This is a genomic window from Saccharothrix longispora, assembly GCF_030852425.1.
GTDB lineage: Bacteria > Actinomycetota > Actinomycetes > Mycobacteriales > Pseudonocardiaceae > Actinosynnema > Actinosynnema longispora.
The window spans coordinates 1-56,236 of the sequence record NZ_NSDM01000008.1 but is presented as its reverse complement, the minus strand read 5'-3'; the positions used below and the strand labels follow the sequence as shown (position 1 = coordinate 56,236).

The window sequence follows — 56,236 nt, the reverse complement described above, 5'->3', positions numbered from 1 at the left end:
TGCTGCTGGTGGTCGTGCTCGGCCTGCTGCCGGTCTTCCCGGCCGACGTGCCGGGCGCCGAGTGGCCGCCGCGGTGAGGGCGCCCTCCCCACCCGGTCCGCCGAGCGGGGAGGGCGCGGGGTGCCGCTACGCGCCGACGCGCTCCACCGTCGCGCCCAGCTTGCGCAGGTTCTCCACGAAGCCCGGGTAGCCGCGCTCGATGTGGAAGATCTCGTAGACCTCGGTGACGCCCTCCGCGCACAGGCCGGCCAGGACCAGGCCCGCGCCGGCCCGGATGTCCGAGGCCCAGACCGGGGCGCTGGACAGCTTCTCCACGCCGCGCACCACGGCGTGGTGGCCGTCCGTGCGGGCGTCGGCCGACAGGCGCACCATCTCCTCGATGAAGCGGAAGCGCGCTTCGAAGAGGTTCTCGGTGATCATCGACGTGCCCTCGGAGATGCTGGAGAGGGCGATGGCGAACGGCTGGTTGTCGGTCGCGAAGCCCGGGTAGGGCAGCGTGACGAAGTCGACCGACTGCGGCCTGCCGTGCTGGACCACGCGGAAGCCGTCGTCGCCGAACGTGGTCACCTCCGCGCCGGCCATGCGGAGCTTCTCCAGGACCAGGTCGAGGTGGTGCGGGTTCACGCCGCGCACGGTGATGTCGCCGCGCGTCATGACGGCGGCGAACGCCCAGGTGGCGCCCACGATGCGGTCGCCGATGACGCGGTGCTCGGTCGGGCGCAGGGACTCCACCCCGTGCACGGTGAGCGTGGACGTGCCCGCGCCCTCGATCCTGGCGCCCATCTCCTGGAGCATCACGCAGATGTCCACGATCTCCGGCTCGCGGGCGGCGTTGTCGAGGACCGTGGTGCCCTTCGCGAGCACGGCGGCCATCAGGATGTTCTCGGTGGCGCCGACGCTCGGGAAGTCGAGCCAGATCTGGGCGCCGTGCAGGCCCTCCGCCTCGGCGACGACGCAGCCGTGCTCGATCTCGCTGTGCGCGCCGAGCTTGCGCAGGCCGTTCTGGTGCATGTCCAGCGGCCGGGAGCCGATCGCGTCGCCGCCGGGCAGGGCCACGACGGCCCGCTTGCAGCGGCCCACCAGCGGGCCGAGGACGCAGACCGAGGCGCGGAGCTTGCCCATGGCCTCGGAGTCGGCGCGGTGGTTCAGCTCGGCCGGGGTGGTGATGGTGACGACGCCGCCGTCGAGGGTCACCTCGCAGCCGAGGCTGCGGAGGACGTCCGCCATCAGCGGCACGTCGAGGATTTCCGGGCAGTTGGTGATCGTGGTCGTGCCCTCCGCCAGGAGGGCCGCGGCCATCAGCTTGAGCACGCTGTTCTTCGCGCCGACGACCTCGACCTCGCCGACCAGGCGCGCACCGCCCTGAACACGGAAGTGCTCACTCACGTGGGGAACTCCTCGCTCGTTGTGCCGCAATCCTACGGACGCGCTGAATCGTGTCCGTGCGCGGTGCTCTGTCTAGAGTGCTGGGCATGGCCGTGCACCTGACGAAGATCTACACCCGGGTCGGCGACGACGGGACGACGGGACTGGGCGACTTCTCGCGGGTCCCCAAGACGTCGCCGCGCATCTCCGCCTACGCCGACGTGGACGAGACGAACGCGGCGCTGGGCGTCGCCCTGGCGCTGGGCGGCCTGGCCGACGACGTGGCCGCCGTGGTGCGGCAGGTGCAGAACGACCTGTTCGACGTGGGCGCGGACCTCTGCACGCCGATCGTGGAGGACCCCGAGTACCCGCCGCTGCGGGTGACCCAGCCGTACGTCGACCGCCTGGAGGGGTGGTGCGACGAGTTCAACTCCCGGTTGGGGAAGCTGTCGTCGTTCATCCTCAACGGGGGCACGCCGGGCGCCGCGCTGCTGCACCAGGCGCGCACGATCGCGCGACGGGCGGAGCGCTCCACGTGGGGGTTGGTCGAGGCCGAGGCCGAGGCGACGAACCCGCTGACGGCCAAGTACCTCAACCGGTTGTCGGACCTGCTGTTCATCCTGGCGCGGGTCGCCAACCCCGACGGGGACGTGCTGTGGCAGCCGGGCGGCGGCCGCGAGGCCCGCTAGGAGGCCCAGGGGATGGAGCGGCCCGGGGGGGCCGACTCCAGCCACGACAGGAAGCCGGTCAGGGCGTCCGGGCCCATCGCGATCTCCACCTCGCCCTTGGCGCTGCGGCAGCGGAGGACCACCGCGCCCGCGGGCATGGCGTACCCCTCCAGCGGGGTCGGCTCGCGCCGGTCGTCGATCTCGAAGCCCTCGCGGGAGATGGTCACGTCCGGGCCCGGCCCCAGGCCCAGGCTCAGCACGCGGTGCCAGACGAACTCGTCGCCCCGGTAGTGGCCGACGCCCAGGTGCCAGCCCCGGCCGGTGTCGTCCACGCGGGCCCTCAGGGCCACGTGCACGCCGCCGGCGCGCAGGAGGCGGACGCGGCGCCACGCGGAGTACGCGAGGACCACCACCGCGACGAACAGGACCACCCCGACGACTTCGGCGATCCCCACGGCGCTTGTCCGCTCGTCCGCGTCAGACCGCGTGTCCGGCGGCGCGGAGTCGCGCCAGCGCCCGTACCCGCTCGGCCTCGTCGTCGCTGCCGACGTTGCCGCGGGCCCGCTCGACGTCGATCTCGCCGGCCAGTTCGGCGTTCTCGGCGAGGATGCTCACGCCCTCGCCGGTGACGGAGAGGAACCCGCCGTGCACCGCGGCCGTGACGAGCTCGCCGTCGGCGGTCCGGATGCGGACCACGCCGCCCTCGACGAGCTGGCCCAGCACGGGCTCGTGCCCGGGCAGGATGCCGATCTCGCCCTCGAGGGTCTGCGCGACCACCGAGGTGGCCGTGCCGGACCACAGGCGGCGTTCCACGGCGACCAGCTGGACGGTCATCTCGGCCACGCGCATCTCCCTCGTCGACTGGAGTCCAGTGCAGTCTAAACGGTGGCCGGAAGGGTGTGCCGCACCAGCCACCCCCAGGTGTGCTCCGCGTGCGGCACCACCCTGGTGGCGCACGCCCCGGAGGTGGCCGCCGGGGCCGTCACTAGGGCGAACGCGCGGATCACGGCACGCGCTGTGATCAGCGTCCCACCGACCGGCGGAGGTGCCTTTCCGGTGAGTGGAAGACTGGGCGCGTGACGACACCGAAGGCGCTGCTGGACCGGGCGTTCTCGCTGCTGTCGGTGTTCAGCGCGGACCGGCCGGCCGCGACCCTGTCGGAGCTGAGCCGCCGCTCCGGGCTGCCCCTGAGCACCACGCACCGCCTGGTGGCGTCCCTGGTGGACCTCGGGGCCCTGGAGCGGGGCGCGGACGGCCGGTACTCGGTGGGGCTGCGGCTGCTGGAGCTGGGCGTGCTGTCGCCGGGCAGCCTCGACCTGCGGGACCGGGCCGTGCCGTTCCTGGAGGACCTGTACGAGGTGACGCGGCACAACGTGCAGCTGGCCGTGCGCGACGGCGCGGAGGTCGTGTACGTGGAGCGCATCTCGGCGCGCGACGCGGTCAACGTGGTCACGCGGGTGGGCAGCCGGATGCCGCTGCACTGCACGGGCGTCGGGCTGGTGCTGCTCGCCCACGCGCCGGCGGACGTGCGGGAGGCCGTGCTGGCGGCCCCGCTGCGGAGGTTCACCCCGAGGACGATCACCTCGGCCGGGCCGCTGCGGGAGGCCCTGGCGCGGGCGCGGCGGGACGGTTACGCGATCAGCGACCGGCAGATCGAGCTGATCACGTACTCGGTGGCGGCGCCGGTGCGCGGTCCGGGCGGGGACGTGGTGGCCTCGGTGTCCGTGGTGGTGCCCACGGGCACGCGGACGGACACCGTCGTGCCGGCGGTGCGCGCCTGCGGGCTCGCGATCTCGCGGGCCCTGGGCTGGGCCGGGTAGGCCGGAGGGCCGCTCCCGACGCGGGAACGGCCCTCCGGTGACGGCCCGACCTACTTGCCGGCGAGCTTCTTCGCGTTGGCTTCGACGTCGTCGAGACCGCCGCAGGAGAAGAAGGCCTGCTCCGGGTAGTGGTCGAACTCGCCCTTGCAGACGCGGTCGAACGCCTCGATCGTGTCCTTGATCGGCACGAACGAGCCCGGCTGGCCGGTGAACTTCTCGGCCACGATGAAGTTCTGGCCGAGGAAGCGCTCCAGGCGACGGGCGCGGCCGACGAGGACCTTGTCCTCCTCGGACAGCTCGTCCATGCCCAGGATGGCGATGATGTCCTGCAGCTCCTTGTACTTCTGCAGGATGCGCTTGACCTCCTGCGCCACCCGGTAGTGCTCCTCGCCGACGATGGTCGGCTCCAGGATCCGGGAGGACGAGGACAGCGGGTCCACCGCCGGGTAGATGCCCTTCTGGGAGATCGGACGGGAGAGCTCCGTCGTCGCGTCCAGGTGGGCGAAGGTGGTGGCGGGCGCCGGGTCGGTGTAGTCGTCCGCGGGCACGTAGATCGCCTGCAGCGAGGTGATCGACTTGCCGCGGGTCGAGGTGATCCGCTCCTGGAGCTCGCCCATCTCGTCCGCCAGCGTCGGCTGGTAACCCACGGCGGACGGCATGCGGCCCAGCAGGGTCGACACCTCCGAGCCCGCCTGGGTGAAGCGGAAGATGTTGTCGATGAACAGCAGCACGTCCTGGCCCTGCACGTCGCGGAAGTACTCCGCCATCGTCAGGGCGGACAGCGCGACGCGCATGCGGGTGCCGGGCGGCTCGTCCATCTGGCCGAACACCAGGGCGGTGTCGTTGAGGACGCCCATCTCCTCCATCTCCAGGAGGAGGTCGGTGCCCTCACGGGTGCGCTCGCCGACGCCGGCGAACACCGACGTGCCGGAGAACTCGCGGGCGATACGGGTGATCATCTCCTGGATGAGCACCGTCTTGCCCACGCCCGCGCCGCCGAACAGGCCGATCTTGCCGCCCTTGACGTACGGGGTCAGCAGGTCGATGACCTTGATGCCCGTTTCCAGGATCTCGGTCTTGCCCTCGAGCTGGTCGAACGACGGGGCCTTGCGGTGGATGCCCCACTGCTCGCCGTCGCGGCCGAGGCCGGGCTGGTCGAGGCAGTCGCCCAGCGCGTTGAACACGTGGCCCTTGACGACGTCGCCGACGGGCACGCTGATCGCCGCGCCGGTGTCGGTGACGGTCGCGCCGCGGACCAGGCCGTCCGTCGGCTGCATCGAGATGGTGCGGACCAGGTTGTCGCCCAGGTGCTGGGCGACCTCCAGGGTCAGCGTCTTGGCCACCGCTTCGTAGGTGATCTCCACGTGCAGGGCGTTGAACAGCTCCGGCACCGCGTCGCGCGGGAACTCCACGTCGACGACGGCACCGATCACCCGGACCACACGGCCGGTGCGGGTGGTGGTGGCAGTAGCACTCATGTCACTCATCACTTCCTGCGCCACCGGTAAGCGCGGAGGCGCCACCGACGATCTCGCTGATCTCCTGGGTGATCTGGGCCTGGCGGGCCGCGTTCGCCTGGCGGCTGAGGTTGCGGACCAGCTCGGTGGCGTTGTCCGTCGCCGCCTTCATCGCGGTCCGGCGGGCCGCCGACTCCGAGGCCGCCGCGTCCAGCAGCGCCGCGAACAGGCGCGTCTTGACGTACTTGGGCAGCAGCGCGCCCAGCAGCGTCTCGACGTCCGGCTCGAAGTCGTAGAGGGGCTGGAGCTTCGGCGCGTCGTCGTAGTCCACGACCATCGGCGCGATCCGCCGGACGACCGGGGTCTGGCTCAGCATCGACTGGAACTCGGTGTAGACGACGTGCAGCTCGTCCACGCCCAGGACGCCGTCGGGGCCGGGGTCCGCGCCCTCGTCGTCGCTGCCCGCGACGAACGCCTTGACCAGCGCGTCGCCCGCCTCGTTGGCGTTGACGTACTGCGGCAGCTGCGAGAAGCCGGTCCACTCCGCCGCGATCTCGCGGCGGCGGAACCTGTAGTAGCCGACGCCCTTGCGGCCGACGACGTAGAGCACGGGCTCCTTGCCCTCGGACCGCAGCAGCGAGAACAGCTCCTCGGCGGCCTTCAGCACGTTGGCGTTGTAACCGCCGCACATGCCCTTGTCGCTGGTCACGACGAGCACGCCGGCGCGCTTGGGCTCCTTGCGCTCGGTGAGCAGCGGGTGGTCGAGGTTCGCGGAGGCCGTCGCCAGCGAGGAGAGCACGCCGGTGATCTCCTCCGCGTAGGGCTTCGACGCCAGGACCCTCGTCTGCGCCTTGGCGAGACGGGACGTGGCGATGAGCTCGTACGCCTTCGTGATCTTCTTGGTCGAGTTGACCGACCTGATCCTCTGGCGCAGCTCCCGGATCTGTGCCGCCATGCCTACGTCACTTCTCGGTCGGAGCCGGTCGGTTGACCTTCACCGACTCCTGCCCGACCTTGTCGGCGTCCATCGCGTCGGCCGGGACGTCGACGACCGACGTGCCGTTCGAGGCGGTGAACTGCTGCTTGAAGGAGTTGACGGCGTCCACGATGCCCCGCTCCGCGTCGTCCGACAGCTTCTTGGACTCGCGGATGCCGGACAGCACGGCCTCGTGGGAACGCCGCAGGTGGTCCAGGAACTCGGCCTCGAAGCGGCGGACGTCGCCCACCGGGATCGAGTCGAGGTGGCCCTTGGTGCCGAGGTAGATGGAGACGACCTGCTCCTCCATCGGCACCGGCGAGTACTGCCCCTGCTTGAGCAGCTCGACCAGCCGGGCGCCGCGGTCCAGCTGGGCGCGCGAGGCGGCGTCGAGGTCCGAGGCGAAGGCGGAGAACGCCTCCAGCTCGCGGAACTGCGACAGGTCGAGGCGCAGCGAGCCGGAGACCGTCTTCATCGCCTTGGTCTGCGCGGCGCCACCGACGCGGGACACCGAGATGCCCACGTTGACGGCCGGGCGCACACCGGCGTTGAACAGGTCCGACTCCAGGAAGCACTGGCCGTCGGTGATGGAGATGACGTTGGTCGGGATGTACGCCGACACGTCGTTGGCCTTGGTCTCGATGATCGGGAGACCGGTCATCGAGCCGCCGCCCATGTCGTCGGACAGCTTCGCGCAGCGCTCCAGCAGGCGCGAGTGCAAGTAGAAGACGTCGCCCGGGTACGCCTCGCGGCCCGGCGGGCGGCGCAGCAGCAGCGAGATGGCGCGGTACGCCTCCGCCTGCTTGGTCAGGTCGTCGAAGATGATCAGGACGTGCTTGCCCTGGTACATCCAGTGCTGGCCGATGGCCGAGCCGGTGTACGGCGCGAGCCACTTGAAGCCGGCCGAGTCGGACGCGGGGGCGGCGACGATGGTGGTGTACTCCAGCGCGCCCGCCTCCTCCAGCGCGGCCTTGACGCCCGCGATGGTGGAGCCCTTCTGGCCGACGGCGACGTACACGCAGCGGACCTGCTGCGTCGGGTCGCCCGAGTCCCAGGCCTTCTTCTGGTTGATGATCGTGTCGATGCAGACCGCGGTCTTGCCGGTCTTGCGGTCGCCGATGATCAGCTGGCGCTGGCCGCGGCCGATGGGGGTCATCGAGTCGATGGCCTTGATGCCGGTCTGCATCGGCTCGCCCACCGGCTGCCGCTGCAGCACGGACGCGGCCTGGAGCTCCAGGGCGCGGTTCTCGTCGGCCACGATGTCGCCGAGGCCGTCGATCGGCTGGCCGAGCGGGTTGACCACGCGGCCCAGGAAGCCGTCGCCGACGGGCACGGAGAGCACCTGGCCGGTCCGCTTGACCTCCTGGCCCTCTTCGATCTTGTCGAAGTCACCCAGGATGACCGCGCCGATCGTGCGGACCTCCAGGCTGAGGGCGACACCGAGCACGCCGCCGGGGAACTCCAGCAGCTCGTTGGTCATGGTGCCGGGCAGACCTTCGACGATGGCGATGCCGTCGTAGGTCTCCGCGACGACGCCGACCTCTTCCCGGGTGACCTCCGGGGAATAGGTCGAGACGTACTTCTCGATCGCACTGCGGATCTCGTCCGACGAGATCGTCAGCTCCGCCATGTCGTTCCTGCTCTCACTTCGTTTGCGGGAAAGGGGCTCTTGGGCCGCGGTTCCGTTGTGGGTCAGCCGGCGATGTCGCGGCGCAGGGCCGCCAACCGACCGGCCACGCTTCCGTCGATGACTTCGTCACCGATCTTGACGATGAGACCGCCGCGCAGGGCGGGGTCCACCTCGACGTGCAGTGCGATCGGCCTGGAGTAGATGCGGGTCAGCGTGGCTTCGAGTCGGTCCTGCTGCGCCGCGTCCAGTTCGACGGAGGAACGAACGTGGGCGACGGAACGTTCCCGGCGCTTGGCTGCGAGCGACGCGAGGTCGCCGAGGCCGTCGACGATCCCCCGACCCCGCGGCATGCGGACGAGGTGGTCCGCCAGGGTCTTGGTGATCGCGTCGACCTTGCCCGCGATGAGACCGTCGAGCAGCGCGATCCGGCCGGCGGAGTCCGTCGACGGGTCGGACAGCGCGCGCTCCAGCCCGTGGTTGCCCGCGATGATGCGGCCGAGCCGGAACAGCTCGTCCTCCACCGCGTCGAGCCGGCCGTCGCGTTCCGCCCGCACCAGCAGCGTGGTGCGGGCCAGCGACTCGATGCCGTCGACCATCTCGCGCGGACCCGACCAGCGGGCGGCGACGACCATGGTCAGCACCTGGAGGGTCGGCTCGCCGAGCTTGTCGGCGAGCAGGCCGCGCAGCAGCTGCTCCCGGACCGCCGGCTCGGAGGAGTTCTCGGCCAGCGCGCGGCGCAGCGCGGGCTGGCCGGACAGCAGGCCGACGACCGCGAACAGCTCGTCACCCAGCTTCGCCAGCTGCCCGCTGGCCTCGGTGCCGGTCGTGCCGTCCACGATCTCCAGCAGCCGCAGTTCTGCGGCTGCCAGGGCGTCTCGGCTAGCGGCGTGCAGCGTCATCGGCCTTCCCTCACTTGACGGCCGGAGCCGACGTGCCGTCGAGGTCCGCGAGGAACCGGTCGACGGTGCCCCGACGGCGGACCTCGTCCTCCAGCGACTCGCCCACGACCCGCTCGGCGAGGTCGATGGCGAGTCGGCCCAGTTCACCGCGCAGCTCCGCGACGATCTGCGCGCGCTGCGTCTCGAGCTGGGTCTGACCCTGCGCGACGATCCGCGCGGATTCCTCCTGCGCCTTGGCCCGCAGCTCGGTGACGATCTGCTCGCCTTCCATGCGGGCGTCGTCACGGATGCGAGCCGCCTCGGCACGTGCCTCGGCCAGCTGCGCCTTGTACTGCTCCAGCGCGCGCTGGGCCTCGACCTGGGCCTGCTCCGCCTTCTCGATGCCGCCTTCGATCTTGGCGGCCCGCTCCGCGTACATCGCCTCGAAGCGCGGCGTGACGAACTTCTTGATGATGAAGAAGAGCAGGAGGAAGGCGATCAGGCCGATGACGATCTCGGCCGGGTGCGGCAGGACCGGACTCGGCACCTCTCCCGCAGCCACGATGAGTGGATTCATCACAACCGTCTCCTTATGCGATGAACGAGGACTCAGCCGGTGGCGAGGAAGAAGACGACGAAGCCGAGCAGGGCGAGGACCTCGACGATGGCGAAGGTCGTCCAGGCCAGGCCCAGCAGGACGCCGCGGGCCTCGGGCTGGCGGGCGGTGCCGTTGATGACCGAGGAGAAGATCATGCCCACACCGAGGGCCGGGCCGATGGCGGCGAGGCCGTAGCCGATGGCGGCCAGACCGGCGTCGGTGATGCCGGTGGCAGCTTCCTGCGCAAGAACGAGAGCGCTCACTTGTGCAGTTCCCTTTCCAATTCGGTCCGCGACCGTTCGCCGCGGATCGGAGGCTTGCTTTTTCTCAGTGCTCTTCCGCCAGCGCGGCGCCGATGTAGCCGGCGGACAGCAGAGCAAAGATGTAGGCCTGCAACACCATGATCAGCGCTTCCAGGAACGTCAGCGCGATGGCGAAGAGGAAGGAGATCGGTGCGACGACGACCGTCACGCCGCCCGAGAACAGGAGGGCTTCACCGGCGAGGGTGAACACCATCAGCAGGAGGTGACCCGCGAACATCGCCGCGAACACACGCAGGGCGAGCGTCAGCGGGTTCAGGATGAACTTCTGCAGGAACTCGATCGGGATCAGCAGCGGGAGCACGAACCACGGCGCGCTGGGCGGCATGGTCTGGTGCTTCAGGTAACCGAGGAACCCGTGGCGCTTGAACCCGACGAAGTGGTAGACCGGGTAGATCACCAGCAGCGAGACCGCCAGCGGGAACCCGATGTGGGACATCGTCGGGAACTGCACGAACGGGATGATCCCGAACAGGTTGTTCACCAGGATGAAGGTGAACACGGTCAGGATGAGCGGGATGAACGGCTTGAAGTCCTTGCTGCCGATCTGCTCGCGCGCGATCCCGTTGCGTCCGACGTCGTAGAGCGACTCCGCCAGGAACTGGAACTTGCCCGGCACGAGCTTGAGGTTGCGGCTCGCGGCGAGGAAGAAGGCGGCGATGATGAAGATCGACAGCACCACCAGGACCATCGGCTTGGTGACTTCGCCGAAGATCGGTGGCAGGAAGAAGTCCTTCACACCGGGCGCGACGAACTCACCCGCAGCCAGCACCATCGTGGTCACTGTGTTCCTTCCGGTTCTCCCGGCCGGCGTTCACTCCACCGGGGGAATCGTCACGATCTGGACAGAACGTACCTTACGGACTGCAAGCGCCTACGAGAGGCACCCCACACTTCCGGGTGTCCCGTCCTGCGCGAACCGTACCAGCCGGTAGATCAGGTATTTCCGGGGGTGGGGATGACCATCTGACTGCGACTGCGCTTCGAGGCGCGCACCTCCATGAAGGTGGTCACCACGATGGTCGCGACGGTGGTCAGCGCGAGCGCGTTGACGTGCAGCTCGGGGAACCGCCGGAGCAGCAGGAGCACGCAGAACAGCAGGATCAGCTTGCCCATGAACCCGCCCAGCGCGGCCACCATGACGAACTGCACGGGCAGCGCCGCGGTCTTGCGCATCAGGACCAGCGTGCCCACCGAGGACAGGCACGCGATCACACCGCCGATCAGGGCCGACACCAGACCCGTGGCGCCCGCGACGACGGTCCACACCACCAGGCAGACGACGACGGTGGCCAGCGCCGCCCACATCGCGCCGCGGAACATCTCACCCGCGAGGCGGCGGACGACGGCGTCGTGCGTCCACTCGTCGCCTTGAGCGTTGTCCTGGGCCATGCCACCCCTTCCCACCGGTCGGGACCGAGTGTAAAAGGGGGGTCGTCCGCACCCCTCCATCGGGGGGTCAGGAGCGACGCACCTCACGGAGCCTGGGGATCGCGGAGACCAGCAGCGCCAGCAGGAGGGCGATGCCGAAGCACCACGCCACGACCGCGACGTCGAAGATCGTCAGGGCCACCGCGCCGAACGCGAGCACGCCCGCCCACAGGTAGATGAGCAGCACGGCGCGGCGCTGCGAGTGGCCGATCTCGAGCAACCGGTGGTGCAGGTGCATCTTGTCCGCGGAGAACGGGCTCTCGCCGCGCCGGGTGCGCCGGACCACGGCCATGAGCAGGTCGAGCATCGGCACGAACAGCACGGCGGCGACCACCACGAGCGGCGAGAGCAGGCCGAGGACGTCCTCGGCGCGCACCGACTCGTAGTTGATCTTCCCGCTGGCCGAGATGGTGGACGCGGCGAGCATCAGGCCGATCAGCATCGACCCGGAGTCGCCCATGAAGATGCGCGCCGGGTTGAAGTTGTGCGGCAGGAAGCCCAGGCACGCGCCGGCCAGCGTGGCGGCGATCAGGGCGGGCGGGTACGCGCCGACGTCACCGCCGTTGTTGGACAGCAGGCCGATGGAGAACACGCAGGTCGCGGTGGCGGCGATGAGGCCGATGCCGGCGGCGAGGCCGTCCAGGCCGTCCACGAAGTTCATCGCGTTGACCATCGTCACGGCCAGCAGCACGGACAGGATCGCGCCCTGGTTCTGGTCCAGCGACAGCAGCGACCCGGTGCCCTCGCCGTCGTCGCCCCACGGCACCCAGAACAGCAGCCACTGGAGACCGAACAGCACGAGGATGCCCGCCGCGGTGACCTGGCCGGCGAGTTTCGTCAGGGAGTCCAGCTCGAAGCGGTCGTCGAGCACGCCCACCAGGACGATCACGCCGCCGCCCACGATGACCGCGTACGGGTCGTAGGAGAAGTCGAACGCCGACCGCAGCACGGGCAGCTGGTGCGCCAGCAGCATGCCGCCGAGCACACCGCCGTACATGGCCAGCCCGCCCATCCGGGGCATGGGTTTGACGTGCACGTCCCGCGAACGGGGGTAGGCGACCGCGCCGATCCGGAACGCCAGCGCGCGGACCAGGCCGACCAGCAGGAACGTCACGACGGCGGCGGTCAGGGCGACGAGCAGGTACTCCCGGACGGGGAGGACGTTGGACACGGCAGGCAACGGGCCCACGGCAGGCTTAGCCCCTCGAAGCCGGGATGTCGGGCGGTGCGGCCACCACGCTACTCCGATCGTGAAGATCCACTAGCGGGCGACCTCGACTTCGACGCCCAGCGCCTTCGAGACCTCGGCCACCGGCACCGCGCCCTCGCGGAGCACGACGGGGTCCGGACCGGTCAGGTCCACGATCGTCGACGCGACGTTCTCGGCCGACGGGCCGCCGTCGAGGTACACGCCGACGTCCTCGCCGAGCTGGTCCCACGCCTCCTGCGCGGTGCCCGCGGGCGGGAAGCCGGACTTGTTGGCGCTGGAGACGGCCATCGGGCCGACGTCGCGCAGCAGCTCCAGGGCGACCGGGTGCAGCGGCATGCGCAGCATGACCGTGCCGCGGGTCCGGCCGAGGTCCCAGGCGAGCGACGGCGCGTGTTCGAGCACCAGCGACAGGCCGCCCGGCCAGAACGCCTCGATCAGGGCGCGGGCCTGTCGGGACACGCTCAGCACCAGGCCGTCGATGGTGGTCCAGGAACCGACGAGGACGGGCACCGGCATGTCCGGCCCGCGCCCCTTGGCCTCCAGCAGCGCGCGCACGGCGGCGGCGTCGAACGCGTCGCAGCCGATGCCGTAGACGGTGTCGGTGGGGAGGACCACGAGGCGCCCGGAGCGCACCGCGCCCGCCGCGGCGGCGAGGCCGGCCGCGCGGTCGTCCTGCACGGCGCAGTCGTAGATCGTGCTCACCCGCCTGATCCAAGCACAGCACGGGCCGTGTCCGGCGGCGGAGGTCACAGACCGGGTCTGCGCACCGATCGGGTGTCGAGCGCCCAGCCGCGCCTGCGGTGCGCCAGGACGAACCCGAAGACGAGCGCGGCGCCCACCGCGACCCCGGCCGCGGTGACCCCCGCGCTGCCCACCGCGCCGCCGACGAAGGGCAGCACGAGCACGGCCAGCGCGACGACGGCGGTCTGCCCGACGCCCGGTTCGACCCACCGCCACCGCTCCGCCTCCTCGGCGCGCCCGCGCAGGTCGAGGGCGAGGGCGACCAGTCCGGGGTCGGGCCGCAGGGCGAGGACCTCGTCGGCGAGGGCGTGGCACTCGGCGGCCTGTCGCCGGGTGCGGATGGCCAGACCGCCGTCGTCGGTGACCGCGCGGACCTCGGCGCTGCGCGCGACGAGGGCGAGGGCCAGGTGCCCGCGCAGCACGTCGGCGGTGCCGGGGTCGGGGGTCGAGCCCAACTCCCGGCGCACGTGGGCGACGACCCGCTCGGCGTTGCCGTCCTGCAACACCGTGCCGAGTGCGGTGAGCGAGCGGCCCACCCGGTCGTCGACGGGGTCCGGGGCGCGCGCGACGTGGTCGGCCACCAGCGCCCGCAGGAGGCGCCACTCGTCGGGCGGCCGTTCGAGCGGTTGCTTGACACGCATCGCCGGTGCTCCGATTTACTCGCCGGAGGTGGACGTCGCAGACTATCCCGGGGGCGAGGCGGCAGGTGCGCGTGGAGAACCGGTGGGGCGCGTTCCCGGTGGCGCTGTGCGCGGCCGTCGCGTACGCGGTGGTGGGCGGCGCGGCGGGCGTCCTCGCGCTGCGCGCCGCCACCCCGGTCACCCCGCCGCCCACCGCCGAGGCTCCCCCGCTCCCCGCGGTCACCGTGCCCCCGTCCGCCGCCCCGACGACCGCCGCCCCGACGACCGCGCCCCCGTCCTCGGCCCCGACGCCCGTGCCACCGGGCTTCCGGGCCGTCAGCGCACCCGGTGGCCTGAGCACGGTCGTCCCGGCGTCGTGGTCGACCTCGACGGGCACCGCGGTGACCACCCTGGTGGCCGTGGACCCGGCGGACGCGCGCCGCGAGGTGCGGCTGGGCGGAGCCCCGGTCACCGATCCGGCGAAGACCCTCCCGGCCCGCATCACCGAGGCCGCGGCGGACCGGGAACGCGAGGCCGGCCACTCCCGGATCGCGCTGTCGGAAACCTCGACCCGCGGTTTCCCGGCGGTCCGCTGGGAGTTCGAGGAAGGCTCCGACCGGGGTCCGAAGCGGGTGGCCGCGACGTTCTGGGAAGTGGGCGGCGTCGAGTACGTGCTCTACGCGGCGGGCCCACCGGACGAGTGGGGGACGACCCGTGAACTGCTGGACGTGATGATCCGGCACGCCACCCCGTGAACGACCGCGACCGCGCCGGGTCGGACCACCCGGCCCGGCGCGAGTCGACGTCCGATCAGCAGAGCTTGCCGTTGTACCAGGCGTCGATGTACTGCGGCCGAGGACCGATCAGGGTCTCGCCGGGGCCGACGCACATCTCGAAGTCCCGGTAACCACCGACGTTGATCTGGTCGACCCAGATGACGACCCGGGTCGTGCCGCAGTGGTTGTAGTAGAGGCTGAACACCCCGAACGAACCGCAGGCCGCGGGTGCCGCTTCCTGCACCGGGGCCTGGGCCCGAGCCGGGGCGGCGGCGGCCGGAGCGGTCAGGCCGACGGCCAGCGCGACCGCCGCGCCCACCGTCGCGAATGCCGCGGAAAATGCCTTGCGCATACGTTCCCCCTTTGTCCTCGTTCGACGAAATCATTGCCTACGTGCCACTCCACGCTAAGGCCGACAATTTGCCGTGAACAAGCTCCGCACTGCGAAGCACACGAACGGAGCAACTCGGGAAAAGGCCTTTCCGACGTCCTCCCGACAGGCCGCGGTGGAGCTGCGCGCAATTGTCGGAGATCAACACCGGTCCTTTGAGGACCAGGAAGGCGAACGGAGGCCGGCGACGCCGGCGGCACGGCCGCCCGACGGCGGGCGGCACGCGTCCCGCGCGCGGGACACACGCCGTGCACCCTCCCGGGAATCGCTCCCGGATTCGGGTGCGAATTCTCCGCCGCGGTTCCACCCCGCACCTCGGAGCTCAGGGACGCGGTCCCCGCGGCGGTCGGGGCGAGCACAGGGCGGCGCAGGTGGTCACCAGCGCCGCGAGGACGAGCACGGTGGTCGCGATGTCGACCAGTACGCCGAGCAGCCAGTCGAAGAGCATGGTCAGTCCCGTGGTGTGGTGGCCTTCCGGGCGGGTACGGGCGCCCGGGCACGTCGCCGCGAGCGCAGGCTGGTCACGGTGACGACGGCGAGGACGCCGACGATCACGGCCAGGGAGACGGGGGTGGGGATCTCCGGCACGGCGGGCCAGGTGCCGTGCGCCCAGTGCAGCACCAGCTTCACCCCGATGAACGCGAGGATGACGGCCAGCCCGTGGTTGAGGTGGACGAGCTTGGCGAGCGCGGTGTGCAGCACGAAGTACAGGGCGCGCAGGCCGAGCAGGGCGAAGGCGTTGGTGGCGAACACGAGGTAGGGGTCCTCGGTGATGCCGTAGACCGCCGGCACCGAGTCGACGGCGAACACCACGTCGGTGGCGAACACCGCGACCACCACGACCGCCAGCGGTGTGAGCGCGCGGCGCCCGTGCTCGCGCACGGTCAGCCGCGCGCCGCGGTAGTCGTCGGTGACCGGCATCAGCCGGCGCAGCAGCCGGACCACCCGCAGCCGGGAGACGTCGCGCTCGGCGCCGCCGCCGGTCGACACCTCCTGCAGCAACTTCACCGCCGAGGCGAGCAGGACCAGTCCGAACACGAGGAACGCCCAGGTGCCGGCCGCCAGCATCGCGGCGCCTGCCGCGATGAACGCGCCCCGCAGCACCAGGGCGCCGACGATGCCGTAGAGCAGGACGCGCTGCCGCACGTCGGCCGGCACGGCGAAGGCGGCGAGCAGCAGCATGAACACGAACAGGTTGTCCACCGAGAGGGACTTCTCGACCACGAACCCGGTGGCGAACTCCACCGCGGGGCCGCTGCCGAAGGCGTTCCACAGCCAGACCCCGAACACGACCGGCAGGGCGAGGTAGAACACCGTCCAGCCCACCGCCTCGCGCGCCGACACCTCGTGCGGGCGGTGGGTGACCGCGAAATCCGCGAGGAGCAGCGCGACCAGGACGGCGATGCTGACCGTCCACAAGCCCGCGGACCCGATGGACTCGACCGGACTCGCGGCCGCCGCGGCCGACGCGGACATCGAACCTCCCGGACACCGGAGTGGTTCGAGGTCTCCTTCACCCCCGCGGGGGCGGCCTCCCGGGGGCGCCGAGGGACGTCCGTACTGACCGGGCAGACGCTTGGGAAGTACTCCCCTCAGCGCTCAGTATCGTCCGGCTCCACCACGGCGTAAAGACATACAAAAGGGAAAAAACAGACACGACCAGGTACACCGTCGTGACGCTGCGTGCACAGAGGCCCGCCGAGGGCGGGCTCACACCCGGCGCGCGGAGGTCCGCGGGTTCCGCGCGGTGCGGTGGGAATCCGAGGAGTCGGGCGCGGACCGCGGTCGCGTGTCGGGAGACCGGCGGGACCGAGTACGCGGCCTGCGCCTCCGGACCGGTCGGGTGCCGGCCCGCGACCGGGGACCTGCTCACCGCGGTGGTCGACGCCTCCCGACCCGACCGCACGAAGGAACCACCACCGGGCCGCAATCGTACGGATCGGTTCGCCGCCGGTCGGCCGATCACGTCGGGGTACCGATGGGTGGCGCGCGCGGGGGCCGGGCACGGTCCTCGCGCCGGAGGGACCAGGGCGACGGGATGAGACGAGCGGGACACGACGTGCGCAACACGGTGAACGCGGAGAACGTCGAGACCGCCGTCCTGGCGGGCACCACCCGGGGCGGGGTCGTCGGCAGGCTCTACCGCTTCACCGTCGAAATGCCCCCGGCGGTGCGCCGAGCCGTGGTCGCGCTCGTCGTGACCGCCCTGCTCGCCGGCGGCGCGCACGTGGTGCCGACCTGGGTCCTCCCGCGGTTCGCGCCGACCTACAAGACGGAGTTCCTGGTCGACTTGTCCGGTGCGGACGGCGCGTCCGACGATTTCGCGGCGAGCGTCGAGTCCCCGGGCAAGGCGCTGGGGAACTCCGGCGACGACGACGCGATCGCGCTGCGCGGGTTCGGCGGGGAGTGCGGCGCGGAGGGCAACACCACCCGGCTCGTGGACTTCGGCACGGGCAACCGGGACGAGATCGCGGCGGCGGTGCGGGCCGCGTCCCCCGTGGGGAGCGCGACGCTGCTGCGCGGGGTCGTCGAGGCCACCGCCGACTTCTCGGCGCCGTTCTCGCAGGACGCCGAGCAGGTCAACCGCATCATCGTGATCACCCGCAACGGCGTCGACGCCTGCGACGACGACCGGGACTTCGTCGAGCGGGAGATGCGCGACCGGGTCGCGGCGGCCGGGCTGGAGATCGAGTTCCGGTTCGTGGGCTACCAGCTCGCCGACGACCACCGGGACAACCTGGCGAAGCTCGCCACCACCGTGGACGCCACGTCGCCGCTGCTGCCCGACTCTCCCGACGAACTGCGCGCCGCCCTCGACTGGGTGACCGACGTCGAACCGGTGCTGCGGTCCGCGAACCAGGTCGTCAACGTCTTCGACCCCGCCGTGGCCAAGCTCAACGAGGCCGTGCGGGCCATCGCGGACGGCCGCCTCGACGTCGCCGACCGGACCATCGACGACATCGCCCCGGTCACCGCGGACGCGGAGTTCGAGAACCTGCGCAGCCGGGCGCGGACACCGGCCGCGATCGACCTGCACGCGGAGACCCTCGAACTCCGCGACCGGCAGGGCCAGGTCGTCGAGGAGGCGCGGGGCCTGCTCGCGGCGGCGCGGTCCGGCACACCCTTCGGCGAGCGGTTCGAGGCGTTCCAGCGGGCGGCGGAGGACTACAACGCCCAGGTGGACGTGATCAACGAGGTCCTCGCCGCGCTGCCCGCCACGAGCCCCGGGGCGACGCGGTGACCGCCCTCGCCACCCGGCGGCGCCGGGTGCTCGCCGCCGTGGTCGTGGCCGTCGTGCTGGCCGGGTGCGTGGCCGCCTACCTGGTGGTGCGCGCCGTCCCCGACCACCGGACCACACTGCTGGTGGACGCCTCCGCGCCGGGCGCGGACCTCGGCCCGGTCGCCGAGGCGGTGCAGGCCGTGGCGCACAACACCGGCAGCCGCGACGCGCTGACCCTGCGCCGCTTCGGTGGCGAGTGCGGTGCGGCGGACAACACCGACGAGGTGGCCGACGAGGTCTCGGAGGTGCCCGGCGCGGTGCGCGGGCTGACCCCGTCGGGGAGGGCGACGCTGCTCAGCGGGGTGCCGGCGGCCGTCGACGACTTCTCCGGGCTCCACCCGTTCCGCGGTTCGCGGCGCAACCGGATCGTCATCGTGTCCTCCACCGGCGTGGACGCCTGCACCGAGGACCAGGCGGAGGTCTCCCGCGCGATCCGCGACCGCGTGGCCGCCGCCGGGCTGGAGCTCGACATCCGGGTCGTGGCCCACCGGGTGCCCGAGGACCAGCGCGGGTCGCTGGAGCGGCTGGCGGGCGAGCAGGCCGTGCGGTCGGTGACCTTCACCGAGGACGCTGCCGGGCTGGTCGAGGAGCTGGACAAGCTGGTCGTGCCCGACTCGCCCGAGGCCGCCCGGCTCAGCGTGCCCCCACCACCCGAGCCGCCCGCGTACGCGTTCGTCTCGCGGACCGGGTTCGGCGTCGCCCGGGGCGAACGGGTGATCGCGGAGGTGCCCGGGGAGTTCGGCTCGTTCGCCGCCTCCGGTCCGGCGTTCACCGCGGACGGCCGGTTCGCCTTCGCCACGTCGCCCACCGGGATCGCCGTGCTCGACGTCGAGGCGGCCGAGAGCCGCACCGTGGCGTGCGGCGACTGCCGGTCGGCGGTGCCCGTGGGCGACAGCCGGATCGCCTGGACCTCGGCGGAGCGGAACCTGCTCGTCCTCGACCTGGGTGAGCCCGGGGCCCGGCCGGGCGTGACCGCGGCGCTGCCACCGCGCCGGGTGCCGGACCCGGACTTCGACTTCCTGGTCCTCCCGCCCAGGGCGCTGGCCGGGGGCGAGGGGGTCGTGCTCGTCGGCTCGCCGGACCAGCCCTCGGGCTACGGCGGACCGGACCTCCTCCACCTGGTCGGCCTCGACGGCTCGGTGCGCGACCTGGGCACGGCCGACGCCAACGTGGGGCTCTCCGGCACCGTCCTCTGACCGGACGGCCGGACGGTCGCCTACGCCGGGACCTGGCACGGCGGGGCCTGCCAGGAGGCCACGTCGGTGGTCGAGGCGGACGCGGCGACCGGTGCTTCCCGGACCGGGCCCGTGGGCGAGTTGCCCGACGGCGGCGGCTCGACCGTGCGGGACCTCTGGTACGACCCGGAGGGCAGGCTGAACGCGATCTACGCGGCCTGGGCGTGCGCGGCGTCCGGCGGCGACCCGACACCGGTCCGGCCCGCGAGCCACTGGCGGCTCGACGGCGGCCGGTGGGTGCTGGTGGACGCGGGGCCGCTGCTGGCCTCGCGCCCGATCGGGGAGGCCGCGCGCCTGGTGGTCGCCGGTCTCGACGAGGGCGCGCGGAGCGGGACGCTCCACGTGGAGGTCGACAACCGGCGGACCGAGGTCGCCACGGAGGTCTCCGCGATCGCGGTGGCGGGCTGAGTCCCGTCAGACCCGGCGCGCGGTGGCGAAGCGGGGCCGGCCGGCCAGGTCGGCGTGGTCGGCCACGTCGGTGAGCACGCGGCGGGCCGACAGCAGGGCCGGGACGCTCTCGCCGTGCGTGTCGTCGTGCTCGATCGCGACGTGCCCACCGGGGCGCAGCAGGCGGGCGGCGAGGGTGACGACGTGCCGGACCACGTCCAGGCCGTCCGGGCCGCCGAAGACGGCCTGGCGCGGGTCGTGGTCGGCGACCTCGGGCTGGACCTCGGTGGCGTCCGGCACGTACGGCGGGTTGCACAGCACCAGGTCCACCCGACCGTCCAGGTCGGACAGCACGTCCGGCGCCGTCACGTCGCCCGCGTGCAGGGTGACGGGGGTGTCGCCGGCGGCCGCGCGGGCGTCGGCGTTGCGCCGGGCCCAGGACAGCGCGGTGTGGTCGCGCTCGACGGCGTGCACGGTCGCCTTCGGGCGGTGGTGGGCGAACGCGAGCGCGAGCGCGCCGGAACCCGTGCACAGGTCCACCACGACCGGGTCCGGGACGCGCACGGCGGACAGCGCCCAGACGAGCAGCAGTTCGGTCTCCGGCCGCGGGATGAACACGCCGGGGCCGACGGCGAGGTCGACGCCGCCGAGGTGGGCCCAGCCCGTGATGTGCTGCAACGGGACGCGCGTCACCCGTCGGCGCACCACCCGGTGCAGGGCGTCCACCACCGGCGGGTCGACCAGCGGGATCAGGGGCAGGCGCGAGCGCTCGACGCCCAGGACGTGGGCGGCGAGGAGCTCGGCGTCCACCCGGGCGCTGTCGACGCCCGCCGCGGCCAGCATGCGTTCCGCTTCGAGGATGGCCAGCCGCAGCGGGTGTCGGGTCATGCGCGCAAGGGTAGGCCGATCAGAAGTTGATCATGTGTCCGGCCAGGCCGTGCACGGCCTCCTTGACGGCCTCGCTGAGCGTCGGGTGGGCGTGCACGTTGCGCGCCACCTCGTGCACCGTCAGGTCCCACTGCTGCGCCAGGGTCAGCTCCGGCAGCAGCTCGGTGACGTCCGGCCCGATCATGTGCGCGCCCAGCAGCTCGCCGTACTTGGCGTCGCTGATCAGCTTCACGAACCCGGTCGGGTCGGCGAGGCCGTGCGCCTTGCCGTTCGCGGTGAACGGGAACTTCGCGACCTGGACGTCGTAGCCCTTCTCGCGGGCCTGCGCCTCGGTCCACCCGAACGAGGCGATCTGCGGCTGGCAGAACGTGGCCCGGGGGATCATCGGGAAGTCCAGCTCCATGGTCTCCGCGCCCGCGATGGTCTCCGCGGCGATGATGCCCATGGACTCGGCGGCGTGCGCCAGCATCAGCTTCGCGGTGACGTCGCCGATGGCGAAGATGTTCGGCGTCGTCGTGCGGCCCCGGCCGTCCACCGCGATGGCGCCGCGCTCGGTGAGCTGCACACCGGTGTTCTCCAGGCCGTAGCCCTCCACGCGCGGCTGGAAACCGATGGCCTGCATGACCTTGTCGGCCTCCAGGACCTCTTCCCCGCCGTCCTTCGACACGGTGACGCGCACCTTGTCGCCGGAGTCGTCGATGGACTCCACGCGGGTGCCGACGCGCACGTCGATGCCGAGGCGCTTGTAGCGCTTGGCGAGCTCGGTGGAGACCTCGACGTCCTCCAGCGGCACCACGCGGTCCATGAACTCGACGATGGTGACCTTCACGCCGTAGTTGTGCAGCACGTAGCCGAACTCGACGCCGATCGCGCCGGCGCCCGCGATGACGATGCTGCCGGGCAGTTCGTCCGACAGGATCTGCTCTTCGTAGGTCACCACCCGGTCGGACAGCTTCGTACCGGGCAGGAGGCGGGTCTTCGCGCCGGAGGCGATGATCGCGTGCTCGAACGTGACGGTCTCGTCACCCACCCGGATGGTGTTCGCGTCGACGAACGTCCCCCACCCGCTGAACTCGGTGATGTTGTTCTTCTTCATCAGGAAGTGCACGCCCTTGACGCGCCCGTCCGCGACCTTGCGGCTGCGCTCGAAGGCGGCGCCGTAGTCGAAGGTCACCTCGCCCTCGACGGTGATGCCGAACGTCTTCCGCTCGTGCGTGAACAGGTGCGCCAGCTCGGCGTTGCGCAGGAGGGCCTTCGACGGGATGCAGCCGACGTTGAGGCACACCCCGCCCCAGTAACGCTCCTCGATGACCGCAGTCTTCAGGCCCAGCTGGGCCGCGCGGATGGCGGCGACGTACCCGCCGGGCCCCGCACCGAGGACCACGACGTCAAAGTGTGCGCTCATGGTGTCAACACTAGGCGCGCAACCGGTCCGACAAGAACTCGACGGTGCGCCGCCACGCGTCCGCGCGGGCGGCGGCGGTCGCGGCGGGCGTGCCGCCCATCCGGAAGCGCACGCCGGGCCCCGGGACCACGGTGTCGGTGGTCGGCCGGTGCGGTGGGCCCGCGATCAGGTGTCCCGCGCCGGGGTACACGACGTGCTCGTGCGGGAACGGGTGGTCGTGCTCGCGCAGCCTGCGCTCGGCGACGGCGCTCAGCTCGGCGCACGGCCACGACTGGTCGTCGCCGGATGAGAGCAGCAACACACCGCCGTTGATCCGCTCGACCGGGATCTCGACGTCCTCGGGGACGCCGTCGGAGAGGTCGAACGCGAGGCGCAGGGGCACCGGCTCGCCGTCGACGACCGCCGCCCGCAGCTCGTCGGGGACCGAGTAGGGCAGGTACGGCAGCGGGCGGCCCCCGGAGGTCCACGACGCGGCCTCGTGCTCGAGCTTCCGGAGCAGGCGCGAGCCGGGACCGACGCACTGCGTCACCACACCGCTGCCGACCACGCTCACCACGGCCTCGACCCGCGGGAACGTCGCGCCGAGCAGGAGCGCCAGCTCCCCGCCGCGCGACCCGCCCAGGACGCCGAGCGCGTCCGCCCGCCCGCCCAGCCACTCCAGGGCGGTCCCGAAGTACTCCAGCGGGATCTCGACCAGGTCGTCGGGCACGCCGGGCGCGCCGAAGTAGGCCAGCGCCAGCGCGGCGAACCCGTGGCTCGCGAGCAGCGCCGCGTCGTCCTCGTGCAGGCCGCCCTCGGAGCCGCCGAGCACGAGGACGCCGGGGTGCGTTTCGGCGTCGGCGGGCTCGAACAGGACGCCCACCAGGCCGCGCTCGGCGACCTCGGTGCGCTTGACCCCGTCGGGGACGGTCAGCCGCTCGACCTCCACGCGGCCGACGCCGCTCGCCTCCACCGCGGCGCCGCGCGGCGTGCCGCCGGTCGGCGTCATCGACCAGAACAACCCCATCGGGTCGACGCCGGAGTAGTCGCCGGACACCGGGGCGTGCCGGGTGAGGTCCACGACACCGCGCTCGTCGGCCCGGAACACCGCCTCGGCGGCCCGGTCGCCGGTGGTGGCGCGCACGGTCACCTCGGCGTCGGGTCCGAGGCCCTCCACGCGGATGCGGAGCGGTGCGTCCAGGGGAGCGCTCGTGGGGGTGACCAGGAGTTCCGCCATCGTGCGCCCCTCTCGTCGATCACCCGCCGGCGAGCCGTTCCGCGCGGTCGGCCGCCGCCAACGCGTCGAGGACCGCGTCGAGGTCGCCGTCGAGCACTTGGTCCAGGTTATGGGCTTTGTACCCGACGCGGTGGTCGGAGATGCGCGATTCCGGGAAGTTGTAGGTGCGGACCCGCTCGGAGCGGTCCACGGTGCGGATCTGCGTTCGCCGGGCGTCCGACGCCTCCTGCTGCTGCTTCTCCTCGGCCAGGGCGGTCAGCCGGGCCTGGAGCACCTGCATGGCGCGGGCCTTGTTCTGGAGCTGGCTGCGCTCGTTCTGGCAGGACACCACGATGCCGGTCGGCAGGTGCGTGATGCGCACGGCCGAGTCGGTCGTGTTGACGCTCTGGCCGCCCTTGCCGGACGAGCGGAACACGTCGACGCGCAGGTCGTTCTCGTCGACCTCGACCTCGACGTCCTCGGTCTCCGGGAACACCAGGACGCCCGCCGCGGACGTGTGGATGCGGCCCTGCGACTCGGTCACCGGGACGCGCTGCACGCGGTGCACGCCGCCCTCGTACTTCAGGCGGGACCACACGCCGTCGGGGCTCGCGTCGCGGCTCTTGATGGCCACCGTGACGTCCTTGAAGCCGCCCAGGTCGGAGTCGGTGCCGTCGAGCACCTCGGCCTTCCAGCCGTGGCGCTCGGCGTAGCGCAGGTACATGCGCAGCAGGTCGCCCGCGAACAGGGCCGACTCCTCGCCGCCCTCGCCCGACTTGATCTCCAGCACGACGTCCGCGCCGTCGTGCGGGTCGCGCGGCAGCAGCAGCTCGGTGAGCTTCTCCTCCAGCGCGGGGACCGCCCGGGCCAGCTGGTCGGCCTCCTCGGCGAACACCGCGTCCTCGGCGGCCAGCTCGCGCGCGGTCTCCAGGTCGGACCTCGCCTGCTCCAGCTCGCGGGCGGTCTTCACGATCGGCCCCAGTTCGGCGTAGCGCTTGCCGAGCTTGCGCGCACCCGCCTGGTCGGCGTGCACCGAGGGGTCGGCGAGCTTCTTCTCCAGCTCGGCGTGCTCGGCCAGCAGGGCGTCCAGCGTCACGGTCTTGGCTCCGGTCTCAGGGGTGGTGCGGAGACGACAACGGCGTCCACCCGCGAATCGGGGTGGACGCCGTTCTGGCAGCTACTTGGCGCGCTTGCCGTAGCGGGCCTCGAAGCGCGCGACCCGGCCACCGGTGTCGAGGATCTTCTGCTTGCCCGTGTAGAACGGGTGGCAGTTGGAGCAGACCTCGACGTGGATGGCGCCGGACGACTTGGTGCTGCGGGTGGTGAAGGTGTTGCCGCAACCGCAGGTGACCTCGGTCGTCACGTACTCGGGGTGGATGCCGGTCTTCAACGTCTCGTCCCTTTCTTCGGTGGCCGCCGGGTCCTCCGCTGATCAGGGAGGTGAACCGGAGCCGGACTCGACCCGACAGTGTGCCAGATCGGCGTTACGTGCACTGCAACGCGAGGGGGTGCCGCGTTGTTCCCGTGCCGCGGGTCACCACCGCTCGCCGATCCCCGTCGACCATTCGGCGCAGGGGGTGACCGTTGGGCTACGGAGAGCAGCACCGGGCGTTGCGCGAACGCCACACTCGTCCCGTGCTGTGCGCTGCCGGACGCCCGCTGCGGTTGACGACGTGGCTGGTCGTCCCCTTCCTGTTCGGCAGTGCCGTCCTGGGCCTCACCGGGCTCGGCGGCCTGCTGCTCGGCGCCCCGTGGCCCCTGGCGCTGTCGAGCCCGGTGTTCGGCGCGGGCGCGGCCGTCGGGGTGGTCGCCTCGGGCGTGGTCGCCTGGACCGCGCCGTGGCAGCGCCGGTGGCTGCGCTGGTCCTACCCGGCGGCGGTGCTGGCCATGGGTGTCGTGCTGGACGGCGTCCTGCTGCCGCTGTGGGTGGGCGCGCTGGTCGGCATGCCGGTGGCGGCGCTGCTGGTCGGCCACTACGTCACCGAGCGCCGACGCCCCGCCGACGCGGCGTTCGCGGGCTCCTGCTGAGGCCCTGACCCGGTACGTCCCGGGAACGACGAGGGCCCGCCCAGCCGGAGCCGGACGGGCCCGTCGCACGAGCGGGACGGTCAGTCGTTGTCCCCACCCGGGGTGGTCTTCGCCACCTGCATCAGGAACTCGATGTTCGTGCGGCTCTTGCGCAGGCGGTCCAGCAGCAGGTCGATGGCCTGCTGGCTGTCCAGGGCGTGCAGGACGCGGCGCAGCTTGTGCATCACGGCCAGCTCGTCCGGGGACAGCAGCAGGTCCTCCTTGCGGGTGCCGGACGAGTCCACGTCCACCGCCGGGAAGGTCCGCTTGTCGGCGATCTTCCGGTCGAGCTTGAGCTCGGCGTTGCCGGTGCCCTTGAACTCCTCGAAGATCACGCTGTCACCCGCGGACCCGGTCTCGACCAGGGCCGTCGCGATGACGGTCAGCGAACCGCCGCCCTCGATGTTGCGCGCCGCGCCGAGGAAGCGCTTCGGCGGGTAGAGGGCGGTCGAGTCGACACCACCGGACAGGATGCGGCCCGACGCGGGGGCGGCCAGGTTGTAGGCACGACCCAGGCGGGTGATCGAGTCCAGCAGCACGACCACGTCGTGACCCATCTCGACCAGGCGCTTCGCCCGCTCGATGGCCAGCTCCGAGATCGTCGTGTGGTCCGACGGCGGCCGGTCGAAGGTGGAGGCGATGACCTCGCCCTTCACCGACCGCTGCATGTCGGTGACCTCTTCGGGGCGCTCGTCCACCAGCACCACCATCAGGTGGCACTCGGGGTTGTTCGTCGTGATCGCGTTCGCGATCGACTGGAGCACCGAGGTCTTGCCCGCCTTCGGCGGCGACACGACGAGCGCGCGCTGGCCCTTGCCGATCGGCATCACCAGGTCGATGACGCGGGTCGTCAGGATGTGCGGCTCGGTTTCGAGGCGCAGGCGCTCGTTCGGGTACAGCGGCGTCAGCTTGGTGAAGTCGGGCCGGTTGCGCGACTCCTCCGGGTCCAGGCCGTTGATCTTGTCGACGCGGACCAGCGGGTTGAACTTCTGCCGCTGCTGCTCGCCGTCGCGCGGCTGGCGCACGGCGCCGATCAGGGCGTCACCGCGGCGCAGGCCGTACTTGCGGACCAGCGACAGCGAGACGTAGACGTCGTTCGGCCCGGCCAGGTAGCCCGACGTGCGGACGAACGCGTAGTTCTCCAGCACGTCCAGGATGCCCGCCACGGGGAGCAGCACGTCGTCGTCGCGCACCTCGGTGTCGGTGTTGCCGCCGACGTCGTCGCCCCGGCCACCGCGGCGGCGGCGGTCGCGGAAGCGACGACCGCGACGGCCGCCCTCCTCGTCACCGTCGTCCGGCGCGTTCTGGCGGTTGCGGTCCTGCCCCCGCTCGCCGCGGCCACCCCGGTCGTCCCGGTTGCGGTCACCCCGGTCGCCGCGGTCACCCCGGTCGCCGCGGTCACCCCGGTCGTCGCGGTTGCGGCGCTCGCCGCGGTCACCCCGTTCCTGGCGCTGTTCGCGCTGCTCGGAGCGGTCGCCGCGGTCCTGGCGCTCGGACCGGTCGCCCTGCTGGCGGTCGCCCTGGGCACGGTCACCCTGCTGGCGGTCACCCGACTGGCGGTCACCCTGCTGGCGGTCGGCCTGCTGGCGGTCGGCCTGCTGGCGGTCGGCCTGCTGGCGGTCGGCCTGCTGGCGGTCGGCCTGCTGGCGGTCGGCCTGCTGGACGTCGGCGGTCGAGGCCTCGGGGCTGCCCGACGGGCGGTTGGCGGAACGGCGACGGCGGTTGCCGCGCCGACCCCCCTCCTCCTCGGCGGGACGCTCGGTGACGTCGAGCTGCTGCTGGGTCGGCTTCTCCACCGGCGCGGGGGCCTCGACGGCCTTGGCCGGGGCGGGCTTCTCCACGACCGGGGCGGACGCCTCGGCCGTCGCGGCCTTCTTGTCGGCCTTCGGCGGCGTCGCGGCACTGCCCCGACCGGAGGTGCCGCCCTGCCGCTCCTTGATGGCCGCGATGAGGTCGCCCTTGCGGAGCCCGGCGGTGCCGGTGATGCCGAGCTGACCCGCGAGTTCGCGGAGTTCGGCGAGCACCATGCCGGAAAGACCGGCGCGCTTGCGCGGCGGGGCGCTGCCGTTCGAAGGGGTGGTCAGAGCGCTCTCCTCAGCTCCGGAACTGGCAGCGGCGTTGGGAGCAGCAGGAGCTTCGCTGCTCAGCACATCGGTGTTGCTCACACATGTCCTTCCTGACCGGACCGCGCCTCCTACGCGGCCCAGCGGACCTGCCGTCCGACGGAATGCGGACCGGCAGTTTCGCCCCGCTTCAGGTGGACCTCATCGGCGCGGAACGCGCGCGGAAGCGGAGTCCTCCGGTACGGGACTTTCGGTCACACGGCGAGCGGGTGCCTTACCAGCGCCGGCCCCGTCCGTACGGCACAGGGCCAAGTCACTGGAGGAATGCGATCCGGAACGAACGTCCGGGCACCACACCGGCGCCCGTGCGCGCGGTGACTGATGACGCCGAGGGTAGACGCAGGTTCGACCGGAGGCAACAACCGGGGTTCGGCGCGTCGCACCGCTCAGCCGAGTGGCGCAACCCGCACGCCCGCCGCGTCGACCGGCAGCCGGCGCGCCCCGAACCCGTCGTGGGCCAGTCCGGGCGGCAGCTCGCCGTGCGGCGGGAGGGCCAGCACGGTGGGTCCCGCGCCGGACACCGCGGCGGGCACGCCCGCCTCCCGCAACGCGTTCACCAGGCGCGTCGTCGCAGGCCAGGCGGGTTCCCGGTACGGTTCGTGGAGCCGGTCGACGAGCGCGTCGAGGAGCAGCGACGGGTCGGTGGTGAGCGCGTGCACGGCCAGCGCGGCCCGGCCCGCGGCGAACGCGGCGTCCTCGTGCGGCACCTTCGACGGCAGCAGGCCGCGGGTCGTCCGGGTCGACGACTCGGCCGCCGGCACGAACACGACCGGCGCGAGCGACGGGTGCGGGTCCGCACGGACCGCACGGAACCGGTCACCCTCCGTCCAGGCGATCACGACGCCGCCGAACATGCTGGCGGCGGCGTTGTCGGCGTGGCCGTCGAACTCCGCCGCGAGTTGCAACGCGGTCGTGTCCAACTCGCGACCGGCCAGCCCGTACGCGGCGCCGACGCCCGCCACCACGGCGGCCGAGGAGGACCCCAGGCCGCGGGCGTGCGGGATGGCGTTGCGGCAGCGCAGGCGCAGGCCTGGCACGTCGAGCCCGAGGCGGGCGGCGGCGGCGCGGAAGGCCCGCACGACCAGGTGGGATTCGTCACGGGGGACGCCGCCGGCGCCCTCCCCCGCCACCTCGACGCGCAGGCCGTCCCCGACGACCTCGAACTCCAGCTCGTCGTGCAGCCCGAGCGCCATGCCCAGCGCGTCGAACCCGGACCCGAGGTTGGCCGTGGAGGCCGGGACGGTGACCCGGACCGTCGTCACGCCAGCTCCAGGGCGGTGGCGACGGCGCCCGGGTCGACCGGCACCGGCGACACCTCGGGCATGCCCAGGAGCGCCGTGTCGGGGTCCTTGAGGCCGTGGCCGGTGACCGTGCACACGACCGTCGAGCCCTTCGGCAGGCGGCCGTCGGCGGCGGTGGCGAGCAGGCCCGCCACGCTGGTCGCGGACGCGGGCTCGACGAAGATGCCCTCGGTCGAGGCCAGCAGCCGGTAGGCCTCCAGGATCTTCTCGTCCGTGACCGCCTCGAACAGGCCGCCGGACTCGTTCTTCGCGGTCACCGCGCCGGTCCAGGACGCCGGGCTGCCCACCCGGATGGCGGTCGCGATGGTCTCCGGGTTCGCCACCGGCTCGCCCAGCACCAGCGGCGCGGAGCCCGCGGCCTGGAAGCCGAACATGCGCGGCGTGGCAGGGATCACACCGTCGGCGTGGTAGTCGGAGTAACCGCGCCAGTACGCGGTGATGTTGCCCGCGTTGCCGACCGGCAGGCAGTGCACGTCGGGCGCGCGGCCCAGCACGTCGCAGATCTCCCACGCGGCGGTCTTCTGGCCGACCAGGCGCACCGGGTTCACCGAGTTGACCAGGGTGATCGGGTACTCGGAGGAGGTCTTGGCGGCCAGTTCGAGGCAGTCGTCGAAGTTGCCGTCGATCTGGAGGATGCGGGCTCCGTGCGACACGGCCTGGGCGAGCTTGCCGAGCGCGATCTTGCCGCGCGGCACGAGCACCGCCGCGGTGAGCCCGGCCTTCGCCGCGTACGCCGCCGCCGAGGCCGACGTGTTGCCGGTGGAGGCGCAGATCACCGCGCGGATGCCGCTGGCCAGGGCGTGCGTCATGGCCACGGTCATGCCGCGGTCCTTGAACGAGCCGGTCGGGTTCGCGCCCTCGACCTTGACGTGGACCTCGCACCCGGTCAGCTCGGACAGGTGCTTCGCGTGCACCAGCGGCGTGCCGCCCTCGTGGAGGGTGACGACCTCGGCGCCCTCGGGGAGTTCGATCCGGTCCGCGTAGGCGTGGATGATGCCGGGCCACCCCGGCCGCACGCCCGCTTGGATCGTCATGATTCTTCGCCTTCCACCCTCATCACGCTCACGACTTCCCTGACCACGGGCAGGCCGCCGATTTTGTCGACGGTCGACCGCAGTGCCGCGTCGGTCGCGGCGTGGGTGACGATCACCAGGCTGGCGTCGTCGACCCGCCCCTCCTGCCGCACCGCCGCGATGCTCACGTCGTGCTCCGCGAACACCGCCGCGACCTGCGACAACACGCCTGCCCGGTCGGCGACGTCGAGGCTGATGTGGTACCGCGTGGGGGTCTGCCCCATCGGCCGCACGGGCAGCGCCGCGTAGGCCGACTCGCGCGGGCCGCGCCCGCTGTGCACGAGGTTGCGGGCGACCGCGACGAGGTCGCCGACCACCGCGCTGGCCGTGGGGGCCCCGCCGGCGCCCTGGCCGTAGAACATCATCTCGCCGGCCGCGTCGGCCTCGACGAACACCGCGTTGAACGCGGCGCTCACGCCGGCGAGGGGGTGCGACCTGGGGATCATCGCCGGGTGCACCCGGACGGCCACGGACTCCTGGCCGTCCTCGCCCGTCACCCGCTCGCAGATCGCGAGGAGCTTCACGGTCCGGCCGAGACCCCTGGCGGCGGCGATGTCGGCGGCGCTCACCGCGGCGATGCCCTCGCGGTGCACGTCGGCGGCGGTCACCCGGGTGTGGAACGCCAGCGAGGCGAGGATCGCGGCCTTGGAGGCGGCGTCGAAGCCGTCGACGTCGGCCGTCGGGTCGGCCTCGGCGTAGCCCAGGCGGGTGGCCTCCTCCAGCGTCTCGGCGTAGCTCGCGCCCGTCGAGTCCATGCCGGAGAGGATGAAGTTCGTCGTCCCGTTGACGATGCCCATCACCCTCGTGATGCGGTCGCCGGCCAGCGACTCGCGCAGCGGCCGCAGCAGCGGGATCGCGCCCGCGACGGCCGCCTCGAAGTACAGGTCGGCACCGGAGCCGTCGGCCGCCTCGAACAGCTCGGCCGAGTGCTCGGCCAGCAGCGCCTTGTTCGCGGTGACCACGGACTTGCCCGCGCGCAGCGCGCCGAGCAGCAGCGTCCGGCTCGGCTCGATGCCGCCGATGACCTCGACCACCACGTCCACGTCCGAGGCGACCAGCGCCTCGGCGTCGGTGGTGAGCAGGTCGGCGGGGACCTCGCGGTGCTTGTTCGGCTTGCGCACCGCGATGCCCGCCAGTTCGAGCGGCGCGCCGGTGCGCGCGGTCAGGTCCGCCGCCTGGTCGGTGAGCAGGCGGACCACCTCGGTGCCGACCGTGCCGCACCCCAGCAGCGCCACCCTGATCGGTTTCCGGCTCGGCACGTCATACCTCCAGGCGGAACAGGTCTTCCTCGGTCTCCCGGCGCAGCAGCAACCGGGCCTCGCCGTCGACGACCGCGGCGAGCGCGGGTCGCGGCAGCCGGTTGTAGCCGCTGGCCATGGAGTAGCAGTACGCGCCGGTGGCGGCGACCGCGATCAGGTCGCCGGGCGCGAGGTCGTCGGGCAGCCAGCAGTCGCGCACCACCACGTCGCCGGACTCGCAGTGCTTGCCGACCACGCGGCACAGCACGGCCCCGGCGTCCTCCGCCGCGGCGCGGGAGACGAGCTTGCAGTCGTAGACGGCGTCGTAGAGGGCGGTGCGGATGTTGTCGCTCATCCCGCCGTCCACGCTCACGTAGCGCCGGATCGCGCCCGCGTCGAGCTGGACGTCCTTGATGGTGCCCACCTCGTAGAGCGTCACCGTGCCGGGGCCGACGATGGCCCGGCCGGGCTCGACGGCGATCTTCGGCACCGGCAGGGCGGCGTGCTCGCACTCCTTGGAGACGATGTCGCGCAGCTGCCCGGCCAGCTCGGCGGGCGGCGGCGGGTCGTCGTCGCGGGTGTAGGCGATGCCGAGGCCGCCGCCGAGGTCGATGGTGGTGACGTGGTCGAGGATGCCGTCGCCGTGCTCGTCGCGCAGCTCGGCCAGCAGGCCGACGACCCGGCGCGCGGCGACCTCGAAGCCGCTCGCGTCGAAGATCTGCGACCCGATGTGGCTGTGCAGGCCGACGAGTCGGAGCCCCTCGGCCTTGAGCACGCGGCGGGCGGCCTCGGCGGCGTCGCCGGAGGACAGCGAGAAGCCGAACTTCTGGTCCTCGTGCGCGGTGGCGATGAACTCGTGGGTGTGCGCCTCGACGCCCACCGTGACCCGGATCATCACCGGCTGCACCCGGCCGCGCTCGCGGGCGACCTGGTCGAGGCGGGCGATCTCCAGGAACGAGTCGAGCACCACGGCGCCGACGCCGACGTCGACGGCCCTGGTCAGCTCGGCGAGCGACTTGTTGTTGCCGTGCAGCGCGATGCGCTCGGGCGGGAAGTCGGCGCGCAGGGCCACCGCCAGCTCGCCGCCGCTGGCCACGTCGATGCTCAGCCCCTCCTCGGCGACCCAGCGGGCCACCGCGACGGAGAGGAACGCCTTGGACGCGTAGTGCACGCGCGTCGGGTCGCCGAACGCCTCGGCGTGCTCGCGGCAGCGGGCCCGGAAGTCGGCCTCGTCCATCACGAACAGCGGGGTGCCGTGCTGCTCGACGAGCGCGCGCACGTCCACGCCGCCGAGGCGGACCGCGCCGTCGTCGCCGCGCTCGGCGTTGCGCGGCCACACCCGCGGGTGAAGTTCGTCCAGCTGGTCGGGTGACGCGGGAGGTGCGCCCGCCGTGTTGCCGGGCAGCAGGACGTCGGCGTGCCGGGGACCGGCCGGGTGGGCGCGCATCACATCCGCTCCGGGGCGGTCACGCCCAGCAGGGCCAGGCCGTTGGCGAACACCTGGCGGGTCGCCGCGCACAGCTGCAACCGGGCGCGGTGCAGGTCGGTGGTCTCCTCGTCGCCGCGCGGCAGCACGCGGCACGCCTCGTAGAACCGGTGGTAGGTGCCCGCCAGCTCCTCCAGGTAGCGCGCCACGCGGTGGGGTTCGCGCAGCTCACCGGCGGTGGCGACGACTCTCGGGAACTCGCCGATCGTGCGGATCAGGTCGCCCTCGCGGTCGTGGGTGAGCAGGTCGAGCGCGTCGCCGGGCTCGACGCCCAGCTCGGCGGCGTTGCGCAGCAGCGAGGCGAGCCGCGAGTGCGCGTACTGGACGTAGAACACCGGGTTGTCGTTGCTGCGCTTGCGCAGCAGGTCCAGGTCGATGTCCAGGGACGAGTCGACCGAGCTGCGGGTCATCGCGTACCGGGCCGCGTCCACGCCCACCGCCTCCACCAGGTCCTGCATGGTGATGACGGTGCCCGCGCGCTTGCTCATCCGGACCGGCTTGCCCTCGCTGACCAGGTTGACCATCTGGCCGATCAGCACCTCGACCGAGTCGGGGTCGTCGCCGAGCGCGGACGCGGCGGCCTTGAGGCGGCCGATGTAGCCGTGGTGGTCCGCGCCGAGCATGTAGATGCACAGGTCGAAGCCGCGCGACCGCTTGTCCACCAGGTACGCGATGTCGCCGGCGATGTACGCCGGGTCGCCGTCGCTCTTGATGACGACGCGGTCCTTGTCGTCGCCGAACTCGGTGGACCGCAGCCACCAGGCGCCGTTCTCGAAGTACAGCGCGTCCGAGCCCTTGAGCTGCTCGACGGCCTTGGCCACCGCGCCGGACTTGTGCAGCGAGTCCTCGTGGAAGAAGACGTCGAAGTCGGTGCCGAAGTCGTGCAGGTCCTTCTTGATCTCCTCGAACATCAGCCCGACGCCGATGCGGCGGAAGATCTCGTGGGAGTCCTCCGAGGTCAGGGCACCGGGCTCCTGCCGGAGAACCTCGGCGGCGATGTCGCCGATGTAGCCGCCGGCGTAGCCGTCCCCGGGGGCGGGCTCGCCCTTGGCGGCGGCGATCAGGGACCGCACGAACCGGTCGATCTGCGCGCCGGCGTCGTTGAAGTAGTACTCGCGGGTCACGTCGCCGCCGTTGGCCGCGAGGATGCGGCCCAGCGCGTCGCCGACCGCCGCCCAGCGGGTGCCGCCGAGGTGGATCGGGCCCGTCGGGTTCGCCGAGACGAACTCCAGGTTGATCTTCCTGCCGGTCAGGGCGTCGCCGCGGCCGTAGGCGTCGCCGTCGGCGAGCACGTCGCGCACGATCGCGCCCTGCGCGTCGGCGGCGAGCCGGAGGTTGAGGAAGCCCGGCCCGGCGACCTCCGCGGTGGCGATGGCGTCGGTGCCGGTCAGCGCCTCGGCCAGCCACCCCGCCAGGTCGCGGGGCGGGACGCCGACCTTCTTCGCGGTCTGGAGGGCCACGTTCGTGGCGTAGTCGCCGTGCTCGGGGTTGCGCGGTCGCTCGATCGTGACCGCCGTCGGGAGGGAGGCGGGGTCGAGGCCGCGGGTGGACAACACGTCCACGGCCGTCGCGCGGACCAGTTCAGCGAGCGCAGCGGGAGTCACCCGACAAGTCTAGGGAAGCGTTCCCGCTGGTCTGCGCCGGGATGGACGTCCCGGACAGTGAGATGGGTCAACTGTTGACGCCCACCGGCGACTACGGGGAGTTGACGGTGATCAGACACGGTGTCCCTACACTGACCGGCGGCACGGGCGTACGACGAGACTGAGGCGGACATGACCAGCGGCAAGAAGACGAAGGCCGCGCGCTCCAGCGTTGCGGCGGCGCGGTCCTCGGTGGTGGCGAAGAAGCCGAAGCCCTGGGGGACCATCATCGCGGTGATCGCGGTGCTGGCGCTGGCGGGCACCGTGTTCGGTTACGCGTACTCGCAGATCGCCGACAAGAACGCCAAGGAAGCCGCCCTCGCCAAGTGGAACCCGTCCGAGGAGAACAAGGACCCCTCGGACCAGATCCAGGGCGTGGTGAAGAAGGAGTACGCCGAGGGCAAGCACGTCACGGCCGAGCAGCGGGTCGCCTACGACCAGTCGCCGCCGTTCGGCGGGCCGCACGACGCCGTCTGGGCCGCGTGCACCGGCGTGGTCTACGAGACCGCGGTGCGCACCGAGAACATGGTCCACGGCCTGGAGCACGGCGCCGTGTGGATCGCGTACAACCCGGACCAGGTGACCGGTGACGCGCTGGCCAAGCTGCGCAGCAGGGTCGAGGGCCAGCAGTTCACGATGATGTCGCCGTACCCGGGCCTCGACAAGCCGATCTCGCTCCAGGCGTGGGGCCACCAGCTCAAGCTGGAGAGCGCCGACGACGAGCGGATCGACCAGTTCGTGCAGGCGCTGCGCCGCAACCAGTACACCTACCCGGAGATCGGCGCGACCTGCGACTCCAGCACGTTCGACGTGACCAACCCGCCGCCGTTCGTGGCGGAGGCGCCGGGCGCGGACGCGGTCCCGATGGAGGGCGGCACGACCGACCCCGCGGAGACCGGCCAGACCGGTGAGACCGGCCAGACCGGTGAGACCGGCGCCGTCGACCCGAGCGCCCCGGCCGCGGACCCGAACGCCCCGGCCACCGGCGCGCCCAGCACCGCCCCGTCCAGCTGATGACCGAGCCCGAGGAGCAGCGCGGCACGACCGCCACCGCCACGACCGCGACCCGCGCGGTGGTGGTGGCGGTCGCCGTCGTCGCCGTGCTGCTGCTCGGCGCGGCGATCGGCCTGCTCGTCAAGCTGCCGGGGCAGGACGACACCCCGTCCAGCCCGGCGGCGGACTCGGTCGACGTCGGGTTCCTCCAGGACATGGCGACGCACCACCTCCAGGGCGTCACCATGGCCAACCTGGCGCGGGACAAGACGACCGACTCGACCATCCGCCAGCTCGCCTTCGACATCCAGTCCACGCAGCTGGAGCAGGTGGGCCGGATGAAGGGCTGGCTGAGCCTCTGGGGCCACCAGGAGCAGTCGGTCGACGGCACCCACATGAAGTGGATGACCAGTTCGGCCCACGACCACTCCTCGGCGGCGGACGCGGGCACCACCGGCCTGATGCCGGGCATGGCGAGCACGCAGGAGCTGAACAAGCTGCGCGGCCTGTCCGGGCCGGAGTTCGACGTCTACTTCCTCCAGCTGATGCTGCGCCACCACCAGGGCGGCGCGCCGATGGCGCAGTACGCCGCGAGCCAGGCGGGCCAGTCGGTCGTGCGCACGCTGGCGGACAACATGCTGGGTTCCCAGACGAGCGAGAGCGCCTACATGCGGCAACTGCTCGGCGAACGCGGCGCGTCCCCGCTCCCGTAGTTCCCCGCTCCCGCGGTCCTCGTCCCCGTGGTCCTCCCGGGGCACCGACCTGTTCACCGGCCTGTTCGCCGGGGTGACCCGTGGCGTTGCTACCCGGGGCAGGTGTATGCGGGCGCGGCACCTGCCCCGGGCGACGGTCGGGAGGGGACCACGTCCCCCGTACTCCCTTCCCGACTCCCCGGTACTGCAACGGAAGGACACACACCCTCCAGGAGGAGGTGGTGTAACGCTATGTCATTACCGGCGAGTTCACACTTACAACATATGAGTGAATTAGCAGGTGAGGCACGCTCGACTACTCTCAGAGGGTGACCGCACCCCGGCGGTCGAAGACGAGGTCGCGCGCCGATCGCAGGCCCATCGCCACCGCGCCGGACAGCACCGCGCCGTCACCCAGCTCCCCCGCCACGACCCTCGGCGCCAACGGAGTCGTGCGCGCCAGCGCCGCCCGCAGCGGCTCGCCGAGCAGGTCGGTGTTGCTGCCGATGCCCCCGCCGAGCACCACCAGCTCCGGGTCGACCACCGCCACCACCGACGCCACCACGTACGCCAGCCGCTCGGCCTCGTCGCGCACCGCCGCCAGCGCCCGCTCGTCACCGGACTTCGCCGCCGCGAACACCTCGCGCGCCGACCGCACCGACAGCCCGTGCCGCTCGGCCAGCGCCACCACGGACCCCGCCGCCACCGCCGCCTCGACCTGGCCGCGCCGCGGGTCGCGCCCCTCCCCGTCCGGGGCGGCGCCGGGCCACGGCAGGTAGCCGACCTCGCCCGCCGCGCCGTGCGCGCCGCGGAACAGCCGGCCGTCCACCACGATCCCCATGCCGATCCCGGTGCCCACGGTGACGCACACGAACACGTCCACGCCCCGCGCCACCCCGTACGCCCGCTCGCCGACCGCGGCCAGGTTGGCGTCGTTCTCCACCACCAGGCCGGGGCCCAGCTCGGCCTCCAGGTCGTCCAGCAGGCCCGGGCGCTCCCAGCCGGCAGGTTCGGCGCGTGGCGCAGCGCCCGGCCGCGCGGGTCCGGCACACCGGGCGTGCCGACGACCTTCACCACCAGGTCGTCGAACGAGAGGCCCGCGTCGGACACCGTCCGCGCCGCCAACTCCTTGACCTCGCGCACGACCGCCGAGGCCGACCGGCACCGGTTGCGCTCGTCCACCCGCGCCACGACCGAGCCCGCGAGGTCCGCCACCGCGACCCGGATGCGCTGCCGCCCGATGTCGACGCCCAGCACGTACCCGGCCGCCGGGTCCGGCTCGTAGAGCACCGCCGACCGGCCCGGCCCCGCCGTGGTGCGCCCGGTCGGCCGGACCAGGCCGTGCCGCTCCAGGTCGAGCAGCGCCTGCCCCACGGTCGGCTTGGACAGGCCGGTGTCCTTCGCGATCTGCGGCCGGGTCGCCGGTCCGCCCACCCGCAGGCGGTCGAGCACCGCGCGCTGGTTGAGCACGCGCATCGCCGCGGGGGTGCCCACCGGGGGCGGGTTGCGGACCGTCACGGCGAGTGAGTGTAGATCGGTCGGAGCAGCGGTCGGACAGGCTTGCGGACAAGTTGACGGGGCACCCTTGACAACGATGTCACCCAGCACCTTTGCTTCGCTAAATATCGGGCTGGTGCGAGGCGAGAGGCGTGCGCGATGAGGCACATGCGAAGTAGACGACCGCTGGTGGTCCTGGCGACCGCCGCGCTGGCGCTGGGAGGTGTGGGAGGCTATTCACCCGCGACCGCAGCACCGGAGCAGGGGGAGCCGGCCGTGAGCGAGACCCTCTTCGCGTCCTCGTTCGAGGACGGACAACCCCAGCCGACGTGGCTGAGCACGGTCGAGACCGCGCCGGACGGCACCCCGAAGACCTCGGGCGTCGACGGCTCGGACTCCACCGGCATCCCCGGCAACGTCACCGACCGCGTGGTCGACGTGGTCGCCAACTCCGAGAACAGCGGGTCCGGCGAGGTCGCCGGGAACCTGGTCGACGGCGCCACCGCGTCGAAGTGGCTGACGTTCACCCCGACCGGCTGGGTGCGGTTCACCTTCGCCGAGCCGGTGGCCGTGAAGCGGTACGCGATGTCGTCCGCCAACGACGCCGCCGAGCGCGACCCCAGGGACTGGGTGCTGCGCGGCTCGAACGACGGCACGACGTGGACCGACCTGGACACCCGCACCGGCGAGGTGTTCGCCGAGCGCTTCCAGACCAAGGGCTACGACCTCGCGAACACCGAGGCGTTCAGGCTCTACCAGCTCGACATCACCGCGAACGCGGGCGGCGTGAACCTGGTGCAGCTGGCCGAGGTGCAGTTCTCCGACGGCTCCACCGCCCCGCCCGCGAAGCACATGCGCACCACCGTGGGCAAGGGCGCCAGCGGCGGCTACAACGCCAAGGCGGGCGCGGGCTTCACCGGCGTGCGGGCGCTGCGCTACCAGGGCACGCACACCGCCGAGGGCCGCGGCCACTCGTACAACAAGGTGTTCGAGGTGGACATCCCGGTCACCTCGACCACCGAGCTGTCCTACCTGGTGTTCCCGTCGTTCACCACGGACGACCTGAACTACCCGGCCACGTTCGCCGCGGTCGACCTGGCGTTCTCCGACGGCACCTACCTCAGCGACCTCGGCGCGCGCGACCAGCACGGCTTCGAGCTGTCCCCGCGCGGCCAGGGCGAGGCGAAGTCGCTCTACACGAACCAGTGGAACCGCGTCGCGTCCGTCATCGGGTCGGTGGCCGCGGGCAAGACGATCAAGCGCGTCCTGGTCGCGTACGACAACCCGAAGGGCCCGGCCGGGTTCAACGGCTGGTTCGACGACATCGCGGTCAAGTCCGCGCCCGCCGTCGTGGAGCGCGCCCGCCCGTCCGACTGGGTGCTGACCACGCGCGGCACGAACTCCAGCGGCTCGTTCTCGCGGGGCAACAACTTCCCGGCCACCGCGGTGCCGCACGGCTTCAACTTCTGGTCGCCCATGACGAACGCGGGCTCGATCAGCTGGCTGTACGAGTACGCGAAGAACAACAACCGGGACAACCTGCCCACCCTCCAGGCGTTCACCGCCAGCCACGAGCCCAGCCCGTGGATGGGCGACCGCCAGACGTTCCAGGTCATGCCGTCGGTCGGCGCGCCGACCGCGGACCGCGCCGTCCGGGCCCTGCCGTTCAAGCACGAGAACGAGGTCGCCCGGGCGCACTACTACGGCGTGACGTTCGAGAACGGCATGAAGACCGAGATCGCGCCGACCGACCACGCGGCGCTGTTCCGGTTCACCTTCACCGAGGGCGCCTCGAACCTGGTGTTCGACAACGTCAACAACAGCGGCGGGCTCACCCTCGACCCGGCCACCGGCGTGGTGACCGGCTTCTCCGACGTCAAGAGCGGCCTGTCGACCGGCGCGACGCGGATGTTCGTCTACGGCACCGTGGACAAGCCGGTGACCGCGAGCGGCAGGCTCACCGGCCAGGGCCGCGACAACGTGGCCGGCTACTTCTCGTTCGACACGTCGTCGGACAAGACCGTGACGATGAAGATCGCCACCTCGCTGATCGGCGTGGACCAGGCGAAGAAGAACCTGGAGCTGGAGGTGTCCCCGACGGACACGTTCGACTCCGTGCGCGACCGCGCCCAGGCCGCCTGGGACGAGGTGCTCCGCGTCGTCGAGGTCGAGGGCGCCACCGAGGACCAGCTGACCACGCTGTACTCGAACCTGTACCGGCTCTACCTCTACCCGAACTCGGGCTTCGAGAACACGGGCACGGCGGCGGCCCCGCGGTACCGGTACGCCTCCCCGGTGCAGCCCTCCGGCCCGGGCACGCCGACGCAGACCGGCGCGAAGGTCGTGGACGGCAAGGTCTACGTCAACAACGGGTTCTGGGACACCTACCGGACCACGTGGCCCGCGTACAGCTTCCTGACCCCCGGCAAGGCCGCCGAGCTGGCCGACGGGTTCGTGCAGCAGTACCGGGACGGCGGCTGGATCTCCCGCTGGTCCTCCCCCGGCTACGCGAACCTGATGACCGGCACCAGCTCCGACGTGGCGTTCGCCGACGCGCACGTCAAGGGCGTCGACCTGCCCGACGCGGTCGCCGCCTACGACGCCGCGGTGAAGAACGCGACCGTCGCGCCGCCGAACGCGGGCGTGGGCCGCAAGGGCCTGGAGACCTCGATCTTCACCGGCTACACGTCCACCGCCACCGGCGAGGGCATGTCGTGGGCGATCGAGGGCTACGTCAACGACTACGGCATCGCGAACATGGCCAGGGCGCTGCACGAGGAGACCGGTGAGGCCCGCTACCTGGCCGACGCCGAGTACTTCTCGAACCGGGCGCAGAACTACGTGCACATGTTCGACCCGGCGACCGGCTTCTTCCAGGGCCGCAACCCGGACGGCACCCGCCGCGAGTCGCCGGAGACGTACGACCCGCGCGAGTGGGGCCACGACTACACCGAGACCGACGGCTGGAACATGGCGTTCTCGGTGCCGCACGACGGTCAGGGCCTGGCCAACCTCTACGGCGGTCGCGACGGCCTCGCGTCGAAGCTGGACGAGTTCTTCGCGACGCCCGAGACGGCGAAGTTCCCCGGCTCCTACGGCGGCGTGATCCACGAGATGACCGAGGCGCGGGACGTGCGGATGGGCCAGCTCGGCCACTCCAACCAGGTCTCGCACCACATCACCTACATGTACGACTACGCCGGTCAGCCGTGGAAGACGCAGGAGAAGGTCCGCGAGATCCTGTCCCGGCTCTACCTGGGCAGCGAGATCGGCCAGGGCTACCCCGGTGACGAGGACAACGGCGAGCAGTCGGCGTGGTGGCTGTTCAGCGCGCTCGGCTTCTACCCGCTCCAGATGGGCAACGACACCTACGCGATCGGGTCGCCGCTGTTCACCAAGGCCACCGTGCACCTGGAGAACGGCAAGAAGCTGGTCGTGAACGCGCCGAAGAACAGCGCCCGCAACATCTACGTGCAGTCGCTGAAGGTCAACGGCAAGAAGTGGGACAAGTCGTACCTGGACCACTCGTCCATCGCGGCCGGCGGCACCCTGGACTTCGACATGGGGTCCTCGCCCTCCCGCTGGGCCACCGCCGCCGACGCCGCGCCGCCGTCGCTGACCACCGGCGACGAGCCGCCCGCCCCGCTGCGGGACGTGCTGGTCGCGGGTTCGGTCACGTCCTCCGACCCGGTCGCGCCGCTGGTGGACGACACCTCGGCGACGTCCGGCCCGCTGTCCTGGCTCCAGGTCGCGGCGCCGTCTGCGAAGGAGAGCGCGGCGTTCTACACGCTGACGTCGGCGAGGACCACGGGCGGCGACCCGTCGTCGTGGGTGCTGAAGGGCTCGTACGACGGCACGACGTGGGTCGACGTGGACGCGCGGTCCGGTGAGTCGTTCGCGCACCGGCAGCAGACGCGGTCGTTCAGGATCGCCAAGCCGGGCCACTACGCCCACTACCGGCTGGAGTTCCCGGGCCCGGTCACCGTGGCCGAGGTGGAGCTGCTGGCCAAGCCGTTCGTGACGTGCGCGGCGACCGTGACGGGCACCCACGCCGGGCCGTTGCGGGTGCGCTCGGGCGTGACGTGCGTCGACGGGGGAACGGTCACCGGGCCCGTGTCGGTGTCGGCGGGCGCGTCGCTGTACGTGTTCGGCGGCGACCTGCGCGGCCCCGTGTCGGCGGCGGGCGCGGCGGCGGTCGTGCTCGTCGGGACCCGCGTCGGCGGCCCGGTGAGCATCACGGGCACGACCGGGCCGGTGGCGCTGGAGCGGGTCCAGGTCGGCGGGCCGGTGAGCCTGATCGGCAACAAGGGCGGCACGGCGCTGGCCGGCAACACGGTGGGCGGGCCGATGTCGTGCCTGGTCAACACCCCGCCGCCGGTGGACAACGGGTGGGCCAACGAGGTCCGCGGACCTCGTTCGGGCCAGTGCTCGGGGCTGTGAGCTGACGGGTCACCAGGAGATTTCGCGGCACCTCCGCGCGGAATCTCCTGGTTCGACCTGGAGCGTGGCGTGCTCGATGTGGTACCGCCGCGCGAGCAGGTCCTGGGCGGCCTGGAGCACGTCGGCCGGGTCCGCGTCCTCGCGGGTCGTGAGGTGGGCGGAGGCGACCTCCATGCCCGAGGTGAGCGTCCAGACGTGCAGGTCGTGGGCCTCCGCCACACCGGGCAGCCGCCCGAGCTCGACCAGCACCTCGCTCACGTCCAACCGCTCGGGCGCGTGCTGGAACAGGATGCGCAGCGCGCTCGCCGCGAGCTTGTACGTCCGGGGCAGCACCCACACGCCGATGGCGACACCCGTGACCGGGTCGGCGTAGCGCCACCCGAAGAGCAGCGTGACCGCGCCGCTGATCAGCACGGCGACCGATCCGACGAGGTCGGCCAGCACCTCCAGGTACGCGCCCCGGACGTTGATGCTCTCCTTGGCGCCTTCCCGCAGGACCGCGAACGACACGAGGTTGGCGACCAGCCCGGCGGCGGCGGCCAGCAGCACCGGCAGCCCCGGCACCTCCGGCGGGTTCCCGAAGCGGCCCACGGCCTCGTGGACGACGTACCCGGCGACGCCGAACAGCAGCACCGCGTTGGCGAGGGCGGCCAGCACCTCGGCCCGGTAGAGCCCGAACGTCCGGCTTCCACTGGTTCCCGCCCTGCTCGCCAACAGGATCGCGGCCAGCGCCATGCCGACGCCCAGCACGTCGGTCAGCATGTGGGCGGCGTCGGAGATCAGCGCCAGCGAGCCCGTGGCGACGCCGACGGCCCCTTCGACCAGCATGAACACCGCGCCGACGGCGAACGCCACCCAGAGTCGACCGAGGTGTCGTGCGCCCCCGCTCCCGGCCCCCACACCGTGCCCGTGTCCGTGCCCCATGCGTCGGAACATATAGTCACATGCGCATGAGTGCAACACGTTCTCACGCGCCGTCGATCACCCGGGTGATGCGCTCCGCCACCACGGCCGGATGCGTCCGAACAGCCCAGTGCCCCGCCCGCACCCGGCTACGAGTCAACACCCGAGTCCACCGCTTCGAGGCATCCAGGTGCCCGACTCCTACGAACGGGTCACGAACCAACTCGATCTGGTGAACCGGAACCTCGACCACCCGAGGAGCCCGGCTGCGCCCCACGTTCGCCCGGTACAACTCCACCCCGTTGACCAGCTCCCGCCGCCCGGCCCGCGTCAACCGCCGCACCCACCCCGCCCGCCACACCACCTCGGCGAGTCCGGGCACCAGGAAGAGCAGCACGTACCAGGACCTCCACACCGCCCGGACCGACACCCCGCCCAGGTGGTCCAGAGCAGGCCCGGAAATGCTGGTGAACGACGAGAACAACCCGGGGTGCGCGGCGACGGCGGCCCACCCCTGCACGGACCCCCAGTCGTGCCCGACGAGGTGGACGGGCGCCCCGACGTCCCGGACCACGGCCACGAGGTCCCGGACGAGCACCTCCACCCGGTACCCGTCCCGCCCGGCCGGGGCCTCCGACCCGCCGGCCCCGCGCACGTCGTAGCGGACGACCCGGAACCTCTCCCCGAGCCGCTCGGCGACCCCGTCCCACACGGACGACGTGTCGGGGTAGCCGTGCACCAACACGACGGGCACCCCACCCGCATCCCCGCCCTCGACCACCCGAAGCCGCAGGTCAGCCCCCACAACCACCCGTTCCACAACCCAAAAGGGTAGGGGGTGAAACCTGCTCGCGGCAGTGCGCTAAGCTTCCACCCGTAGCTGCGGCCCCCGTAGCTCAGGGGATAGAGCACCGCCCTCCGGAGGCGGGTGCGCAGGTTCGAATCCTGCCGGGGGCACAACCGTTCACCAGCACGAAAAGGCCCTTGACCAGCGCGAACGCGGTCAAGGGCCTTACTCGTATGTCCGGCCGTGTCCGGTGGAGACCGGCCGTCTACGGCTGTCTGTGCCAAATACGTGCCAAAGTTCTAGCCGCTCGGTCGGTGCCCAAGAGCAGCCTCGACGCGCTGCCGGACCGCCGCCGCCTCCCCGTCGAGACACTTGGCGTAGATCTTGAGCAGCACCTCGACCGAGTGCCCCGCCCACTCGGCGACGGTCACCGCGGGCACTCCCCCGTTGAGCCACGTCGACACCGCCGCGTGCCGCAGGTCGTACGGCGTGCCCGCCAGGGGCGTAGCGACGACCTCTTGGGTGAAGACCTCGGCGCGGGCACGCTGCCAGGCCCGGACGATGGTGAGCTTCGGCAGCTCCTGGCCGTTGCGCTCCCCGGTGAACAGCCGACCGTCCGCCGCCGTGCCGAACTGGCGGATGTGGGAGTGCAGCAGCGCAGTCAACTCCGGTGGACAGGGCACCGTGCGGCTCTCGCCACGTGCACGCTGCTTGAGCTGCCGCCGGTCACGGTTCGCGCCACTGTCGGTCCACTCCTTGCCCGCGTGCGGCTCGGCGGTGTCGATGGTCAATTCCCCCCATCCCTTCTCGGGGAGGGACAGGTTGTGCTTGGCCAGCGCAACGGCTTCCTCCGGCCGCAGGGCTGCGAAGTAGAGGCATCCGAAGAAGGCCACCAGGCGCGGCCCGCTGCGCTGCTGCGTACCGACAGCGGCCAGCAGCGTCCGGGCCTGGACCGGGTTGGCCACCGACCGCCGGTCCACCGCGTGCACCGTTCGCGGAGCCGTCCACTTCAGCGCCGGAATCGGGTTCTTGGTGAGCAACTTCCGTTCAACGGCGTACTCCACGGTGGTGGACAGGATCTTGCGGCGTCGGCTGACCACGCTGGGTGCGTAGGGCTTGCCGTCGAGTCGGACGGTGAGAGCGTCGAGCACCGGGCGGAGCACTTCCGGATCGGCCAGGGCTGACACCGGGCGGGTGTTCCGCTCGATCCAGCGCAGCGCCCCGGCGATGGCGTCCGGCTTGTCCTGGTCGCGGCGACTGGTGTTGAACGCCCACCGACCCAGCGCGGCCCGGATGAGCTTGTCGTCGGGCTTGCCCTTGGCGGTGGTGAACAACGCGGTTGTCACGGTGGTGAGTGCTTCCGCGTTCGTGCGCCTGGTCGTGGCTGCGGCCCGGGGCCACTTCATGTCCACGAACGCGCACGCGAGTCGGAACCACGACATCGTGTGTTCCTCGCGCTGCATCGACACCGGCCTTCCGGTGTCGACGTGGAACGCCTCACCGCGTCGCGACGCTGACACCAGCTCCGATCGGAAGCTGTCGGCCAGAGCCGCGGTGCGGAACCCTTCCCGGTGGAGTTTGCCCGCGACCTTCCAGCGCACGTAGTGGGTGGTGGTCTTCTTCCCCTGGTAGGTCTCGGTTTTGTAGACGCGGACGTCATAGGTGGTGCTCATCAGGCCGCGACCTCCAAGGCGTCGTACCAGGCTTTGACGTCCGCGCGGTCGATGCGCAGCTTGCCGTTGGGGAGCTTCCGGACGCGTGGTGCCCGCCTCTTGGCCTTCCAGTCGTAGAAGGTGGATCGGGAAATCCCCATCTCCTCGCAGAACTCATCGACGGTGAGCCAGGTGCGTGGTGCGCTCATCGCGGTGGCCTTTCGTACGTGCCGGCGGGACAGGGTGGGACAGTGCGCGGGACACCTGTCCCACCCCGGAACAGCAGGTCAGAGCAGGTGGCGGGACAGGTGGGACAGGTGGGACAGCTCCTGGTCGGTGGGCTGTCCCACCTCGGTCACAGCAGCGGCGCGAAGTAGCGGCTGGTGGCGTCCTTGGTGAGTTGCCCGGCGTCGTGCATCCGGGCGCAGGTCTTGCGGACGGTCCCGGCGTCCAGGCCGGTGCCGGTGGCGATCTGCGCTGGTGTGCTGCCGCTGTTCTCGCGCAGGTAGCGCAGGATGACGGCGCGGGTGTCGCCGATGGTGTGGTCGATGGCGGGGCCGTCGAGCATGGTCCAGGAACCGTTGTCGGGGTTGAAGCTCAGCGCGTGGTCGGCTTCCTCCACGTCGCGGCCGGTGATGTGCAGGACGCCATCGGCGTTGTTGCGCCCGCGTTCGAGCACCAGCACGGCGTCTGCCGCGCCCGCGATGCCGTTGGTTCCCGACACGGTGGCCAGGAAGTCCTCGTGCGTGGCCTTGCGGACGTGGTGGACGAGCACGACCGACACCCCGAAGTGGTCGGCAACGCGCTTGGCGCGGCCAACGGCGAGGTAGTCCGCGTCGTACTGCTGGACGTTGCCGGGTTCGGTGCCGCGCACCTTGGCGAACACGTCGATGACCACCAGGCGTGCGGCCGGGTTGCCGCGCAGCCATCCGGCGATGGCCCTGTCCCCGCCCTGGGGCAGCGGTGGGCAGTGGGTGGCCAGGGTGAGCAGGTGCGGCGCGGGCTGGTCGCCGAGCATCTTCCCCATGCGGGTCTTGAGCCGCCGTGCGGTGTCCTCCAACGCCAGGTAGAGCACCGGGGCGGCCAGGCCGGTGTCAATGCTGCCGAACGCGGGCTGACCGGACGCGATCGACAGGCCCAACCCGAGCGACATCCACGACTTGCCGACCTTGGGCGGTCCGGCCAACAGGGTCACGCCTTCGCAGAGCACGCCGGGCACGGCCCACTTGGGGTCGGGGAAGTCGGCGGCCATGAGCTTGTCGGCGGTCCAGGCGTCGGCGAACGGGTCGGGTTCGACCGGTGGTGCAGTGGTCATGGCGGTGGTCGCTCCCTCGTGGTCGGACATGTGGTTCACGCGGCAAGTCGGCGTGGTCGACGGGCACCGTCGCGGAGACCGCTGGTGATGGTCTGCTCGGCGGTGTGGTGGGTGTAGGCGTTGACGGCGATGTGTCCGGCGGCGGCGCGCATGAGCGCGTCGCGGACTTCGTCGTCGGTGAGGGCTCCCCCGGCGACGAGTTGTCCGAGGGCTTGAGCGGCGCAGTAGAGGGCGAAGTTGCGTTGTCCCGAGGTCGCCCCCTCCACGCGGGCTACCTCGGCGTCGATGGCGGCTCGCAGGTACCGGCCGCGCCGGTCGTTGGCCGGTACTCGCAACCGGATCGGCTCGGCCGGTGGCGGCGGCAGCGGCGCGGGCCGCAGCAGTTCACCGAGCCACGTCGGCAAGGGCGCCGGTGGTGCGTCGTGCACCAGCTGGTAGCCGCGGCCGTCCACGGTCGAGCCGGGCGCGACGACGTAGCCGCCGTGGGCGCGGCTGTCGATGAGTCGCCCGGCTTTCCCGGCGGTGTTGCGGTACTCCACCCCGGCGGAGGCGGTGAAGTACAGGTGCCGGCCACCCGAAGCGGTGGACACCGTGCGGGTGTCGGCGGGCAGCTCCTGGTCGGTGTTGTCGGCCAGGAGTGCCAGCACCTCCAGGCCGTGCCGGAAGCCGTCCGGGTCGGGCTTGTCGGGCTTGGCCACGTCGAGGTCCACCACGACCAGTCCGGCCGGGCCGGTGGCAAGGCCGATGTTGTAGGCGGGGCCGTGGTTCCAGCAGCGGTGGATGCGGGCGGGGTCGGTGGTGGCGCGCTGCTCCCAGTCGCGCACGGCGGGCCGCTTGCCGCCGGGCACGAGGGGGAAGACCGGCCAGCCACGGGCGGCGGTGTCCAGCGCGGCCGACAACAGCGGGTTGTGAGGTGGCACGTTCGTCTCCTTCGGACGGTGGTTGGTTCGGTGGGTCAGCGGCGCTTGTCGTGGGTCCATCCGGCGTTGCGCATGCACGTGGGGCACAGGGGCGCGTTGCGGGGTGCGCCGGTGTCGACGCGGGTGCCGCACAGGGCACGGGGGTTGTCGCTGAGTCCGAGTTGGTGGGCGAGGGTGCGCAGGTCGCCGACGATGTGCATGACCGTGCTCATGGCGACACCTTTCGGTCACTTTGAGTGACGACATGTGGGTGTGCGGGGTCGGCGCGCGGCCTGGTGGGCAAGGCAGCGCGCTGTCGTGCCGAGGGGATGAGGGGACGGACCGCGCAGGGGAACCACGAGTGCGGTTCCAGGGTGTTCTCGCTGGTCCGCGCGCCGTTTAGACGATCTTCCCCTTACGGGGTTTTGGCTGTTGGGGCCAGGGGAAGCGGTCAGGGGACGGAGTTGGGGATACTTCCCCCGGTTCGGCGTGCCTCCCCTACCGCTTCCCCTGGCTCACCACGGGGTTCGGCGGTCGTCGCCGAGTGCTTCGCGCTACTCGGCGGTGTCGTCGTCCGCCGTGTCGTTGTCACGGCGAGTGATGGCGTCGGTGATGTCGTCGGCACGGACGACGCTGTCGCCCTGGTACTTGCGCGGGGGCACGTCGTGGCGGTCCAGCACGGCGCGCAGGTCCTTGAACGACCAGTCGCCGTAGTGGTCCGGGTCGTGCTCGATGAGCCGGGACAGCACCACCGCCGAGCGAAGCCGCGGTTCGCTGCCCAGCACGCGAGCGATGTCGGCCAAGGTGTCCACCGCCGGGGCGTCGTCCTCGGCCGGGGCGGAGACGTGACCGGCGCGCAGGGCGGCGGCGCGTTCCATGACCGCGGTGACCTCGTCGGTGGTCAGGTAGTGGCTGCGCAGCAGGCTGGGCTTGGCCATGATGCCGCGCACCATCGCGGTGCCGATGTCGCCGGGGCCTTCGGTGGTCTTGGGTTCCAACGAGACGGCGGAGATGCCCTGCTTGTAGCTGCCGGTGCCGAGCACGGCGTCGTTGGACTGCTGGTCGCCGATGGCGAAGCACGCCTTGCAGGACACCACGGCCATGACCTTGCGGGGAAGCGACGCGGTGGACGGTTCCGGGGTGGCGAAGACGAGCACGATGCCGTACTTGCGGGCGGCGCTGATCAGCTTCACGGTCACGTCGGCTGCCTCCTCCCCGTACTCGTTGTCCATGAACAGCGCCTGGCACTCATCGATCACCACGACGCGCGGGCGCAGTCGGGCGTCCTTCTCGGCGAGCTTGCGGGTCACCGCCCGCGCCCCGTGCTGCTGCAACGCCTTGCCCCTGGTCTCCAAGTCGCGGTACAGCTCACGCAGGGTGTCCATGCACGCGGTGACGGTCTCGCGGTCCGCGCCGGTACGCAGGGTCCGCAAGCGGTTGCGCATGGGGTCGTAGTCGGCGTTGGTGGCCAGCACGAACACGTCGGCGTCCACGAGCGGGTCCAGCAGCGCGCCGGTGAGCATGGTGATGATCAGCGTGGACTTGCCGCTGCCCATCATCCCGGCGATGGCGTAGTTCTTCTCCGAGAGCTGCCCGGTGACGCGCTCCCCTCGGATGTTGACCCCGAGCGGCACCCCGGCGAAGAAGTCCACGGTGCCGGACTCCAGCAGCGGCCACGGTTCCACCGGCCCGGACAGCGCGCCCTGGTCGGCCACCCACAGGTCCAGCACGCCCGGCTGGTCCTTCGGTTCGGACGGCCACACCTCCACCGGCAGGCGGACGAGGTTGTGGGCGAAGACGGTCTTGCGCTTGACGATCTCCTCCACCGGCACGCCCTTGGGCATGACCAGCTGCATCCGCCAGCCCTTGCCGTCGCGGTGCGGGGGCTGCACCCACGTCGGGGTGATGTTGCGGCCCCATCCCTCCTTGAACGCCTGCTTGAGCGCGGGCAGGCCGGACAGGTGCCGCAGCGCGGAGAGCACCGCGGACTCGTCGGGGATGATGTCGCGCCCGTCCGCCGGGCGCGCCTCGTCAGCCGCGGCCCACACCGGCAGCGTGCCGCGCGAGCGGCCCACCGGGATGGCGCGTGCCCCCCACACCGCCGCACCGGAAGCGGCCCACGCCCACCAGTACGACCCCACCGGGGACACCTCGACCACGGTGCTCCAGAAGCCGACGATCTCGTGCCATCGGTCGGTCAGCGAACCCGCGCCGACGACGGCCTGAGCGGCGGCGTAGCCCAGCAGCAGCACGTGCCCCGACGCCAGCAGCACCATCACGCCACCGGACCAGCGCAGCACCTCCAACCGGCGCTCACGGCCACGCTGTGCCTGCCCGGAGCGGCGCTGCTCCAACGCCTGCTCCAGCTCCCGCAACACGCGGAAGTCGTCGGCGTTCTTGGCGTTCAGGCGCAGGGTGGTGATGGCCTGCTCAAGGTCGGTGTGGTGGCGGCGGGCGCGACGCTCGGCGCGCAGGGCGCGGGAGCCGGCCACGGCGTAGCCGACGTTGCGCACCACCGCCCGACCGGCCCGCCGGGTGACCTCGTGGGTGGCGCCGGTCTTGACGACCCGCACCACCGCACCGGCCGCCGCCCGTGCCCGCTCGGCCGCCATGCGGCGGTCCAGCTCGGCGGACTCCTGCTCGGTCAGCACCTCGCCGACCACGGTCGCGTCCGGCTCCAGCTCGGTCCCCGGCGCGGTCGTGGCGTCGGCGCGCCGTACCGGCAGCGGCAGCACCTTGGCGTGCTCCTGGCCGTCGTTGTCGTGCTCGTGTGCGGTGGTCATGCCGTCACCTCCTGGCGGGTGCCGCCCTCGTCGTCGGGGCCGTCGTCGTGGGTGGGGAACAGGGCGCGGTGCACGGCGGCGGCGTGCTCGGAGCGGCAGCGCAGGAACTTGCGCACCTGCGTCTGCGAGGGGTGCTCCGGGAGGGCCTGGCGGTCGATCGCGGCACGCACGCGGGCGGTGTAGCGCGCGATCTTGTCCGCGTCCGGGGCGGGCACCATTTCCGCATTTCCCGCACTGTGCGCGGTCTGCGCGGTGAAGGTTGCGGGCGAGGTCTCCACGGGGTCCGTGGTGATCGTGGCGGCGTCGGTGCGCGGGGCGGGCAGCGCGGCGCGGTAGGCGTCGATCTCGGCTACCAGGTCGGCGGCTGCGTCGTCCCATCCATCGGTGACCGGCAACCCGGCGACCGTGGTGGGCACCAGCCGCACGCGGCCGGTCCAGCCGCGGCGCAGCTCCACCAGGCCGGGCCGGTGCACCAGCGTGGCGGTGCCGTCCGCGGCCAACTCGGCGACGGCGTGGCGCAGGGCGGTGCGGCGCACCCGCTCCACCCGGCGGGCGGCCAGGCGGTGGAGCCGGGCGGCGGCGCGCTGCTCACGGGTCGGGCGTGGCTTGGCGGGGGCGGCGGTGACCATCTGGTGCACCACCACGCCACCGACCGCGACCAGCGCCATGACGATGCCGTCCACCACTCCGCCGCCGGGGTGGGTCAGGCCGTGCAGGCACGCCAGCGTCCCCGACACCCCGGCGAACACCCACACCCCGAGCGTGAGCCGCCCGGTCGGGCGACCAGCACGCAGCGCGGCGGCGCGGGCGAACGCGAACGCCCACATCGCAGCTTCGGAGAACAGCGGCATCGTCCAGCCCGGCGCGCCGTACAGGTCGTGGCCGAACCCGGCGATCGCCGACCAGGCGAGCACCGCCGGCACCAGCACCACCGGCAGGAACAACAGGTCGATGGTGTGCGTCGACACCCACGAGGTCACCGCGGCGCGGGCGGCGGCACGGCGAGTGCGGGCGGCGTCGGCGCGCTCCTGGCGCAGCTTCGCGGCGGCGGCCTGGTCGGCGCGCTCCCGCTCGGCGCGGGCGGCGGCGTCGGCGCGGCGCTGCTCGAACAGCATGGCCTGGTCCGCCCGGCGCTGCTCGGCGGCAGCGGCCTTGTCGGCGCGGCGGTTCTCGACGTACGTGCTCATCGGGACACCTCCTGTCGGCGCAGGTACAGCGGGGAACGGGACGGGCCGCGATCGGTGCGGCGCAGACGGCGCAGCAGCACCGCCAGGACCAGGGCCGGCACTCCGACCACGACCATCACGGCGGTCGGGTCCTCGGCCTGGGTGATGACCAGCCACTGGGCCAGGCCGATCAGCCCGGCGGTGGCCAGCAGCTTCCACAGCACGACCACGGCGGCCAGGGCCAGGGCGACCAGGAGCAGCAGTAAGGGCGGCGGGATGCTCACCGGCGGTGTCCTTCCCGGTTGTCGCCCTCACGCACCACGCGGGGCAGGTGGACGTGCCGGTGTTCCAGCTCGACCGTCACGCCCTCGGCGTCCAGCAGTCCGGCCAGCACTTCGGCCAGGGCCACCGAGCGGTGCCGTCCGCCAGCGCAGCCGAACGCGATCGTCATGGGCTTGCGGGTGACGCGGGCGACGTCGACGGCCTGCGAAACGATGTCCAGCAGCGTTGCCGCGCCCGGTGTGGACAGCACCACCTGGCGCACTGCGGCGTCACGGCCGTCCTGGTCGAGCAGACCGGCGCCCTTCATGCGGGCGGGGTCGCGCAGCAGCTGCCGCACGTCGACCACCAGCTCGGCCTCCGGCGGGGCGTCGTGCAGGTAGCCGAACGACACGATCCGAATCGGCGGGGTGCTCATCGCGCACCCCCGGCGGGGCGCAGCACGCGACCGGACGCGGTCAGGTCTTCCCAGGTTCGACCACGCTGGGACGACGGGGCCGAACCGTCAGCGGTGGCGATCGGGGTCACCAGGCCGTAGGGGCTGGGCTGGTAGAAGGTGTCACCGGTGCGTTCGTCCACGAGGTCGCGCCGATGGGCGTTGTTCGACATGCTTGGTTCTCCTCACCCGCCCTCATGGGGGCGGTGTGGATGGGGCCGGACCGGCGGCGGCTTCTTGGCGGGAGTAGGCCGCCGGTCCGGGCGAAGTCAGTACGTGGCGTGCACCGCGCGGTCGGCGTGGTAGCGGTCCGGGTGCAGCAGGCCGGACGCGGTGACGGCCAGGTGCCGCAGGTAGTCCGGGGTGGCGGTTTCGTCGCCGGTCTTCCGGCTCCACGCCAGGTCTGCCGCGGCGAGAGCGGCGGTCAGGTCCTCCGACACCGGGAGAGCGGCTCGAACCTCACGGTCGACCAGCTCCCGCACCACGGCGGTCAGCGCGGCGAAGTCCACGCGCAGACGCCCGTCACCGACGACCAGGAACCGACCCGCCTGGTGGCCGAGGTCGTTCTGCTTCAACGACATCACGCCACCCGCCCTGCACCCGACGTGACCACGGCGGCCCGGCGGGCGGCGTTGCGACGCGCCTTGCGCCCCTTGGCCTTCGAGCGGCCGAACACCGGCGCGGGCAACACGTTCGACACGACCACCGGCCGCGCCAGCTCTTCCAGCTCGGCGGTCGCCTGCTCCACCGTGACGCCGTACTTCGAGGTGATCCCCTTCAGCGCCCGCTCCACGATGCGCCGGTTACGACGCTCCCGCGCCGACCCGTCCAGCAGAGCCGACGACGGCTCAGCAGCAGCCGCGATCTCCACCGACACCTGCGCGTCCAGCAGCTGCTCCACGGCGGCAGAGGTCAGACCATCCGGGTAGTAGCTCGTGCTGTCCATCTCTAAGCCTCCTCCTGGCTCCCCTGGCTAGTCAGGTGAGCCGATGACCGAAGCTTGGCGGACATGGCTAGTCATGTCAAGCGGATGTGCCCTGAAAGTACGTCTTGGCTAGTCAGGCGATATGCTTAGGTCATGAGCGAGGGCCTGGAGTACCTGGACGACCTTGATCCGGACGACCCACGTACCGAGTCGCAGCAGATCGCGAACAAGCTGCGGGCCGCGATCCTGACGAAGAAGCTCCAGCCCGGCGACAAGCTGCCCTCACAGCCCGCGCTGGCGAGCCGATTCGGCGTCGCGCGGGAGACGGTCAAGGCAGCGCTACGGCTGCTGGCAGCGGAACACTTGATCGTGAGTCGTCAGGGCAGCGGCACGTTCGTCCGGGCCCAGACGGAGCGCCCAGTGGGGCTGCGCCCGCACGTCGAAGCAGCCTTCGAGCGAACGCACGTGTCGATCGACTTCGCAGGCTTCGGAAGCGAGACCCTACGTAATACCTTGTCGGAAGTCCTGGACAAGGTACGCGCCGGACGACTCAAACCCGAAAGCGTCGTCATCCGCATCATGGTGTCTGACATGTCGGTGCCGATGGCGCTTCCATGCAGGGCAGACACTGCCACCGATGACCCTGTGGTGCGGATGCGACAGAAGCGCATCAGCGAGCGTTCAATCGACGCGATTATTGATGATGTGCAAGAGCTCGCCGACCTAGGACTGATCAAGTCCGGTAGCGTCCAAGTCCGAGTTCACGGCATCCCGCCGGTTCTCAAGCTTTACATCCTCAACAATGAAGACGCGTTCTTTGGCTTCTACCCCGTCGTAGAGCACGACGTGACGATTAAGGGCGAGCCGATCCCCATCTATGATCCGATGGGCAAGGACGCCACTCTGTTTCAGTACTCCGTAAGCGAGAGCGACGATACCTCGACCGCAGCTGAGTACGTCCGCCAAGCACGTACGTGGTTCGACTCAATTTGGAACACGATCGCCCGGGAGTATGCCCATGACTGAGCCACACAGCGCGATCTTCCATCACGCAAAGGCTGTCTTCTTCGACTTTGATGGGCCGATATGCAGCGTCTTCGCGGGCTACGCCGCTGACGGAATCGCCTCCGACTTGATCGCACTTCTGCGGCAACACGGCACAGTCTTTAGACCTGCAGTAGACGACGAGACGGATCCTATGGAAGTGCTCCGCTGGACCGGGATTCACAAACAAGACTGCCTACTTGATGTCGAAAACTACCTAGTGAAAGCAGAGATCAAGGCAGTCGAATCGGCAGAGCCAACCCCATTCGCTATCCAGGTGATGCGTCGCACTGCTGAAGAAGGCCGACCAATAGCAGTGGTCAGCAATAATTCAGCATCGGCTGTAAGTAAGTACCTTGTCCGCCACGGCATAGACGACATCGTTTCCTTTGTTTCTGGCCGCACCCATGCCGACCCTAGTCTAATGAAGCCAAACCCTTTCTCACTGACACTAGCTGCCAATCGGCTCGGCGTAAGCACTACGGAGGTAGTCCTCATAGGCGATACCGTCACGGACGTAGAAGCTAGTCAGGCGGTCGGAGCAAAGTCGATCGGGTACGCGAATAAGCCCGAGAAGCGGGACATATTGTTGCAGGCGGGAGCAGATGCAGTAATCGATAGCATGGCTGCTCTGCTGTAATCGATAACAGCGTCAACTCAATTCCCCTCGCGTCTCGACATGCCCTCTCTCGGTAGCCGCTTCAAGGCAGGACGTCCGCAATACGTCTGCCTCGCTAAAGCACAACGCGGGCGAGTTGAGCGATCAATGACGATTAGTTGTATACTTCCGATATGTTCTGCTTCACATGGGATCCGTCAATTGTCCAATGGGGTACCGTCGGTCAGTGGGTTGGATCAATAGGCACATCACTTGCATTTTTCGCAACGTATTATGTGATCCGCAGGGATGCGCGAGTGCGACGCGAAGAACAAGCGCGAAAAGTTGTTTTCTACTGTGTCGAAAAGATGCCCGGCGTCGAGCAACTTAAAGCAGGCCGCGTGAATCTCGTAAAGACAACGTACGACTATACCTTAATCAATCGTAGCAATGAGCCAATCTTCGATGTTTGCATACTCTATCGCGAGAAAGGAAGTTATCGCTCTACCTCTGCACGAGCGGAGATCCTACTACCGAGAGATCACGTAGAGACCTCAGGTCCTGGGCATCGAATAGTAGCTTCGGGCATCAGTCGTCGTGCAGCGGTAGAAACAATGGTCAGCCATTTTCGCGATAACTCAAATAGACACTGGCTCCGAACCCGCAGAGGCAAGCTCCACGAACTCAGTGAACGTTCAGTGGAGAACAAAGGTCTAGTTTTTGCTATCGAAGAACTTAGAAAGTCCGGCAAGCTCGACACGACTTAATCTTAAGTCATGAGTACTTCCTAATAAGACTCTCAATTCGCTTTAGCAGCTTATCCCAAACTGGCTCGGATGGGTCTACTTCAGTCAGCCTCCGGATGGATTCCCGAGGGTCAAGTCGATACTTTTCTGTAACCATATGCACTGCAGCACTTACGGTTTCACCGTCGCTATCTATCTGAAAATCCGCAAGACTGAGCATCTCTACCCCAATTGTTGCCACGATTCGCCGCCGAATGCGCAAGCGTTCGAATAGAGGCAAGGCCTGCATAGCCGCATTGGCGGCAATCGCGAGCAGTAGCGCCGATTCGAATACAGCCTCGTCCGAGATGGCGCGCCCTTCCAGTCGCAACAACCGAGCTTTTTTGAATTCGTAGCGAAATGCGCGCAATCTTTTTCCAAGGTTCGATCGTGCCTCTATTCGTCGCTTCCCGCGTTCCTCTCTCTCAGCTTTAGTCGGTCCTACAACAATGCTTGCCAGGCCACCGGCGGTAGCCCCCGTGACAGCACTTATAACAAGAGGCGCAAAGCTCCACAGGTCAGCCATTCCAGTGCCCTTAACTCGAGTACTCCGCTTCAGGATGTGGATAGGCGCAAGGCACTGTCATCCACGGCTGTTCGGGGAGAGTTCTGGCAAGTTTCTTCTGACTCCTTCGACGAACTCGTCTCTCTTCTCTGTTCTCAGGCGCAATCAAGCATTGTCGGTTGATGTCGATCTCAGTAGGCGCGTATGCGGCAAGCTGGACTTCCAACTCAAGCCGTTCATCCGATTGAGTCAAGAAGTGCAACTCATGCCTGGTTATTGGGTAAGGCCAGATGAAATCTATATGCCGACCGCTTGACAGAACCAAATGATCAATC

General features: G+C 71.1%; 55 protein-coding genes, 1 tRNA gene and 1 pseudogene. 13 read left to right on the top strand and 44 right to left on the bottom strand.

From position 1 onward, the window contains the following. Nucleotides 1-126 precede the first annotated feature (126 nt). Entirely contained in the window at nucleotides 127-1,386 is a 1,260-nt protein-coding gene (murA, locus tag CKY47_RS19390; RefSeq protein ID WP_306747295.1) for a UDP-N-acetylglucosamine 1-carboxyvinyltransferase, read from the bottom strand. 86 nt (nucleotides 1,387-1,472) lie between these two features. On the opposite strand from murA, the gene CKY47_RS19385 reads away from it, so the two are divergent. After that, the gene (locus CKY47_RS19385; RefSeq protein WP_306747294.1) at nucleotides 1,473-2,054 is read left to right on the top strand and encodes a cob(I)yrinic acid a,c-diamide adenosyltransferase; all 582 of its coding nucleotides are present in this window, start codon (nucleotides 1,473-1,475) and stop codon (nucleotides 2,052-2,054) included. On the opposite strand, the gene CKY47_RS19380 is transcribed toward CKY47_RS19385, so the two are convergent. Together CKY47_RS19380 and CKY47_RS19375 are read right to left on the bottom strand one after the other, a co-directional pair. After that, nucleotides 2,051-2,488, bottom strand: coding sequence for a DUF2550 domain-containing protein (locus CKY47_RS19380; protein ID WP_306747293.1), 438 nt, complete (start codon nucleotides 2,486-2,488; stop codon nucleotides 2,051-2,053). The two genes, CKY47_RS19385 and CKY47_RS19380, sit on opposite strands and share 4 nt — an antisense overlap. Before the next feature lie 22 nt (nucleotides 2,489-2,510). Beyond that, on the bottom strand, nucleotides 2,511-2,876 hold the full coding sequence (locus CKY47_RS19375; protein ID WP_306747292.1) for a F0F1 ATP synthase subunit epsilon: 366 nt from the start codon (nucleotides 2,874-2,876) through the stop codon (nucleotides 2,511-2,513). Between the two features lie 233 nt (nucleotides 2,877-3,109). Here CKY47_RS19375 and CKY47_RS19370 point away from each other — a divergent pair, with 233 nt between their 5' ends. Next, entirely contained in the window at nucleotides 3,110-3,853 is a 744-nt protein-coding gene (locus tag CKY47_RS19370) for an IclR family transcriptional regulator (protein ID WP_306747291.1), read from the top strand. Between the two features lie 50 nt (nucleotides 3,854-3,903). Here the strand turns inward: CKY47_RS19370 and atpD are convergent, their stop codons facing one another. From atpD to CKY47_RS19315, 11 genes are all read right to left on the bottom strand, one after another. Beyond that, the gene (gene atpD / locus CKY47_RS19365) at nucleotides 3,904-5,340 is read right to left on the bottom strand and encodes a F0F1 ATP synthase subunit beta (protein ID WP_306747290.1); all 1,437 of its coding nucleotides are present in this window, start codon (nucleotides 5,338-5,340) and stop codon (nucleotides 3,904-3,906) included. Then, on the bottom strand, nucleotides 5,333-6,265 hold the full coding sequence (locus CKY47_RS19360) for a F0F1 ATP synthase subunit gamma (protein WP_306747289.1): 933 nt from the start codon (nucleotides 6,263-6,265) through the stop codon (nucleotides 5,333-5,335). Before CKY47_RS19360 ends, atpD begins: the two co-directional genes overlap by 8 nt. 7 nt (nucleotides 6,266-6,272) lie before the next feature. Continuing rightward, nucleotides 6,273-7,916, bottom strand: a complete 1,644-nt coding sequence (gene atpA / locus CKY47_RS19355) for a F0F1 ATP synthase subunit alpha (RefSeq protein ID WP_306747288.1) — start codon at nucleotides 7,914-7,916, stop codon at nucleotides 6,273-6,275. A gap of 62 nt (nucleotides 7,917-7,978) precedes the next feature. Further along, on the bottom strand, nucleotides 7,979-8,815 hold the full coding sequence (locus tag CKY47_RS19350) for a F0F1 ATP synthase subunit delta (RefSeq protein ID WP_306747287.1): 837 nt from the start codon (nucleotides 8,813-8,815) through the stop codon (nucleotides 7,979-7,981). A 10-nt stretch (nucleotides 8,816-8,825) separates the two neighbouring features. Then, nucleotides 8,826-9,371, bottom strand: coding sequence for a F0F1 ATP synthase subunit B (locus tag CKY47_RS19345; protein WP_306747286.1), 546 nt, complete (start codon nucleotides 9,369-9,371; stop codon nucleotides 8,826-8,828). A gap of 32 nt (nucleotides 9,372-9,403) precedes the next feature. Further along, the gene (locus CKY47_RS19340) at nucleotides 9,404-9,655 is read right to left on the bottom strand and encodes an ATP synthase subunit C-like protein (RefSeq protein WP_306747285.1); all 252 of its coding nucleotides are present in this window, start codon (nucleotides 9,653-9,655) and stop codon (nucleotides 9,404-9,406) included. 64 nt (nucleotides 9,656-9,719) lie between these two features. Beyond that, nucleotides 9,720-10,496 (bottom strand): F0F1 ATP synthase subunit A, encoded by a 777-nt coding sequence (atpB, locus tag CKY47_RS19335; RefSeq protein WP_306747284.1) that lies wholly within the window; start codon nucleotides 10,494-10,496, stop codon nucleotides 9,720-9,722. A gap of 152 nt (nucleotides 10,497-10,648) precedes the next feature. After that, nucleotides 10,649-11,104 (bottom strand): Cg1360 family ATP-synthase-associated protein, encoded by a 456-nt coding sequence (locus CKY47_RS19330; protein ID WP_306747282.1) that lies wholly within the window; start codon nucleotides 11,102-11,104, stop codon nucleotides 10,649-10,651. Nucleotides 11,105-11,171: 67 nt separating this feature from the next. After that, nucleotides 11,172-12,332: a glycosyltransferase family 4 protein gene (locus tag CKY47_RS19325; RefSeq protein WP_371320698.1), complete on the bottom strand. Its 1,161-nt coding sequence runs from the start codon at nucleotides 12,330-12,332 to the stop codon at nucleotides 11,172-11,174. Nucleotides 12,333-12,404: 72 nt separating this feature from the next. Next, on the bottom strand, nucleotides 12,405-13,055 hold the full coding sequence (locus CKY47_RS19320) for an L-threonylcarbamoyladenylate synthase (protein WP_306747281.1): 651 nt from the start codon (nucleotides 13,053-13,055) through the stop codon (nucleotides 12,405-12,407). Nucleotides 13,056-13,099: 44 nt separating this feature from the next. Beyond that, nucleotides 13,100-13,735, bottom strand: coding sequence for a hypothetical protein (locus tag CKY47_RS19315; protein ID WP_306747280.1), 636 nt, complete (start codon nucleotides 13,733-13,735; stop codon nucleotides 13,100-13,102). 65 nt (nucleotides 13,736-13,800) lie between these two features. Between CKY47_RS19315 and CKY47_RS19310 the strand changes: the two genes are divergently transcribed. After that, the gene (locus CKY47_RS19310) at nucleotides 13,801-14,469 is read left to right on the top strand and encodes a serine/threonine kinase C-terminal domain-containing protein (RefSeq protein WP_306747279.1); all 669 of its coding nucleotides are present in this window, start codon (nucleotides 13,801-13,803) and stop codon (nucleotides 14,467-14,469) included. A gap of 55 nt (nucleotides 14,470-14,524) precedes the next feature. Here CKY47_RS19310 and CKY47_RS19305 read toward each other — a convergent pair whose 3' ends face one another. The 3 genes from CKY47_RS19305 to CKY47_RS19295 all read right to left on the bottom strand — a co-directional run bounded on the left by CKY47_RS19305 (nucleotide 14,525) and on the right by CKY47_RS19295 (nucleotide 16,357). Continuing rightward, a complete protein-coding gene (locus tag CKY47_RS19305; RefSeq protein WP_306747278.1) occupies nucleotides 14,525-14,842 on the bottom strand; it encodes a DUF6355 family natural product biosynthesis protein in 318 nt (105 codons plus the stop codon). 361 nt (nucleotides 14,843-15,203) lie between these two features. Then, nucleotides 15,204-15,329 carry a hypothetical protein gene (locus tag CKY47_RS19300; RefSeq protein WP_306747277.1) on the bottom strand — a complete coding sequence of 42 codons (126 nt, stop codon included), beginning with the start codon at nucleotides 15,327-15,329 and terminating at the stop codon, nucleotides 15,204-15,206. Between the two features lie 2 nt (nucleotides 15,330-15,331). Beyond that, nucleotides 15,332-16,357: a TerC/Alx family metal homeostasis membrane protein gene (locus CKY47_RS19295; RefSeq protein WP_306747275.1), complete on the bottom strand. Its 1,026-nt coding sequence runs from the start codon at nucleotides 16,355-16,357 to the stop codon at nucleotides 15,332-15,334. A gap of 562 nt (nucleotides 16,358-16,919) precedes the next feature. On the opposite strand from CKY47_RS19295, the gene CKY47_RS19290 reads away from it, so the two are divergent. From CKY47_RS19290 to CKY47_RS19280, 3 genes are all read left to right on the top strand, one after another. Beyond that, a complete protein-coding gene (locus CKY47_RS19290) occupies nucleotides 16,920-18,122 on the top strand; it encodes a VWA domain-containing protein (protein WP_306747273.1) in 1,203 nt (400 codons plus the stop codon). Then, the gene (locus tag CKY47_RS19285; RefSeq protein ID WP_306747272.1) at nucleotides 18,119-19,357 is read left to right on the top strand and encodes a hypothetical protein; all 1,239 of its coding nucleotides are present in this window, start codon (nucleotides 18,119-18,121) and stop codon (nucleotides 19,355-19,357) included. The genes CKY47_RS19290 and CKY47_RS19285 overlap by 4 nt, the downstream gene beginning before the upstream one ends. A 111-nt stretch (nucleotides 19,358-19,468) precedes the next feature. Continuing rightward, a complete protein-coding gene (locus tag CKY47_RS19280; RefSeq protein WP_306747271.1) occupies nucleotides 19,469-19,804 on the top strand; it encodes a hypothetical protein in 336 nt (111 codons plus the stop codon). Between the two features lie 6 nt (nucleotides 19,805-19,810). On the opposite strand, the gene prmC is transcribed toward CKY47_RS19280, so the two are convergent. The 5 genes from prmC to rpmE all read right to left on the bottom strand — a co-directional run bounded on the left by prmC (nucleotide 19,811) and on the right by rpmE (nucleotide 24,661). Further along, complete coding sequence (gene prmC / locus CKY47_RS19275; RefSeq protein ID WP_306747270.1) at nucleotides 19,811-20,671, bottom strand: peptide chain release factor N(5)-glutamine methyltransferase; 861 nt, start codon at nucleotides 20,669-20,671, stop codon at nucleotides 19,811-19,813. 19 nt (nucleotides 20,672-20,690) lie between these two features. Then, nucleotides 20,691-22,076, bottom strand: a complete 1,386-nt coding sequence (gene lpdA, locus CKY47_RS19270; RefSeq protein WP_306747269.1) for a dihydrolipoyl dehydrogenase — start codon at nucleotides 22,074-22,076, stop codon at nucleotides 20,691-20,693. A gap of 10 nt (nucleotides 22,077-22,086) precedes the next feature. Then, entirely contained in the window at nucleotides 22,087-23,292 is a 1,206-nt protein-coding gene (locus CKY47_RS19265; RefSeq protein ID WP_306747267.1) for an acyl-CoA thioesterase/bile acid-CoA:amino acid N-acyltransferase family protein, read from the bottom strand. A 19-nt stretch (nucleotides 23,293-23,311) separates the two neighbouring features. Next, complete coding sequence (gene prfA / locus CKY47_RS19260) at nucleotides 23,312-24,367, bottom strand: peptide chain release factor 1 (RefSeq protein WP_306747266.1); 1,056 nt, start codon at nucleotides 24,365-24,367, stop codon at nucleotides 23,312-23,314. An 81-nt stretch (nucleotides 24,368-24,448) separates the two neighbouring features. Beyond that, on the bottom strand, nucleotides 24,449-24,661 hold the full coding sequence (rpmE, locus tag CKY47_RS19255; protein ID WP_306747265.1) for a 50S ribosomal protein L31: 213 nt from the start codon (nucleotides 24,659-24,661) through the stop codon (nucleotides 24,449-24,451). 245 nt (nucleotides 24,662-24,906) lie between these two features. Between rpmE and CKY47_RS19250 the strand changes: the two genes are divergently transcribed. After that, nucleotides 24,907-25,299 (top strand): hypothetical protein, encoded by a 393-nt coding sequence (locus tag CKY47_RS19250; protein ID WP_306747264.1) that lies wholly within the window; start codon nucleotides 24,907-24,909, stop codon nucleotides 25,297-25,299. A gap of 80 nt (nucleotides 25,300-25,379) precedes the next feature. On the opposite strand, the gene rho is transcribed toward CKY47_RS19250, so the two are convergent. The 6 genes from rho to argS form a co-directional block, all read right to left on the bottom strand. After that, nucleotides 25,380-27,503, bottom strand: coding sequence for a transcription termination factor Rho (rho, locus tag CKY47_RS19245; protein WP_306747263.1), 2,124 nt, complete (start codon nucleotides 27,501-27,503; stop codon nucleotides 25,380-25,382). A gap of 344 nt (nucleotides 27,504-27,847) precedes the next feature. Continuing rightward, on the bottom strand, nucleotides 27,848-28,723 hold the full coding sequence (gene thrB, locus CKY47_RS19240; RefSeq protein ID WP_306747262.1) for a homoserine kinase: 876 nt from the start codon (nucleotides 28,721-28,723) through the stop codon (nucleotides 27,848-27,850). After that, entirely contained in the window at nucleotides 28,720-29,796 is a 1,077-nt protein-coding gene (gene thrC, locus CKY47_RS19235; RefSeq protein ID WP_306747261.1) for a threonine synthase, read from the bottom strand. Before thrC ends, thrB begins: the two co-directional genes overlap by 4 nt. Then, nucleotides 29,793-31,094 (bottom strand): homoserine dehydrogenase, encoded by a 1,302-nt coding sequence (locus CKY47_RS19230; protein WP_306747260.1) that lies wholly within the window; start codon nucleotides 31,092-31,094, stop codon nucleotides 29,793-29,795. The genes thrC and CKY47_RS19230 overlap by 4 nt, the downstream gene beginning before the upstream one ends. A 1-nt stretch (nucleotide 31,095) precedes the next feature. Beyond that, the gene (gene lysA, locus CKY47_RS19225) at nucleotides 31,096-32,520 is read right to left on the bottom strand and encodes a diaminopimelate decarboxylase (RefSeq protein ID WP_306747259.1); all 1,425 of its coding nucleotides are present in this window, start codon (nucleotides 32,518-32,520) and stop codon (nucleotides 31,096-31,098) included. Continuing rightward, entirely contained in the window at nucleotides 32,520-34,163 is a 1,644-nt protein-coding gene (argS, locus tag CKY47_RS19220) for an arginine--tRNA ligase (RefSeq protein WP_306747258.1), read from the bottom strand. Before argS ends, lysA begins: the two co-directional genes overlap by 1 nt. 171 nt (nucleotides 34,164-34,334) lie before the next feature. Between argS and CKY47_RS19215 the strand changes: the two genes are divergently transcribed. Together CKY47_RS19215 and CKY47_RS19210 are read left to right on the top strand one after the other, a co-directional pair. Next, nucleotides 34,335-35,216, top strand: coding sequence for a thioredoxin-like domain-containing protein (locus CKY47_RS19215; protein ID WP_306747257.1), 882 nt, complete (start codon nucleotides 34,335-34,337; stop codon nucleotides 35,214-35,216). Next, complete coding sequence (locus tag CKY47_RS19210; protein WP_306747256.1) at nucleotides 35,216-35,908, top strand: DUF305 domain-containing protein; 693 nt, start codon at nucleotides 35,216-35,218, stop codon at nucleotides 35,906-35,908. The genes CKY47_RS19215 and CKY47_RS19210 overlap by 1 nt, the downstream gene beginning before the upstream one ends. 301 nt (nucleotides 35,909-36,209) lie before the next feature. Here the strand turns inward: CKY47_RS19210 and CKY47_RS19205 are convergent. Further along, nucleotides 36,210-37,363, bottom strand: a pseudogene (locus CKY47_RS19205) (ROK family transcriptional regulator). Between the two features lie 180 nt (nucleotides 37,364-37,543). Between CKY47_RS19205 and CKY47_RS19200 the strand changes: the two are divergent. Beyond that, on the top strand, nucleotides 37,544-41,824 hold the full coding sequence (locus CKY47_RS19200; protein WP_371320697.1) for a GH92 family glycosyl hydrolase: 4,281 nt from the start codon (nucleotides 37,544-37,546) through the stop codon (nucleotides 41,822-41,824). A gap of 9 nt (nucleotides 41,825-41,833) precedes the next feature. Here the strand turns inward: CKY47_RS19200 and CKY47_RS19195 are convergent, their stop codons facing one another. Then, on the bottom strand, nucleotides 41,834-42,748 hold the full coding sequence (locus CKY47_RS19195; protein WP_306747254.1) for a cation diffusion facilitator family transporter: 915 nt from the start codon (nucleotides 42,746-42,748) through the stop codon (nucleotides 41,834-41,836). 43 nt (nucleotides 42,749-42,791) lie between these two features. After that, nucleotides 42,792-43,481, bottom strand: coding sequence for an alpha/beta fold hydrolase (locus CKY47_RS19190; RefSeq protein ID WP_306747253.1), 690 nt, complete (start codon nucleotides 43,479-43,481; stop codon nucleotides 42,792-42,794). Between the two features lie 131 nt (nucleotides 43,482-43,612). Here CKY47_RS19190 and CKY47_RS19185 point away from each other — a divergent pair. Beyond that, a tRNA-Arg gene (locus tag CKY47_RS19185) sits at nucleotides 43,613-43,684 on the top strand. Nucleotides 43,685-43,813: 129 nt separating this feature from the next. Here the strand turns inward: CKY47_RS19185 and CKY47_RS19180 are convergent. From CKY47_RS19180 to CKY47_RS19125, 12 genes are all read right to left on the bottom strand, one after another. Beyond that, a complete protein-coding gene (locus tag CKY47_RS19180; protein WP_306747251.1) occupies nucleotides 43,814-45,187 on the bottom strand; it encodes a tyrosine-type recombinase/integrase in 1,374 nt (457 codons plus the stop codon). Further along, nucleotides 45,187-45,375, bottom strand: a complete 189-nt coding sequence (locus CKY47_RS19175; RefSeq protein WP_306747249.1) for a helix-turn-helix transcriptional regulator — start codon at nucleotides 45,373-45,375, stop codon at nucleotides 45,187-45,189. The genes CKY47_RS19180 and CKY47_RS19175 overlap by 1 nt, the downstream gene beginning before the upstream one ends. A 146-nt stretch (nucleotides 45,376-45,521) precedes the next feature. Next, nucleotides 45,522-46,481: an AAA family ATPase gene (locus CKY47_RS19170; RefSeq protein ID WP_306747248.1), complete on the bottom strand. Its 960-nt coding sequence runs from the start codon at nucleotides 46,479-46,481 to the stop codon at nucleotides 45,522-45,524. A gap of 35 nt (nucleotides 46,482-46,516) precedes the next feature. Continuing rightward, entirely contained in the window at nucleotides 46,517-47,401 is an 885-nt protein-coding gene (locus CKY47_RS19165) for a bifunctional DNA primase/polymerase (RefSeq protein ID WP_306747247.1), read from the bottom strand. A 35-nt stretch (nucleotides 47,402-47,436) separates the two neighbouring features. Next, nucleotides 47,437-47,613, bottom strand: coding sequence for a hypothetical protein (locus tag CKY47_RS19160; RefSeq protein ID WP_306747246.1), 177 nt, complete (start codon nucleotides 47,611-47,613; stop codon nucleotides 47,437-47,439). Between the two features lie 321 nt (nucleotides 47,614-47,934). Further along, a complete protein-coding gene (locus CKY47_RS19155; RefSeq protein ID WP_306747245.1) occupies nucleotides 47,935-50,163 on the bottom strand; it encodes an FtsK/SpoIIIE domain-containing protein in 2,229 nt (742 codons plus the stop codon). Continuing rightward, nucleotides 50,160-51,350, bottom strand: coding sequence for a hypothetical protein (locus CKY47_RS19150; RefSeq protein ID WP_306747244.1), 1,191 nt, complete (start codon nucleotides 51,348-51,350; stop codon nucleotides 50,160-50,162). The genes CKY47_RS19155 and CKY47_RS19150 overlap by 4 nt, the downstream gene beginning before the upstream one ends. Continuing rightward, entirely contained in the window at nucleotides 51,347-51,613 is a 267-nt protein-coding gene (locus tag CKY47_RS19145) for a hypothetical protein (RefSeq protein WP_306747243.1), read from the bottom strand. Before CKY47_RS19145 ends, CKY47_RS19150 begins: the two co-directional genes overlap by 4 nt. Then, nucleotides 51,610-52,026 carry a RapZ C-terminal domain-containing protein gene (locus CKY47_RS19140; RefSeq protein ID WP_306747242.1) on the bottom strand — a complete coding sequence of 139 codons (417 nt, stop codon included), beginning with the start codon at nucleotides 52,024-52,026 and terminating at the stop codon, nucleotides 51,610-51,612. Before CKY47_RS19140 ends, CKY47_RS19145 begins: the two co-directional genes overlap by 4 nt. After that, entirely contained in the window at nucleotides 52,023-52,217 is a 195-nt protein-coding gene (locus CKY47_RS19135; protein WP_306747241.1) for a hypothetical protein, read from the bottom strand. Before CKY47_RS19135 ends, CKY47_RS19140 begins: the two co-directional genes overlap by 4 nt. Nucleotides 52,218-52,313: 96 nt before the next feature. Next, the gene (locus CKY47_RS19130) at nucleotides 52,314-52,625 is read right to left on the bottom strand and encodes a hypothetical protein (RefSeq protein ID WP_306747240.1); all 312 of its coding nucleotides are present in this window, start codon (nucleotides 52,623-52,625) and stop codon (nucleotides 52,314-52,316) included. After that, on the bottom strand, nucleotides 52,625-52,990 hold the full coding sequence (locus CKY47_RS19125) for a hypothetical protein (RefSeq protein ID WP_306747239.1): 366 nt from the start codon (nucleotides 52,988-52,990) through the stop codon (nucleotides 52,625-52,627). The genes CKY47_RS19130 and CKY47_RS19125 overlap by 1 nt, the downstream gene beginning before the upstream one ends. 132 nt (nucleotides 52,991-53,122) lie before the next feature. Here CKY47_RS19125 and CKY47_RS19120 point away from each other — a divergent pair, with 132 nt between their 5' ends. Both CKY47_RS19120 and CKY47_RS19115 read left to right on the top strand, forming a co-directional pair. Beyond that, on the top strand, nucleotides 53,123-53,995 hold the full coding sequence (locus CKY47_RS19120) for a GntR family transcriptional regulator (protein ID WP_306747238.1): 873 nt from the start codon (nucleotides 53,123-53,125) through the stop codon (nucleotides 53,993-53,995). Beyond that, on the top strand, nucleotides 53,988-54,653 hold the full coding sequence (locus CKY47_RS19115) for an HAD family hydrolase (protein ID WP_306747237.1): 666 nt from the start codon (nucleotides 53,988-53,990) through the stop codon (nucleotides 54,651-54,653). Before CKY47_RS19120 ends, CKY47_RS19115 begins: the two co-directional genes overlap by 8 nt. 732 nt (nucleotides 54,654-55,385) lie before the next feature. Here CKY47_RS19115 and CKY47_RS19110 read toward each other — a convergent pair. Further along, on the bottom strand, nucleotides 55,386-55,922 hold the full coding sequence (locus CKY47_RS19110) for a hypothetical protein (protein WP_306747236.1): 537 nt from the start codon (nucleotides 55,920-55,922) through the stop codon (nucleotides 55,386-55,388). Nucleotides 55,923-56,236: the final 314 nt, after the last annotated feature.

Coding starts and splice junctions, on each gene's coding strand:
- CKY47_RS19385 (WP_306747294.1), top strand. CDS start 1,473: ATGGCCGTGCACCTGACGAAGATCTACACCCGGGTCGGCGACGACGGG.
- atpD (WP_306747290.1), bottom strand. CDS start 5,340: ATGAGTGACATGAGTGCTACTGCCACCACCACCCGCACCGGCCGTGTG.
- CKY47_RS19360 (WP_306747289.1), bottom strand. CDS start 6,265: ATGGCGGCACAGATCCGGGAGCTGCGCCAGAGGATCAGGTCGGTCAAC.
- atpA (WP_306747288.1), bottom strand. CDS start 7,916: ATGGCGGAGCTGACGATCTCGTCGGACGAGATCCGCAGTGCGATCGAG.
- CKY47_RS19350 (WP_306747287.1), bottom strand. CDS start 8,815: ATGACGCTGCACGCCGCTAGCCGAGACGCCCTGGCAGCCGCAGAACTG.
- CKY47_RS19345 (WP_306747286.1), bottom strand. CDS start 9,371: ATGAATCCACTCATCGTGGCTGCGGGAGAGGTGCCGAGTCCGGTCCTG.
- CKY47_RS19330 (WP_306747282.1), bottom strand. CDS start 11,104: ATGGCCCAGGACAACGCTCAAGGCGACGAGTGGACGCACGACGCCGTC.
- CKY47_RS19315 (WP_306747280.1), bottom strand. CDS start 13,735: ATGCGTGTCAAGCAACCGCTCGAACGGCCGCCCGACGAGTGGCGCCTC.
- CKY47_RS19305 (WP_306747278.1), bottom strand. CDS start 14,842: ATGCGCAAGGCATTTTCCGCGGCATTCGCGACGGTGGGCGCGGCGGTC.
- CKY47_RS19300 (WP_306747277.1), bottom strand. CDS start 15,329: ATGCTCTTCGACTGGCTGCTCGGCGTACTGGTCGACATCGCGACCACC.
- CKY47_RS19295 (WP_306747275.1), bottom strand. CDS start 16,357: ATGTCCGCGTCGGCCGCGGCGGCCGCGAGTCCGGTCGAGTCCATCGGG.
- CKY47_RS19290 (WP_306747273.1), top strand. CDS start 16,920: ATGAGACGAGCGGGACACGACGTGCGCAACACGGTGAACGCGGAGAAC.
- prmC (WP_306747270.1), bottom strand. CDS start 20,671: ATGACCCGACACCCGCTGCGGCTGGCCATCCTCGAAGCGGAACGCATG.
- lpdA (WP_306747269.1), bottom strand. CDS start 22,076: ATGAGCGCACACTTTGACGTCGTGGTCCTCGGTGCGGGGCCCGGCGGG.
- CKY47_RS19265 (WP_306747267.1), bottom strand. CDS start 23,292: ATGGCGGAACTCCTGGTCACCCCCACGAGCGCTCCCCTGGACGCACCG.
- thrC (WP_306747261.1), bottom strand. CDS start 29,796: ATGACGATCCAAGCGGGCGTGCGGCCGGGGTGGCCCGGCATCATCCAC.
- lysA (WP_306747259.1), bottom strand. CDS start 32,520: ATGCGCGCCCACCCGGCCGGTCCCCGGCACGCCGACGTCCTGCTGCCC.
- CKY47_RS19215 (WP_306747257.1), top strand. CDS start 34,335: ATGACCAGCGGCAAGAAGACGAAGGCCGCGCGCTCCAGCGTTGCGGCG.
- CKY47_RS19210 (WP_306747256.1), top strand. CDS start 35,216: ATGACCGAGCCCGAGGAGCAGCGCGGCACGACCGCCACCGCCACGACC.
- CKY47_RS19200 (WP_371320697.1), top strand. CDS start 37,544: ATGAGGCACATGCGAAGTAGACGACCGCTGGTGGTCCTGGCGACCGCC.
- CKY47_RS19195 (WP_306747254.1), bottom strand. CDS start 42,748: ATGGGGCACGGACACGGGCACGGTGTGGGGGCCGGGAGCGGGGGCGCA.
- CKY47_RS19180 (WP_306747251.1), bottom strand. CDS start 45,187: ATGAGCACCACCTATGACGTCCGCGTCTACAAAACCGAGACCTACCAG.
- CKY47_RS19175 (WP_306747249.1), bottom strand. CDS start 45,375: ATGAGCGCACCACGCACCTGGCTCACCGTCGATGAGTTCTGCGAGGAG.
- CKY47_RS19170 (WP_306747248.1), bottom strand. CDS start 46,481: ATGACCACTGCACCACCGGTCGAACCCGACCCGTTCGCCGACGCCTGG.
- CKY47_RS19160 (WP_306747246.1), bottom strand. CDS start 47,613: ATGAGCACGGTCATGCACATCGTCGGCGACCTGCGCACCCTCGCCCAC.
- CKY47_RS19155 (WP_306747245.1), bottom strand. CDS start 50,163: ATGACCACCGCACACGAGCACGACAACGACGGCCAGGAGCACGCCAAG.
- CKY47_RS19150 (WP_306747244.1), bottom strand. CDS start 51,350: ATGAGCACGTACGTCGAGAACCGCCGCGCCGACAAGGCCGCTGCCGCC.
- CKY47_RS19140 (WP_306747242.1), bottom strand. CDS start 52,026: ATGAGCACCCCGCCGATTCGGATCGTGTCGTTCGGCTACCTGCACGAC.
- CKY47_RS19135 (WP_306747241.1), bottom strand. CDS start 52,217: ATGTCGAACAACGCCCATCGGCGCGACCTCGTGGACGAACGCACCGGT.
- CKY47_RS19130 (WP_306747240.1), bottom strand. CDS start 52,625: ATGTCGTTGAAGCAGAACGACCTCGGCCACCAGGCGGGTCGGTTCCTG.
- CKY47_RS19125 (WP_306747239.1), bottom strand. CDS start 52,990: ATGGACAGCACGAGCTACTACCCGGATGGTCTGACCTCTGCCGCCGTG.
- CKY47_RS19120 (WP_306747238.1), top strand. CDS start 53,123: ATGAGCGAGGGCCTGGAGTACCTGGACGACCTTGATCCGGACGACCCA.
- CKY47_RS19115 (WP_306747237.1), top strand. CDS start 53,988: ATGACTGAGCCACACAGCGCGATCTTCCATCACGCAAAGGCTGTCTTC.
- CKY47_RS19110 (WP_306747236.1), bottom strand. CDS start 55,922: ATGGCTGACCTGTGGAGCTTTGCGCCTCTTGTTATAAGTGCTGTCACG.